Here is a 57671-nt window from a genome sequence, read left to right as displayed (position 1 = left end):
TGAATTTCCTGCGAATCAATACCGCCATCCAAGGAATCACTCGTAACTATCAGATTACCATTCTCTTCTGTAAATCCGTTGGCGGCGTATATCTTTTTCTTTTCTTCCCAGGCACGTTTATAATCTTCATTGCCTAGCATTCCTAAATGTTCCCAAATAATATACGAACCACTTGCTGCATCTTTGAAAGTAAAATCTGGAAGCTTATATGTATCTCCAAGCTCTAGCTTTGCCTCATAGAGGAAATTATCAATTCCATTGTCACACAACATGTTCGCTATGATAACTTCCGATTTTGACCTAACCATTATTCCATTTTTAGTTTTATGGATAAGGTTTTCCTCGTAGTATTTATCGTTAATCTCAACGATTTTAGGTGCCTCAAATAAATCTGTGTAACGCTGGGCTATATCTGAATACTCTCCTGACGAATATTTTTTCAGATTATACGCCTCTTCATCATACAGAATATAAAGCTTATCTTTTTGTCTGGTAATAGCCGTATATAACAATTCCTTTGACATTAAAAACGTCTTATCACTGAGCACAAGTATTACTGCTGAGAACTGACTTCCCTGTGATTTATGAACAGTAAGGGCATAAGCTAATTCAAGAGGCTCTGCCCCATCATCTTTGAAATCATCTTTTGCTGTATAACTGTATGTGTATCCAAGCTGAGTTGCATACTCAACTTTAGTGAACTTATTGCCCCAGCCGCCAGATACTACGCCAATTTCACCATTAGCAACGTAATTATCAGCATCCTCTTCCGGGTATGCTGGTCGTTTTTGGTTTACAACATTTATAACCTTATCGCCGTAAACAATTACATTAGAACCAACTTTAGGCGGTATAGGGCTCTTTTCTCTGTCAGCTAATTCTAAGGATTCTTTACGGTACTTTTCATGGATAAGATGGTTCATGTGAATTACGCCATGTGCACGGTTACGTACCGGAGCCAATATCTGCCAGTCCTCTGCATGGCAAGCACATCCTTTACTATCCCCTTTTGAATAATTAAAGAATGTGATGCCCTGGTATTTTCCATCTGCATGAGGTATTCCACCCATACTTCTACTAAATCCATCAACATCATCAATTGATTCCATGCCGGTTACATCCTTGATAGTCTCAAGCAGAAGCTTTTCCAATTCTTCTTTATCATGCCACTGCTTAAATACTATCTTTTCATCAGGTACACCTGCTTGGATCTCAGCAAAAATGTCCTCGTCTCTATCCTCGGATTCTTCAGTGAACCAATGAGCCAAGCGAACATCACTTCTAACTTTCTTAGTTGTCTTATCTGGAAGCTGTCTATTAGTAACGGTAAGCTTTGCAAAATTTGAGCCAACAACTGGGAACTCACCTATCTTATCCATGGTCTTCACATATCTGACCATATCTACAAAAGGTCTTCCTGCTCCAATAGGAGGAAGCTGGTTGTAATCTCCAACAAATATAATTCTTTCTGCCTCGTTACCTACAGCATCAAGAAGCGCCGCAAACATATCCTCCGTCAGCATCGATGACTCATCAATAATTACTGTCTTCGGAATTGCACGAGATTTTACTTTCTGCTTCTCTGCAGGAGTCAGAATTTTGTAATTACATGTATCTCCGTTATAACGGTTACTATCAACAAGGAACTGTGCAATGGTAAGAGCTTTAAACTCTACCTTACCACGTAATCCCTGGCTCATTCTTACGCGAGCTTTGCCTGTTGGTGCAAGCAAAAGAATCCCACCATTTTGAATGCTAGGCTCTTTACAAAGGATTTCCAATACAGTTGTTTTTCCTGTTCCAGCACCTCCTATAAGAATTGATAGACGTGCCTCTGCCAATGTCTTTAACGCAGCAGCTTTTTCCCTTCGGGCATTCTTTTCCATGTCCTCATTTGGATTGCGAGGGAACTTATCACATTCCTGATTAACAATCTTAAGCCAGTCAACATCAACCTTATGTCTGTTACGACTCTGCACTCTCGCCTTAATCTGCTTCGCAATCAGATAATCCATCTTCTTATAGCGATTCAGCTTGTAGTAATTCTTATCAAAGGCATCTTTTTTCAGTTCAATTTCATCATTGAAAAACTCATTCATTGATGAAATCATATCGCTGGTAATCGGGCAAACAGGATCTATCTTAATCTGATTGATAGCAAAAATCATATTCTTCACAGGCAGCAAGGTATTACCTTCCTGTGCTGTTTTTTCAAGAACATATACTGCTAAGGCTCTAACACGTCTCTTGTCTATGTTAGAATCCATCTTGCTTGGCTCAGCAATAGGATATTCTTCCGCAATATACTCTGGTGGATAAAATGCTAAATCCACTTTCTTGATGGAAACCTTTATTGCATCCTCTTTATCTCTCGTCTTTTCATAGAGCAGATAAGGATTGTTGATAATATCTGAATCAGAAAACTCCAGTCCCTTCTTTTCGCGAATCTCATCTCGAATGATAGCTACTGCCTGATCCATGGATAAATATATACGAGAAACAAGCTTGAAGAATTGCTTTCGTTCCTCACTCAAACCATTCCAGGCATCCTGAATAACGCTGTTAATCTGATTAGCATACATTTCAGACATATAGTCTTGTGGCGCATTTATCGCGGCATCCAAGACAGACCATATATCCTCGTCATACTTCTCGCGCAATTCTTTTATCATTGCAGGTCCTGATGGAATACCAAAAGCAGCCAAAACCGCACCGAGACCAGGGAACGCACCTCTGTCTTGCCAAACTTCTACAAGCTGCGCATTTAACCACTTAATTACTCTATCCCAAGGGCCAGAAATCTTACACTTCTGATAAACTTCTACTGCCTCAAGAGACTGTAAGATAACATCGATAACCGCATCATGGCTCAATTGCTCAGATGCATAAGAAAACTCTTCAAAATAGTCGTCATCTGCAAATACAGTTCCCCTTGAAATATCGAACTCCGGATGTTCATCTGCATACTCCATTAGTTCAGAATACGGGAACAAAAATCCATCAAGCATTGTGTCACGAATTGAATGCTTGACCATATTTTCCCATGCACAAGAGGTCATACCATCATCATTTGAACGTTCATATTTAACAGGCGGATTTACCTTTAAAATATGTCCTATTCCAATTATGACTCTTCTATTATCTTCAATAAAAGGGACTTGTTTTGCGTAGAACACACATATAGACTTATCTTCTTCTGCATCTTTAAAGAAGGCATTAAAGATTGCTTCTTGGTTTCTTCCATCCTGAACCCAAGTTTTATTATTCATTATTGGCTCATAGTCTTTGTGATACTCAAAGCCCTTTTCAAGTGCTAGCTCTTCTATATATTTCCAATTTTTATATCCAACATATCTTTGACGCATAACCCATCGAAAAGGACGCGCTGGATATGAGAATGCCGGGATAGTTTCTCTCAATGGCAGCAAATGCTTATGATATTCGCTCCAATCAGAATAAGGATGTCTTAATGTAATTGTGACATCCTCTTCATTCATAAATCCACCGCCTTCGCGAATGCACGGTATGTTATTAACGCAATCAAGGCTGCACATTGCGCAGCCTGAATGCTCATTTTCTAATTCATCGTTTCGAGACTGATTAATCCCTTTTAATCTCATGCAAGAATAGTTTTCAGATGGTTCTTCACATACTGAACCATTCCAACCATTATCATGCCAAGGCACTCTAAAAGAATAATGCTGTGCCATATAATCACCCCTCAGTTACATCATTTTTCTTAAAAACCCCTGGATATTTACTTTCGGCTCTTTCTAGAGGAGACATATTGCCAAAGTCAGGCAGCAGGCCCTCTCCAGCACTTACAGGATGAGATAAGTATTTACACTTGAAATAAACTGTAGGATAAGTTGATGCTATACTCATATCTCCAAACAATAGATACATTAAATACAAGTCAACAATATAAAGCGTTTCCAAAGATATTATGGCATTTTCTAATGTTGCTTGCTTATATCCATCTTTATGTCCATGTTTTAACGAATTATATGCTTTCCACCATGGCAATCCCTTAACTTGTCCATCATTGACTTGCCACTCTAGTAGAGGCGTATTAACCCAAAATGGAGTGCTAACCTCAAATATCCCAATTTGCGGAAAATCTCCTAGAATTGATTCACTAATGCCAACTATATTGCCAACCTTATGTCCTTTTAGTTCGCATAATGCTCTGCCCATAACCTCAAACTCTGATGACGCAAGAACTATTATTTGCTTAAAGTAGTCAGAATATACATCTCCATGAACAAGTGTAAGACCGTCCTCACATTCAACTAATCCATGATCAATATAGTGCTTGGTATCATCAAGGCGCTCAGCTAAGGAGCAAAAATAGTTCCAATGTTGAATTAATTCTGTTTTTTCCATTTATACTCCTCATATAATTCAATTATTACTTTACTTACACTACTTATTTAGTTCTTTTCCGTAGGTAAATAGTCTATTTAACGCTCCTTCCTCCATATCCTTGATGTTATATAACGTTTCCAAAACATCAAAAGTTTCTGAAAGATTCTTTCTAGCAGATTTCCATCCGCCACCATCAGTTACCCAAATAAACTCAACCCCATTTACTTCCTTCATTTTCTGAGCTATCAATTCATAACTTCTTGAGGTCTCATTAAGCTTAGAACCGCCTGCACCATAAAAATTAGTTTCAATAACGTAAATCTTCTCTGGTGTTTTTACTACAAAATCCCATCTTTTTGTACTCTTACCTTCTGCGGATATAGGTGACAAATCAACACCCCATTTATCCTCAATCTCTGTCAAATACATTTCCTTATAGTATTCTACTCCGGCTTTTTGCAAATAAGACTCTACTAAATCTTCCATTTGATGTCCGCCACGATTCTTTCTGCCATTACTATCAAGACCAACCTCTATTCCAAGACAATAATCCACCAAATTGTTAATTAAATGATTGGCAATCAATTCCAATAAACCTGTTTTTTTCATAAACACAATGTAATGGTCAACATCGTAATTCATTTTATTGAAATTATAATTAAATGCACCATCATCGTCCTGTGCATAAATCTCAGATTGTCTTACCGCTAATAATGTTGGAATACATTTAATAACCTCGGGGTATCGCTCTATTAATCTTCTGATATCTTCTTCTATATTTTTAGAACCAATTAAACTGTTCAAAATATTAAGCTCTACTTTGATTGCTTCAACATTATCATAGACTTTATTAAAATCTACATAATAGTCATATTGATTTATACTAGGGCGCATTGTGCTAAGCCATTCCTCAAAGTTGCGCATTCTCTAATCTCCTTTTCGATATATCTATATATTCCTCGTTATTATCTATGCCAATATAGATTCTCCCTAATCGTTTTGCAACAGCACCTGTTGTCGAACTGCCACAAAATGGATCAAGCACCACATCACCTTTATTTGATGAAGCCAACAATATTCTTTCCAATAAATACTCTGGCTTTTGTGTGGGATGCTTGCCATTATTCTTCTCACGCTTTGGTGTCAATGGACCTTCCCACACATCTTTCATTTGCTTTCCACCATTAAGCTCTTTCATAAGCTGATAATTGAATAAATGACGCGATTTTTTATCATTCTTTTGAGCCCATAAAATAGTCTCTGTACTGTGTGTAAAGCATCTGCAAGCCAAATTAGGTGGCGGATTTGTCTTCTGCCAAGTAATATTATTTATAATCTTAAACCCTTCTTGTTCTAAAGCCATTCCTATTGAATAGATATTATGGAGTGTTCCACTTATCCAAATCGAACCATTTGGCTTTAACACCCTTTTGCATAACTTAATCCATTTTCGATTAAATTTATGTTTTTCTTCAACAGAATCTATCTTATCCCAGGCCCCTTTATTAACAGATACCATTTTACCGCCCTTACATGTGATACCATCGTTAGACAAAAAATAAGGCGGATCTGCAAAAATTAAATCCACAGATTCCTTTTTGCACTTTTTTAATAGTTCAAAAGTATCTCCTAGATATAATTGACTATTGTTATCTTCATAAAAAGGACTTGTTCCAGATATCTTATATTTCATAATTTGTAATTATCACTTCTTTACCAGTTCTCTTTTTAGCATTACTATTTATGTTTCGTTTTACATCCGTTGACTCTATTTTGAAGCCATCATACAATTCATAAACTAAATCAACATCATGATTTGAAAGCATACATTTGACTCCATTATCCGCCAAGTTCTTATATAGCTTAGACAATCTTACATGGTCATCATAAGTAAAACCATCTTTTGTATAGTCTGTAAATGAAGCAGTCTCACTAACCGGAATATACGGAGAGTCAAAATACACAAAATCATTTTTCCCTATGCCCTTACAAACTTCTTCAAAATCCATGCAATGAATTTGTACATCTGCTTCTTGTAGGTAATATCCAATACTCATCAGATTTGCTTCATCGATTGATTTTCCAAGCTGCTTATTGTTATAAGGAACATTAAACAATCCTTTATTATTTACACGATATAATCCATTAAAGCAGTGCTTGTTGATCCAGATCATATAAGCAGCGCATTCGGCATCAAGTTCCTTATTCTGAATTTTCTCGTTGTACTCTTCTCTTCTTTTCAGATAATACTCTTTATCACATGGTCCTCTATCAAGACTATTTACCGCTCTAATAACAGCACGCGGATCAGCCTTTAGCTGACGATATATGTTTATTAACTGCTCATTAGTATCATTTATAACTGCCTTCGCAGGCTTTAAACGGAACAGCACAGCTCCGCCACCTATAAATGGCTCATAATATGTATCAAACTTATTAGGAGTTCTCTCCCAAATTCTATCTAATAGCTGTCGCTTACCTCCAGCCCACTTTACAAATGGTTCCATTAATTAGCTCCTTAATTATTATCTTCTATGTATTCTATAATATCTCCGAAATCGACCTTTAATTCTTTACAAATCCTTTCTAAAACAGTTAAAGCGACTTCTTCATTCTTATTCAGTTTTGTCAATGTATTTGGCGCAAGTTCGATTTTTTTTCTTAAATCTGACTTTGAAATACCTTTATCTATTAACAGTTTCCAAAGTTTATTATATGAAACTCCCATATAGCCTCCACTTTTCTACTCCTAAAATGGCCCTCAACCATTATAAACATTGATAAAACACATTTTTAATTTTATCACGGAGAATACATATTCACAATAGTATCTCGTAACATCTTGCGATATTGTTATGAGTATTTTCTGTAGCTTTTAACAGGACTTTTCTAAAACAAATATATATTCATGTGCTAGCAAATAAAAATCCCTATTCTTTCCTTTCCAATAATTTGTAGAACGGCAATTATGCTGCTCCTTTATTATTATTTCTTTAAGTCTAAAACCACAACTAATAAATACATTTAAACAATCCATTCCTAATGGTCTTACATACCCTTTTTCTCTTACATCACCTATCATAAAAGCACAAAATCCACTATTTTTTAATACACGATAAGACTCAGAAGCCACTTTATACATTGATGCTAGAAAATCTTCATATCTCAATAAAGAAATATCACCAGGAATGCCATTACTGTACTTAATAATATCTGCATACGGTGGATGCGTACAAATCATATCAATAGAAGAGTCTTTTAAAAAATCTATATTTTCCGCAGTTCCTCTTTTTAAAAAAATATTGGATTTTGTTTTTGATTCAAACTTAAGATTATCATTAGAAATGCTTAAAGATTCGGGATTTATATCAATTCCAATACCGTTACGGTTTAACAGTTTTGCTTCAATCAACGTCGTACCGCTTCCAACAAACTGATCTAAAATCCACGCTCCTTCTTCTGAATATTTGAGAATCAAATTTCTTGGAACATATGGAGACCAATTTCCTCTATATCCTCCCGAATGTGTGGCCCAATTCCCCCGGTCTGGAAATGACCAAATTGAGGTTTCTTCCATTTTAAAATTATTAGGTTCTGTCAGTATTATCCTCACTCCTTTTTTTCTTTAATTTTAAATCTATAATGTCTAATATTTCCTGTTTATCATCATCTAATAATTCTGAGAATTTCTGTTCTAAACTTAAAAATTGATAATACGCGTTAATTCTTCTATAAAAGGCAGCCTTATCACAGTTAAATTCAAGCAAAGAATTAGGGTCAACATTATATAGCTTTGAAAACTTCACTAATTCATCTGTACTCACCCTTCGTTTCCCTGATTCGATTGAACTCAATGTAACTCTAAGCATTCCCATACTTTCTGCTGCATCCTCTTGTCGCATTCCAGCAGCTTTACGTGCCATTTTTAATTTCTCTGAAAGCTCTGCCATGGCATTCTTTTGCCCCTCTCTATAAATCTTCACTTCTGTTTTATTAATATAACACCTAACTTTATTGATGTAAATATTTTCTTACATTTTAATTTTTTCACGTTGCAAATACTTACATCTATTGAACTCCATTATTTCGGAAGACTATCTTATCATTATGACTATTTAAAACTTGCAAATTGGGAGGGATTTAACATGTATTTGCACGAAGCAGAAAGCAAAATTCAACGTTTAGCTAATATTCCTTTTTCTGAACTTTTTTCTGAACGGGATATTCAAAATATTATTGTAAATAAAGGGAAAACTGGCCAATTACTTGAACTGGCTCTAGGGAAAAGATTAGATAGTGCAAATCTTGATTTCGATGATGGGGAATTAAAAACAAATAAATGTGATTCTTTCGGTAATCCAAAAGAGACCGTATTTATCACACAAATAAGCAGTATTATAGACGAATTACTAACTGAAGAACCTTTTGAAAACACACATCTTTACGAAAAAATCAGCAACCTTCTCTATGTTCCAGTCTGTAAAGATGGTGATCCTCATGACTGGAAATTCTTTACGCCAATTCATATTGACCTTGAACGAAAAGAGTTTTCTTCTCTTATGGATATTTGGGAAGATGATTACTATAGCATTTGCAAACAACTTAAACATAGTATTGAGACCAGTCGAGATGGTTTTATCCATACATCAAATGGAAGACACATTCAGGTAAGAAGTAAAGACAGCAAGCGAAGTGACGGTTCTTATAATGCCATATATTCTAACATTTATAATCGCTATGTATCCAATAAGAACCATGCCTTCTATTTTCAGAGGCAATTCGTTTTCGATATCAGACGTATGTTAGGAATATAATAAGTAAAAAAGAGATAGGCAAACACTTAATTTTTGCCTATCTCTTTTTTTATGCGTTGCCTAATATCAATCTTTCATGCATCGCACAATTCATCTAAAAGTAACTTATTATCAGCAAAAGTTTTTTCATCCAGCAAATGATATTTCTCATTTGTTAACGTAATAATTTTTATAGGTCTATCTGTTTTTATATCACCATTCTGATATCCCAATAACGACAGAACTAGCTGATTATCGTCACTTTTATCAACTACATATTGAAATAATCCATATTTTTTTTCATTATCAGTCTCAACATTGTTTATGCTATCAAATACTATCGGGAATTTAATTGCATCATTGTTATATTTTGCACGTAACTCTAATACTGATATATACCACATAATAGTAGCTACATTTTTATTACTTCCACTCGCTTTAACTGAATTAGTTAACTTTTTAAAGCTCTCTGGCTCTAATTCATTAATTCCAAATTTAGTTCTTGCAGCCATCATATACTCGTAATATGATTTTTCAATAGCCTTTTTCTTATCACTATATTCCTTTATACGCTTTGAGACTTTACTAATCTTATCATCGTCCTCACTAACTGCCTTCGAAACTTTCGTCAGATCTGATACAACATCATCACGTAAATCAGACATGCCTTTTTGCTTAAGAATATTATTTGCCTCAACTTTACTAAAAGATATTTTTCCTTCATATTCTTTCAATTGTTCTAGTAGTTCTCGATACTTCGTTTCCTCTTTCTCAATCTTTTGCTGATCTTCTAAAAGCAAAACCTGTAACTCATTTTTTATAGCTATAGCATCCTCAATTATGTTATATTCCCTGCTTTTTAGTTGAATAACATCCTTAATCGTAGACCCACACTCTGGGCATTTATGAACCCTAAGTTTTTTTATTCTGCGTTCACCATCAGCACTAACAATATCAACTTCTTTTAACATCTTTTCAGTCTCATAAAGACTATTGCGTAATTCAATCAACTTCTTTTTACTTACGCTCATTTTTTCCAATACTGCAGCATATTCGTTCTTATACATTTCAACATCTCGCTGCATAGCTTCAAAATCAGATGAAAATGAGGTTCCACCTATTTTCTTATCTAAGCTCTCAATCATCTTCATTAACATATTTATCTGTTCTTCATATTCAGACCTATGTTCTTTTAAAATATCGCGTTCCCTAATAAGTTGAAAGTATTGTTCATCATACGCACCTAAATGATAAAACAACACATTTTCCCGAAAATTTGTAAATTGTCCCAAATTCTTAAAGGAAGAATACTCATTTCCAGCGTAATGATCTTGATCCAAATAAAAGGGAAGATAATTAAATGCTGGTGGCGTTATTTCAAGTTTGTTACTACGATTTGGTAATTGTACGGCAAACTTTGTATATTCGCTTAGTTTTATTGATAACTCCTTGCTACTTACGGAAGTAAATAACAATTTTTTGTTTGAATCAAAAAATTTATAAAGGTCCGATGACCTGTATATATAGAATTCTTCTTCATCAATAGCAAATTCTAGAATATAAACTTTATCACCCGTTTTCCAATTCTTGTCAAAGCACCCTTCTGCTCCTAATGAATGATAAAGACTTCTCATTATTACAGACTTTCCTCTATCTGTCCCATCCTCCTGACTAGATGTTATAATATTAACTCCATCTATAAAATCAATCTTTTTTGCTTTTTTCTCTGAAGGAGAAAACAGAAAAAGATTTTTAAAAATCAACTTCATTATCATACCCTCCTTCTTCATACTTTTTTATAACCAAAATGTATAAAACAGTTTTCTCTGCGTTATCATATTCTATAGAAAACTTCGAATGAAATTCACCAGTCATAGCATCCAATATTTCTTCCATCTCAGTCAATTCTGGATTATCATCTAAAAAAAGAGCAATTTGACTTTCCAACTCCTGTAATTGTTTAGATTTAGCAAGCTTTGGCATTAGAGAAGTCAATGCTTTTTTATATATCCGTTTATCACGAATATTTGAAAGAGAATTAATATAATTCATAGTAGCTGTAATTCCGGTCTTCTCATTTAAGCAATGAGCATCAAGCATTCTATCAAACTGTCTTCTTGAAATCCCCTTTTTATTTAACAGCTCATCATAATCATCGAGTGTATATTCAAATGAAGCCTTATCCACAACTTCACTATAAACCAGACGATACAGCGCATTAGGATTCTGTGGTTCACTACCTTTTATAAGCTCAAAAGAAGATATTAATGCTCCTTTTATTTCTTTCTCGGGGTCTGCTAAATTCATATGCGTGTACAAATAATATGATTTTGAAAAATCTATATTCTCTATACCAAGTTCAGCTTTTATAGCTTTTTTGATTATTTCTTTATCATCATTTTCAAGCTTATTCAATGAAATTAACCCAGGTTCATCAGTAATAGCAGAAAATGGCCTATTACAAACAAGAATAACCTCAACACAGTCATCCGCTTCAACTAAGGCAAATAATTTTCCTAAAACTGATCCTTCTTTTCCTTTTGGTATATTAACAAGATTTTTAACAGTATACTTTGGTTGAGATTCTTTGTGGGTCTTTATCTGATAAAACTCAAAAGAATCCTGTTTATGAACCTCAATATCACAAACATAATCAAAAACAACAGTAAAATCATCTGGCGCTTCCATTAACTCCAGCATTTTATCTATTCCCCATAGAAGTTCAAGTCGAAATCTATTTTTTGATCTGCTTCCTGATAAATCAGGTTTCATTTTCTTATAAACTTCTGCTTGATACACAAATATAACCTCCCATTTTAATCACACAAATTTAGTATACCATTGTAATGGGATTTTTAAAGAAAAAGAATCTTAAATTCATAGCAGTGAAAGGCTTTAACAAGCGTCATGGCCGGCCCCACCACAACAGTGAGACCGGCTCCATTACTACCTACACACATCCTTATCTCGATGCTTATACGCTTTGCCATCCCAGATTTCCACTCTGTGATCTGTCTTAGCAACAATCTCAGCGACACGCTTTAGCACATCGTCATAATCATCAGTGCGTATCTTTTCTTTACCAACTCTTTTCTTACCATCGAAAAGCTCGATAATATATGTTTCCATGGCACCTCCTAAACCTTGCATCCTTCCACCAGCTTAGTGAAATACTCATACGCTTCTTTGAAGTGCCAGTCCCCATGAAGCATATCCATAAAGCTGTGATAATCCACCAGGCTGCAGTTCGCTACATCCATGATCTGCATAGCGAATCCATCCTTGAGCTTTTCAAGGAATGCCTCCTGCTGTGCTCTATCCTCTTTATATTCGTAAATACGTTCCAGATAGTCTGCATGGCAGGACTCGCGCATCTTGATGTCGATATCACCACTCTTGTAGAGACAGATATCAAAATACTCCCTGAACCCAGAGAACTTGATATAGCGATTGTAGCTCTTGATTGTGATAGTCACTTTCTGACCTGAGGAACATCTACCCAGGCTACCAATATAGGCCTCCATCAAAATCTCAAACGCCGTTGCAACCAGCTCACTCTTCATGAGTGGCACCTGGCTTGAATCCACATTCTTCTTTCTCATAGTCTACCTCCCTATCTGCACTCATTCCTATCCGGCTTCACTTTCACATGATCATGCTTGCCTTCCACCAGCCCAAACTTATCTTTCAGCTGTCCTAAGATAGATGGTTTCTTTTCAGCGATAACTTCCATCCCATAAGCTGCTGTGTAGGCGGCGTCTTCCTGAAGCTTGTCATAGTCCACTTCCTTTACTGGCTTAACACCGCCTAGGCCTTCTGCTGCAATAACCTCTGCTGCCACAATAGCGATAGGTGCATCCTTATTCTCGATGGCGCCTCCATCCAGGCCATGGTAGTTGGCATCATAGAAGGTGTAGTCGTAGCCTTCATCGCACTTTTGGATAGCCAGGTACTTATCCCCTCCCTGAAGAGCCAGTTCTTCCTTGTCCAAAGTCTCCTCCAAAGGGTGCTGGCTCATAGCAATTTCAGTATTCATATCAGAGATGATTTCACTGGCAGTCTTTCGGATGGTCATCATGGATGATTTCAGTTCATCCAGTTCCTTACCGGAGCTCCAGTCTACAATATATCCAAAGGAATAGTCCGAGGTATCCACCCCGAAGTGCTGACATACGGTGTAAGCTACTGACTCTGCCTCTACCTCTTTAGTGCGCTTATCCTTCCTTTCCATTCCATTCTCATCCGATTTATCCAGCGGATAATCGTGCATCTTGGAGTGAGCGATTTCATGGATCAGCGTCTTTAAGGTCTGCACCTGGGTCATGTCCTTTTGCACTACAATCTTTCTATCCTTCAAAGAGAAGTATCCCTTGCTGCCACCATCGATATCCTGGTACTCGATAGGAACCTTGGATATTTTTGTGAGGGCATCAATCATCTGATGGTATTTCTCCACCTGACCAGATAGCATCTCCACTCCGATGGTTGGCAGTTCCTTACCTTCCGTATCTGACACATCAAATACTGTAGATACCTTGAACTTCGTTACCTCGATCTGCTTTGTAGCACCTTCCTCTGGGGCATCCTTATCTTCCACATCCACCTTCAGCTTCACAGGGGAGATAATCTTGATTCCCTTAGCTCCCTTCTTTACATGGCGTTCGAAGTTCTTTTGCCAGGCGCCATACCCGGCTACCAAAGTGGCATCCGGGCGCTGCATGGCAATTAAGAGGGTGTTATTGAAGCTGTAGTAGTGGAACTTGGACATGGTGGTCAGATACGTCTTGTACTTCTCGGAATTAAAAAGATCACGTAGCCCCTGCTCTAGTTGCTCCGTGATCTCCTCTACCTTTGACTTATTATCTGTATCAGCCATAGTCATACCTCCTATTTAATTTTCAGCGTTCACTACTCCCATTCGAACTCTACCGGCTCCTTGGACTCAAAGCTCTCCATGATCTTGCTGTAGAGCTCCTCTCTAAATTCCTTGGTGATAGGAAATGCGATGTCCTTGAAAATCGGATTGCCCTCATCATCCACGGTCTTCGTCTTGAAGCTTGGCATGGATACGAAGTTACCTCCCTTCTTACTTTCCACGATGGAGATATTTCGAACAGCGAAGCTATCCCCGAAGGTAACTGTGCAAAGTCCCTTCACATTGTTAGTAGTTGCTTCCAATTGATTTGCTTTAACGTGTACTTTCATATTTCTGTTCCTCCTTAGGGTAATGTTTCTAGTGTTCCGCTAACGCGAAATTGTCGTTGTGGCAAGCAGTGCATTTGTCCGACAAATGCGTAGGCGGCTTTTACAACACATCCTTCTGATGTGAGTTTCGGGTTCGCTTATCGCAACCCTCTCTTTCCTTTTTCTCCTCTTCCTGCTGGTAGAGGAGTTCCAAATTTTTCTTGGCTATCAGGTACTCATTCATGTCTTTTTTGATCTGGGCATACTCTAGGAACTCTGCTTTTTTCTCAGCTAAAATCCGACCATACTCCTCTCGTAATTCTTGCATAGGTGGAATTTTTCGACCTGGGGCATTCTTGTACACTTCCTCTGCAGCCTTATAAATCAAAAGCTCTGCCTCATGTTCTGCATAGAACTTTTTACTGTAGCCACTCTTCTTATAGGCCACAAATGTTTTTCTAGTCCTACCATAATCAATGATCGCTTTCTGATACTTCTTGTTTTCTGCGAGAAGTGCCTCCTTCGCCTTCATGGAATCCATGAGCTGCCTTACCTTGCCAGAACGTTCATCCGTGATTGCCTTTAGTTCTTCGTAGGAAGATATCTTGTGCTCCTGTAAAAACAGGATGGTCTTTGCCATCTGCTTGGCATTAAACTTCTTCGCCCAATTCACATACCCCCTACCTTTGCCTGTTAGGACTTTTGACTCGATATCCTTGATAAACTCTAGTTTCTTATCTGTATAGTTCTTGGTTCTTGAATATCTGCCCTTCTTTTTCCTCTCAGCATATGGTGCAGGCTTGATGATGGACAAGCCATTTTCAAAGCATAAGATATCGGAAATGCGACGTAGCGCTATCCCCGAATAGTAGAAGTTTCTGAACTTCTTTTTCCCATCCATAGAGATTGCATTAAACACGATGTGGTTATGGATATGCTTCTTATCCGTATGAGTACATACAGTAAATGCGTAGTCACCTTTTGTGAATCGCATAGCGAGTTCATAACCTATCTTATTGGCCTTCTCTGGAGTTATTTCTCCAGGCTTAAATGACTGCCGGATTTGATAGGCAATAATCTCTTTCTTACGTATGTCTCTAACATTGGCATGATACTCTCGATGGGAAAGCAAAAACTCTTCATCAGCTGTTTCAATATCACAGCCATAGGTTGATATATATCTTTTTTGCTCCGTCTTAAGCTCATCCTCTGTATAATCCATACGTTCCTTCAGGCTCTCTGCCAATGTCCTATCCCGAACAATATGCAGTGCCATCAATCTCGTAGCAGCCATCGCCTTCCTCCCTTCCAAACTTTTGCAATCAAAAAGGACAGCCCCTCCAAAGAAAGACTGCCCTTCACTAACAGTATTCAATTTTAAATTCGCTTCAATGCTCCACGCACAGACTCAAAGAAGTACTCAATGACACATGCTGCAAACAGACCTATAAAGATGAGTAGCAGCATCACACCGAAAGCTATGGCACATGGATAAAGACCGTCGAACAAACAGAACAGTCCTACGATGATGCAAATCCATATTCCAAGGCCTACGACAACTTCGCTAAGCCAAAGAGATGCTTTTGTGATTAAGAGTGCTATGTCCACTACCAATAAAAGTGGTAAGGTTAAAAGCTTTAATAAGAATCTTAAAATCACCATGTCCATACCTCCCGTTTCCTTCATTTGTCTTTAGTCTATGCTGTGGATTTTGAAAAGGCAAGGATGCCAAATAAAGTTGATGGTTCTTTGATGGTCACTTGATGGCTGCAAATTTTCGCATGAGTTCTCTGGTGCCACTCCAGATGTCATCCAGCCTCTTCTGCAAATCTCTGATATCTGATTCATAGATTTCACCCAAGCCATTTGCTTTCTTGGCATACTGGTTCAGATTGTTAGAGCACATGCGAATCAGATACGCCATCTCACGGATACTAGAGGTATCCACCTTCACGCAGTACCCATCCAATAGCATCTTTCGCATGTAGTTACTCATGTTTGTGACACCCAGCTCTTCCATCTTGTTACGCATCCGGCGATACTCGCTATCGGACAATCTCACCGAAATCTTGTTTGTGCGGTTTTGCAACTTTCACCACCTCATATTTTTTCTCAATCAACTTCTCATACTCCTTGGCCTTCTTCAGGGTAGATTCGCTCGGTGCATCCTCTGGCATGTTGTTGATGATACCGTCGAAGTTATTATCATTTCCTTCGATGGCATCTTCAACAGCCTTCAGATAATTCTTCTTGGAGTGAATCGTATGCTGTTCCAAAATGGATTCCTCCACCGGTGTCAGCTCCTCTTCCTTGGCAAGTCTCTTGCTTGCAATATCAAGTCCATCCATAGCGCACCTCCTTACATCTGCTTATAGGCGTTGAGTCTCTTGATGACAGATTCCTTTTTCTCGCCCTTAGCAGCCATCACAGAATGAAGCCCCTTCTGAAATCCCATGAGGCGGCGAGTTGTCGCCTCTACATTCTTAAGCTCAAATTCCATAGTTACTCATCTCCTTTCTCATCTTCTGCACCTGGCATCTCAATATAATCATCAGCATAATCGCTGTCCGGATCAGCCCCATTCTTCTTACGCTTGAAGCTATCGCGGTTCGAATACCAGTAGAATCCACCTACTCCGGCAAGACCTAACACAATGCAAAGACCAAGGATTGGATTTGGACCTGATGTCTTTTTCTTAGATGTCTTATCCGCCTGCTGATTATCTTCACTTGTAGCATCTGTAGGCTCAATTTCTGTAGCCTTTGGCTCCACCTTGGTTCCGGTAGCAGCTTCAATCTCTTCCTTATCCTCATCACTGATGAGATCCATCAAATCACGCTCATCAACCTGATTCAGAAAATGAACCGTGTTGGTTCCCTTATCATCGCCGTCTACGATGATATAGAAGATGTGACCACTCTTGGTTGTCACCGTCATAAACTGCTTGGCATGACCATCAGATGTGGTGATATCATCCACCAAAGTCATATTTCCATCTGGTGTAAGTGGAGTGTGATCATCCTCTTTGGTTTCAGTATCCTCATCAATAACAGATGTGTCCACGTTGTCAGGCACCTGAGCAAATGCAGTAAGTGGCATAGAGCCTATCAAAAGTGCGGCTGCCACAGTAATTAATCTGATTTTATTCTTCATCGATTTCCTCCTTTGAATCTTCTGTTGTTGCAGTAATTGGCGCTCCACCTGGCAAATGATTCTTCGCATATGCGATTACCCTTGCCAGCTCTTCCGGCGTCAAATCTGCTGCTTTTACAATGTCATGGACGATGGTCTTTTCCTCGTCCGAAAGCTTCTTTTCCAAATACCTGATGCGGTTATCCCACCAGGCTCGTTTTTCTTTTGCGGCTTCCAAATCCGCCTTAATCTTTTCTAAGCTCTGGGCCATAGTTCCTCCTTAAGGCAATCTGCCATAACAATAGAAATGTTGCTTCCAGTACTTGGTATTGATGGACGTGTACTGAATCGGATTACCACAATGAAGCATCATTCCATTTCCACAATAAATGCCCACATGACTGGCTCCGCTGGTGTCATAGGTGCCTTTGAAAAAGATTAAATCTCCTGGCTTTGCTTCCTCAGGCGAAATCACTGTACAAGTGTGTTTCAACTGATCAGCCGTTTGTCTGCCGAGATTCCATCCACTATGATTAATCACCCAGCTTACAAAACCACTACAGTCAAATCCTGTAGATGGACTAGAGCCACCCCACACGTAGGTACGTCCCAAGTACTTTTCCCCTTCTGCAATCATGGCTGCAAAAGTCTGATCTGACAGAGCATCCGGTGGAATCTGATATTCCTCTGGATCTTCATAATCCACGTATGCATCATCAAATAGATAAGCTTTATTACCCTGCGTCTCTAAGAGAAGTGCATATCTGGCCTGCTCATCCTCATTCATGCCTTTTCCGGAAATAACACTACCTAAGCTCTTATTCTTCAGAGTTACCGTGAGAATCTTCACCGTGTAGTATTCAATTTCGGTATAGGTGTAAGGAACCTTTGTTATGCCGCCATTCTCCGATTCCACTTCGTAATATCCGGTCTTCGTGACAGTACGGGATCTGGTCTCTGTCCTTTCCTTATAGCTCAGGTCATACTGCTCATTGAAAAGGTCCTTCACTACCTGCTTCATATTCCGGCGCTTATAATCCTCATACTTTACCGTCAGATAGCTAGCCAGCTCATAAGGGTTATGACCGATTTCCTCCAGATTATACTCGTACTCGTCATAGCCGGGATAATCCGTCTGGGTATTTTCGATGGTTTTTTGAAGTTCCTGCTCCAGCTTTACATAATCCGCATCTACACCCGTGATATCTTCATCGTAGGCAGTATAAGTGGAAACCAGAACGGTATCTCCCATACTGGAAATCACGGTCTGAAATAAGCTAATCAAGTTGCTGGATAGCCAGATAAAAAGAATGACCAGAATCGTCACCACAAGCACCACTGGATGCTCTTTTAAAAACTCGGCAATCTTTCTGATCGAATCCTTCACTCCATCTTTAATTCCTTCGGCCCTATCCTTCATCTTATCCGCGAAGCTTTTCACATAAGGGCTATCTCTGTCTTTTCGGTAGTAGTTCTTCTTGATTTGATGACGCTGATAGGCTCGGTGCATTTCCCTAGTGGCCTCTTCCCCAGCCGCAACACCTTCATCAAGTGCCTCTCCACCGATGTTTTCATCCTGATTGTAATTACTCACTTACACTCCTTTCTGCCAGACGGCTACTTCCTTTGGCTTTGTGGTCATGATGCGGTAGAGTTCTAAGTCATGAGGGAACTGATCCTTAAATGGCAAAATCAGATTTCCAAAGACTAGAAGTCCTTCGCCTTGCTCTGCCTTCTCCACATAAGAAAGCTGATACTTACTGATACCAAGCTTTCTTGCCAGAATCTCTCTGTCTCCCGGCGCTTGATTCAATAGATAAATAAACTCGCAGTTATCAAAGATGTTCTGCACCTCCGGTGACTCCAACAAGTCCTTTACGTTCTGGGTGATGGCTGTCGGGATGCCTCCCCACTTACGGAATCGCTTATAGATCTCTGCGCTATAGTTAGCAGTCTGCTTATCCTTTAAAAGCAAATGGAACTCATCCATATAGTATCTGGTAGCCTTTCCCATACTTCTGTTTGCAGTCACACGGCCCCACACCTGATCCTGAACGATGAGCATGCCGATTTTCTTCAGCTGCTTTCCTAAATCCTTGATGTCGTAGCAGACGATTCGACTATTGATATCTACATTGGTCTGATTGTTGAATACATTCAGGGAACCAAAGACGTAGATTTCAAGAGCTGTTGCTACTTCATGGGCTTCCTTCTCATTCTGAGCCATCAGCTCATTGAAAAGGTCTGCAAGGATTGGCATGTTCTCCGGAATTGGATTCTCGAAGTACTTCTCATAGACCTTGTGGATACAGCGGTCGATAACCGTCTTCTCCACTGGGCCAAGTCCACCTTTTCCATCCATGACAAGCTCAAACAGTGACAGGATAAACTCTGCCTTCAGTGACACTGGATCATCGCCATCGGAGTAGTTCTCATTGATATCCATAGGATTGATAAACTGCTTCGACTTCTGACTGATATGGATGACCTGTCCATGGAACTTATTTACCAGTGCGGTATATTCCTGCTCCGGATCACAAATCATAATGTCATCATCCGTTGATAGCATGACGTTACTCATCTCGCGCTTTGCAGAAAAAGACTTACCAAAACCAGGCTTTCCAAGAATCATTCCATTTGGATTAGAAAGGCTCTTTCTGTCTGCCATAATCAGATTCTGCGACAAGGCATTCAAGCCATAGTAAAGAGCTTCCTCCTCTGTCTGCATCAGCTCCTGTGTGGTAAATGGAATAAAGATTCCTACCGAACTTGTGGTAAGACTTCTATCTGTATGAATCAGGTCTCTTGCCAGTGGCAGGCAGCTATTCAGCCCCTGCTCCTGTCTGTAATCCAGCTTGTAGATATCGCAGTTAAACTGCTGAGCTGTGCTGGATGTCTGCAGGTAGTTATTCTTAAGCTCAATCTTGGATGCACCGGTATTTAGAATGAGAAATGTCATCTTAAACATACGCTCATTCTGATCCTGTAAGTCCTGAAGAAACGCATTGGCGTCCTTGCCATAAGTCACCAAATCACCCGGAATCAGATCCATGTCATAACCGGAACGGACTGCCTTCTTCTGTTCATCAATCTTCGTTGAATCAATATTGGTGATGGTCTTCTTCACCTTCTTAATCGCTTCATTCTGATTGATAGACTGCAGATGGATACTGATGACCTGACTAGAATCTGCATTGAGAAGCTCCATCAAAAATCTGTCTTCCATGGTTGGCGCATCGTAGGATAATGCAGATACGGTAGCAAATCTCTGCTTAGTACGAATCATGTTTTTCACTGGATATTTAAGTGTGCTATCATCTCCGCCTAAGCTCTTGATCAGCTGAATCATTTCCAGTCGCTGCATACCATCCAATACTTCTGTCTGTACATCCATGCGCTTAAAGTTATTTAAGATGTCGTTTTCAATAGAACGAAGTCTAGGCTTGGCATCCTTAATGGACTTGGCATAGATACCAAAGGTGAGATACTTGGTCTTTTCCAGACCATTATTGCCCTTCTCTAGCTGACGATTCAGCATCTCGGAATACTCCGCTCTTACATCATCAAAGCCATCCTGTTTTTCCTTGATCCGTATTGTTTCATAGAACTTTGCTTCGTCCTTAGTGACATTTACAAAGGTCAGCTCGAAGTGGACGGAACTATCGAAGAAGTTTAAGAACTTCCTCCAATTGTCAAAAATCGCTTGCTGGTCCTCATCGGTAGCAAGCTTGTAATTGATATCTGAAAAGCGAATGGTCTTGGAATAGTAATTCTCATCTACTCTGCAGATACCGTCTTTAAACATTTGCTCGAAAGATTCTTCCGGGGCTGGCTTTCGCCTCTTCCAATCAATGGCGTGCTGGATAATGCGCTCGATGGTCTCCCCATTTTTCTCATACATCGCCATGAAAAACAGCGGCATCATCACCGCCATCATGAGAAATGTAGACGCACTCGCGTTATCCGAAACACTCTTTACAAGAAAAAAGGTGGGCACTCCAATCATCCCGGCAAGCGTGAAGCATATCAGCTGCCGTTTGGTGAGATTGAACGCCACCTTCTCTTTTACCCTGGATAAATCTCTTGGCACATTTACTCTTATCGCCATAATTATCCTTCCTTACTGTGCTGAAAAAATTCTCTTGGACAAGGTGCTGGTCTTGAACAAGGCAAATACCAACAGTACGTTGTAGCCAAGCACTGACCACAGGGATCCTGCAATATCACTGGAAATGGAAACGTTCTGGATGAGCACCGCATAGATTGCAACGCAGATTAAAATAAGGAATCCCTGGAAGCCAAGCGCTACGAGACTCTTCACGTAGTTCTGTCCGATTTGGCTCTGCTCCCTATTTCCAAAGGTTGAAAATGGAAGTGGCGCCAGGCTTATCATCAGGTAGATTTCAATCATTCGTCCGTAAATGACTAGGAAGATCATCATGGACATGATTTTGATTCCTATGTTTAGTAGTCCGATTTCCATAAACAATGGCAACAGCTCTCCGATGGACATGGCCTCTAGTGTGGAACGCATCTGCGCAAGTTGGGATGCATTCACTGCCGTAGAGTTTTGGATGATATTTCCACTCTGGGAAATCACATGCCCCGCCACATCGAAAATTGCCATGGTGATATCAAAGCAATGCGTGATCAGCATTACTGCTACATAAGTCTTGAATATCCATTTGAAGAATATCCATGTTTCAAAGTTCGCCAGATTGTTGTGGGCGATGACCAGCTGAATCAGCTCATAACATGCAATGAATGTCAGAATCATGCCGGCAATCGGCATAATCGCATTGTTAGACACCGTCTTCATCAGGTTGAATACACCCGGCGTGAAATCCGCCGGGCTTGTTGCTACATCTGCAGCTACGCTTCCAACCTGGGCATTTATACTGTCGAATGTTCCTGTCAGCAGGCTCATCAGTCCATCTACAATCCAGTCCTTGAGCCAAGAGGTCATTTGCTCAAATATTCTATCCATGCAATGATCTCCTTCATTTTGATTTGGGTAGCAAAAAAGCTGGCGAATGCCAGCCTGCTACCTGTTCCATATTCAGTTGTGTCTTCCCCTAGATTAGAACAATCCGGAAAGAAGTGGGATGAGCTGTGTGCCGATGAGTGCAACACCACCGCCAGCCATGAGCTGCTTCATGCCCTGTGACTTAGCGCCAGGGTTATCGTTGCCGTAACCCTCAAGAAGGTTTACAACGCCCCAAACTCCAAGGCCTGCGCCAAGCGCGATAACAAGTGTCTGTAATACTGTGATTGCTGAATTGAAAAATGCCATGTCTTTCTCTTCTGGTCCGGGTTTCGCTTTCTTCCTAAACGGCTTCATCATCCATCTCTTAATTTTCCTAAACACTTTTCTACACCAGGATCTGATCACCCTAAATACCTTCATCATCGTACCTTCATTCGGAAGTAGCTTCTCCCGAATTTTCCTTTCTTGAAAATGAATTGATAGTTTCGGCTCATGTCCATTCCTTGCGCTAAAAAATGGGCATAATAATAGACCAGTACAAATCAATCTGGGCGTCCCCAGAGGTACTGGCCTATGTAAGGTTCTTTATTCAGCTAGCCACTTCTTAACTTGGCTTCGATATTCAATAAATTGCTTGTTGCTCTTCTCAACGGATAACACGTAATTAATCTTACCTAGGAGTACATTCAAATAATCTGACTTATAGCCAATAATCTTATTTGCCATCATGTGATCTATAACACCATATTTGTTGCAATAGTACATAATTTGCCTTATATCCTTCTTATATTCCGCTGGAACTGAAAGCTTTTCATTTACAACTATTCCGGTGACAGCCTTTCGTTGCCCATCATGTAAAACAACGGTCTTCTTTGCATTTATAAAGAAGCCTTCTTTTTGGATTTCATTTTCAACAAATTGCTTTAATTCCTTAGCATCAAATGAACCCGAAAAGGTCATGTCGTCGCAGTATCTGGTGTAATTAATATTCCGAGCTTTGCACCACTCTCCGACTCTATCATCAAACTCTCGCAGTATGATATTTGAAATTGCTGGTGACGTAGGTGCACCTTGTGGAACGGTTTGTAAATAAACGCATAGAATCGATAACAATATCCTATTTTGTTCTGAATACTTCTCAGCTGGAAAGACTTTTTCCTTTACCATAGGATATGTAATATGATCGAAGAATTTTCGTATATCAAGCTTCAGTATAGTTGGCTCTCCTACATGAGTACAAGCATTCAATGCTGTGCTTCCATTGATACGGTACGCGCAAGCATATGGAGATATCGGTTCATAAGCCAGTATATTCTTTGCTATGCTTCTCTGAATTGATTTTAAGAAATCATCTGGAACATAAAGTTCTCTATAATCTCCATCTGCTTTAGGTATTCTCACCTTATGATATCTTTTATTTATCGTGTTGCTCGCCGCATATAATGCTCTCGCCGAAAATCCTAAATCTTTACAAAGAGAAGGAAGTTCCCTGTATACTATCATATTCAGTTCCCCTCCTTCCCAATACTCGTAGAACCATACAGTAAGAATATCGATGCTGCGTAGGCGTAGAGCAGCACGTTGAAGTGGTACACTTCGGCGTGCCTCCACTACGTTGGAGCAGTATCTATTAAAACAAACTATGATATACATCCGAACAACGACTCGCTGCTCGTGCCAACGTAAGTTGACTGCACTATAGTTCTACATACTTTGATTATAATCATTCATATATAAAAGAACATCTAAAAGTTAATCTTGGACTTCATCTTCCCAATCCCTTTCAAAAACTGGTTCAGGATCAATTGTGAATTCCATTGATGAATCATTTGTAAGAGTAATATGTGTTATATTGCCGCTTTCATCCACTTCGATTTGTACAATAGCGGTGTAATTATCTTCATCATCTTCTGCCAACACTATACACCGTTCACCTTCATATTCTTTATGTAGTGTTGCAAGATATGAATAATAATTTATTGATGTATTGTCATTAACATAGTTTATCTTTTCTATAATCTTATTCTTTCCATTAATTGGTGATTCCATATTTACAGATTCAAATACTGCATCATCATCTAGAATAGGATTTAATCGCTCAGCATTTCCTTCCATAAGCGCATATCTCAAAGCTGATAAATCATTTTTGTGATTTTTAATGATTCCATCTTCATATTCATTTATTGCGGGGTCACCAGACAAAACTGCTACCGCCTGAATAACCGCACCTTCTTTTATAAATGGAATATCTTTATCAGAAATCATTGAACGCGAATGAACAATTTCCAAGTCTCCAAATTGTGTTCCTATAGTTGTCACCAAAAACTTTGAAAACTCCTCTTCTTCAATAATCACTTTCTTAATATATATGTTCTTTACGATACCAGTTATAAGCACTAGTTCATCATCAGAATTATATTCAGGCTCTTTTTGTACATCTTGTTCCTCGGTAACCATGTGGTCACGTAGAAAGCCATTAGGGAATACCGACCCCATTGCTGGTATAAACTTCTGGCCAATAAACTCCTCATGTTTACTCTCTTTGATTGGATCGATTGTATCTGCTAGAGCATCCTCATTCTCGTAGTAATTCACTGATATAGCGTTTGCCACTACCTGCACTTCAAGTTCATCGTTTTCCATAAAACTTGGTAGCACTTCTGGATTAATAATATTCATTATTGTAAATCCGCCAGTTTTATATCCTTTTACTGCTGCAACAACATTAGAAGTATCCTTTTTTAGGTGTAAAGAGTCTAAATATACCTTCCATACAGAAGCACCGCTTACTTGCAGGTTACAACCATCTAGCTCATTTTGTTCTCCATTTCTAGCAATATGTGAATACAATTCCACTGAACCATACTGTGTATGTGTATAATCTCCAGAATAACCTTTTATCACTCGTCCATTCTCAATGGAGTGACCAACCCAACCCATGTAAAATTTTTCATCTTCAAATACTTCATCTAAATCTATTGAATCAAACATCATTGGCATATATAATCACCTCCAATCTATACTGTATATCTAAGATTCCTCATGCCATTTTTTTCTATTGTCATATATGATGGTTTTAGATTTTTATATGTATTTACATCCGGCTCATCATCAGGATCTACATAATCAATATAAAGACCATTTGCTTTCACTACTGAAGCATTATTTGCTACATCATATTCTATTTTTGTCCTATCAACTTTTACCTCGGCAATTCTTAATCCTTTTTCACCATACATTGTGATCCATAAATCGTCACCCTCATTCATGAAAAGATTCATTGAACAACTATATCTATGAAGCATTCTTCCATTTTCATAATATAAAGTTACATCGAAGCTTTTCTTAGATGTATTCAAGATATTCAAATCATTTATTGTCTCTGCAAAAGAATTTCCCAGGTTTAATTCAAAAGCAATAGATCTAAGACAATCGTAATTCAAATTAACCTTGCTTGAAAAAGCAACTACGTCCTTAATCTGTGAATAATACTCAGGCTGAAGTTTATCACGAAGATATTCTTCAATTTCAGATACCTCAGGATAATCAAATCTAAAATGATAATGAAATCTCCCCGGTCTATTAATCAAGTAATCATTTAGATTGTATATTTCATTACACGTTACAATATAAAGTCTCTTACCAGTTGCAACGCCATCAAAAAGACTTAGTAACTGTGCTTGCTCGTCGCGTTCATCTTGTCCACGACATGTGTCGAAAGTTTTATCAAATTCATCAAACAAAACAACACATTCCTGATTAATAGACTCAATGAAATTTGCTATGCCAGGAACACATTCGCTCACTATAATTACTGGAATTCCTTTTCCAATAGCCTTTTTGCATAATAGTCTTGCAAAAACAGATTTTCCCATTCCCTTATCACCGCTAAGTATAATGCCTAGTCCTCTATCAAGTATTCCAAATGTTGTCAAAGCCTTTTCTGCTTTCTGCTCATGAACCCCATATATTTTTTCATTAACTTCTAAATCACTATGAAGAGATAAATAACATCCCTTCATATCTGAATACTCTACAGAATATGTCCTTGCAGGTAATTCTTCATATATCTCTATACTATCATCAAAAATATTAAATGTATTTCCCGCTTGAATTGCTCTCATTTTTCTTACCTCCTAAAACTCAAATCTAAATATTCCTCTATAATCCTCTTCTTCATCCGTTTCTACGGTGTTAGTAGAAATGCTTACGATTTTTCCTGTATTCATTACCATTTTTAAAACCGGTCTTGTTCTTTCCTTTAATGTATTAATTGCCTCATAATAAACTTCTTCTACCCGATTTCCTAAAATCCAAGAAAAATAGGATGACACATCTTCTAATAGGCACGACGGTAATTTTTTTATCATCCACGAACTAGCATACTTATCCACTACTAAAAAACCGTCATTTGATTCAAAGTACAATTGGTATTCAAACGCATACTCATTTCCATTGTGTAAGTAAATAGCATTACTTTCCTTTTTTGCGAGCGCATATACATGGTTAATAGTTTTTTCCTTAAATGAACTGTAAACATCAATATCAAATGATATTTCGCCGTTCCAAAGACTATCTAGTAATTGGTAATATGCTTCAAATGTATTACTTAAGGAATAATCAACATCAATCACTTCATGATAACTTGCCTTAGTAGCAGCTAATCCTCTGGCCGTCTCACCATCGTCTGAAGCAATATCTATTGCTCCTGCTGCAATTAATAATTTCCCGGCTTTTACAATATATTCATCATAAGTTGAGTAGCATAATGCTTGTAAGCACATTGCCCCATATTTCCCTTTATCCTTACTAACGTCAAAACCATTTGCAAGAAAGAACTGAATTCCATCCACTAGTACCTGCCCCTCATTAGCATCCATAATAAATGCTGAGAGTAAATTCTCATCATCTTCATATAAAGAATTAATATCTAAGCCAGTTTCAAGATATCTTTTACATTTTTCATAACACGGCTTAGCCTTATTCAACTCGCTTATTAAACTTGAAGCCGCGGTGTATTTAGAATTAAACTGCATTGTCTTTCCTCCTTTCATCATTACAATACAGCCATTCTCAAATACAATGGTCTTTTCAAAAACGACAAATAAAAAAAGTCAGGATTTTTTCCTGACTTTCATTCATAAAGTAATTAAAATCTTATGATTTCACTAGCATCATACTTTTTAAACTTAAATAATTCCGGCATGCATATATCAATGCGTTTTATAAGATTATCATCGTTAAGTGTAAAATCTAAAATCATGCCATTGGTTACATCATTTAATTCCTGAGCCATAAATAAAGCTATCTTTCCTGTCTCATACACCAGCCCCAGTTTACCATGCTGAATTCCCTCTTTAGTTTTCATAGCAGCTTCATCCATCAAATTAATATTATCTACGAATTCTACAATTAATGTTTGCGGAAAACTCTTCGATTCCTGGAGAATTCTTCCTTTATTTGTAAAATAACGTACTACAGCATCCTTCCCCTCTTCTGGAGTCAAACGCCACTGTGACTCCCAGACACAATCATCTGATAGAAAAGGATAAATCTCTGTAAAATTGCCTGTAGAATAGCATTTTGCCATTATTTCGCAATACTTATATAAAATCTCTCTATTAGAAACTGATTTCATAATTTCCCCTTACACTCTAATGCATTTTTCTCCTTTTTCATAAAGAAGCTCATTAACCACATCAATATCGTAGATACAATTCTTTAGACAGTAATAAATTATTCTGTCCCATGAAATTGACAACGATAATCTATATCCTGCCAGCTCCAACAATTTCTCCGCATCAGATATATTTAAATTTAGTCCAAAACAACAAGCTACTGCCGTTTCTTTTTTAGGCTGATAATCCTTATTGTTCTTGATGGCTGAAAAGAGTTTTCGATCTATATATGCCGCTTTATAAAACTCTTGGTTTGATAATCCCATTCGTTCAATGCACAAAAACAGCATCTGTTGGAAAGTGGGACTTACCAATGTATCTTCCCACTTTTCAAAATCTGACATAGCACGTTCAAAAGAAACATGCGAATCAACTACTTTGATACTCTTACGAGTATTTGATTCTTCTATTTCAGTAGACGGTGTGAGCTTGTCTATTTCCGCAAGAGCTCTCTGTATCCACTCTGTTGATTTTTTAGGTTCAATTCTTTCTAGTCCTAAGTACTTGAAATAGTATCCGTCATTTTTTAATGCGAGTGAAGCACCAAATCTAGCTGCATCATGTGAACCCAATCCTATAGGAGCAAAATACGCAGTCGCACAATGCTTCTTAGCATGATTATAAAAGCGCATTTTTTCTTCATAGTTCATAGTTGGAAAATCTGGTGCAATTGCGCATTTAACAACTATAAACCATGTCTTTCCATCCTTTTCACAAGCAAAATTTGGAATAACTCCTAACTCATCTGTAGCAGCAACTATCTTGAAGCCATTTGCATCTAGCTCGTTTATTTTCAAAAAATTCATTGCAAAATTAAGCATATCTGCTTCCGTTAGCAAATCATCTTCTGTATATGAAGGAATCCCCTCACCCCAAGGATCCTTATTCATCTCATTATCCAACACAAGCACCTCCTCATATAAATAGATTATATATTATTTAGATCGCAATGAGATGCCATTTCTCAATATTCTCGCAAACTACTACAGAAATCATTTATTCTGCTAAGGCGGATGGATGTTATAGTTTAGCATTTCGTGTACCGAGGCGTTACGAACTGCGTCGGTGCACACATCAGTTAGCTTTTCTCCTCTTAAAAACCAGTCTCTTGTTCCAACAGCAATAACTAGTGCCCGTAATAGTTCAAGCGCTGAATCAAAAAATGCCATGTGCTATCCTCCTTTCCAAATAGCCGAATTAATAGTTACGTCTCATGCCAATTACATGCGCTAAAAATGGGCATAATAATAGACCAGCACGAATCATCTGGGCGTCCCCAGAGGTACTGGTCTATGTAATACTACTCCGAATCTACATAATTATCGGCTTTAGCATCAAGCGAAAGTTTATAGCCGTTAGGTCCATTGTACTTGACCGAGACTTTTCTCTCTTCTCCGCTTATCTCAATTGTTGAATGCTGAATAAAAAAACGAACCACTTCAATAACAATATCTGTCCACTCTCGTTTAACTACTACCGAATTCTGCTTGTTCTGTGCCATACTTAACACCTCCATTGTAATTCTATATATTTGAAAGCACGCGTTCTTTCCGTTACAAATGAAGGTTAACATATACAGAATTTTATACATTATCAAAAAATGGGATGCTACTTAATGTGTGGCTTTTCAAAATCTTTCATTAATAATTGATATATCTTTCTATAATACTTAATTCTGTCTGATGTCCACTCATAATCTACTCTCTTATCCCATATCCAGTAATTATTAATAATAAATCGAGCTTTCTCTTCTATTGAGCAAGCCGAAATTAATCTTATCCAGTCATCTAAATGACGCTGCAACATAATATTCTTCAATTGTTTGCAATCATAAATTATCTTTATTTTTTCGCGCCATTCTTCATTGCTGTCTTCAAAAATGTGTTTGCTCATGCTATCCCATTTTAAAAGCATGCAATAGTCTGCTATATAGACGTTTGGACACCAGTCAGTCGCATCTATATATTGAGTAATTGAACAAACACTCTGCATACGTTCTATAGGAATATAATCAGGAAATCCTTTCTTTTCAGCCGCCAAACACAGTGAATATATATAATCAATTAAAAAATATGTTTCCAAACCATAAAATACTAATGTTTTACATATAACACCATTGTAATCATTTACGGCTGGTTCTAAATCATCAAGCAACTGCCTATATTCCTCAAATAAACGCTTGAATTCTGGTTCGGAAACATTTTTAGATTTCACTATTTGTTTCTGGTGTAGTTTAGATAAGAGCTTGCATTCAGCCTGCATCTTTAATTCCCAATACTCTTTTTCTGTATAATGATGGCCTTCAAAAACTTTCTTTCCACTAACATCTTCTGCCAGTAACTCATCAAGCTCTACTCCAAAATCATCCTTTATTTCATCATAATCAGAATCTCTATAATGTTGAGCATGTTGAATAGCTCTTGTATATTTCCGATTACTAGCTTCTATGTCATATTTGTTTAAATAAAATTGAACTGAATTCCTTTTTGCATTTTTCTTATAGTCTTCTTTAATTAGTTCAAAAACAATTTGATTAGCAATATCATCCATATTTGAATATTCATCAATTAACCGATTAGAATATGGATACAATTCTTCGATTACTATTTCAATTGCATGTTTAATATCTTTTAGACTATAAGTCATTTTATCCACCTCATTAGATTACAACTCTTCTCACTGTATTTCATTATACATGAAGCACAGCGAGAAGAAATGCAATTCCTATATTTTTATCACATCAAAAACCTCTCCAGATCTGACTTTCAGCGTCTGATGCACAAACTGTTGTATATCCAACTTATTCCTCTCATCATACTCACCAGTCTCCTTATAAAGTGGATGCTGAGTGACATCGTATTTGTCCGACAAAAATGGACGTACACCTCGAAGCTGCAGGATGCACTTGTCGCCATCCATGACTGCGATTTCATCCACGGTCATGAGGTCCTTGCCACTCTTCTGATAGTTCATGGAGTAGGAAGGATTATTACCCCTGCTTTCACCGGTGTTATACATGTCGATGGTTTCTTTTCCAAGGAACTGTGATAAATCCTTCAGCGTGGTTGGCTCAGTGCCACCAAGGAACAACTGGGAATCCATATTTCCAATGATAGTATCCGTATTGTCCTTATAGATGGCTTTCAGCTGTGACTTCGCCTGCAGGAACAGGCATGCACTAATCTCACGACTTCGGATGGTTGCTACCAGCTTTTCCAGGTTCGGGATTTGTCCAATATTGGCTGTCTCATCGATGAGGCATCTGACGTGGACTGGAAGCCTGCCGCCATACACATCATCGGCCTTCTCACAAAGCAGATTGAAAAGCTGACTGTAGACCATGGAAATCAAGAAATTAAAGGTAGCATCTGTATCACTCATAATGAGAAATAATGCTGTCTTTCTATCTCCCAAAGTGTCCAGTTCCAATTCATCGTAGCTTGTGATTTCTCGAAGTTCTGCAATATCAAATGGTGCTAATCTGGCACCGCAGCTCACAAGAATTGATTTTGCTGTCTTGCCCGCCGCCAGCTTGTACTTCTTATATTGCCTTACTGCGAAGTGATTTGGACTCTTCTTTTCCAGATCATGAAACATCATATCTACTGGATTTTCATAATCCTCATCATCCTCACGAACCTCTGAAGCATTCAGAAATTCAAGTAGCGTATTAAAGTTCTGCTCTTCCTCCGGCGCCTCATAATGGATATATCCAAACAGCGCACAATAAAGAAGAGTCTCGGCCTTTGTCCAAAACTCATCCCCGGCTTTGCCATCACCCTTCGTATTTGCGATAAGGGTATTCACCAGTTTCAGGATATCCTTTTCTGAATGAATATAGGCGAATGGGTTGTAGTGCATGCTCTTATTGAAGTTGATGGTATTAAAGATTTTCAACTTGTAGCCATGCTTCAAAAGAGTCTTACCAGCCTTGATCACCACGTCACCCTTCGGGTCTGTGACAACATAACTTGAATGCATCTGTAACAGATTCGGAAGCAGGAAAAACCTGGTCTTACCTGATCCAGAACCACCGGTTACAAGTACATTCTTATTTCTTGCATATTTTGGTTTTTTCGGGCGGCTGCTCATCATCAGTCGCTCGGTTTGGGTAAGGATGATATTATCCTTAAAGTTTGGAGCCATATATGGCTCAATGTCCTGCGCTGTACCCCATCGTGCTGTTCCATATTCTGCACCATGACGGTATTTCTTAGCATTTTTACCTCTTACATAAACAACAACCTTCATTCCAATACCAAAAGCAATACCGACCATCAAATCAAAAGGATGCAGGCTTGGAAGGAAATTCGCCATAGCTATTGGAAATGCCTGCGCTAGAGCTCCCACTTCATTTACCGCATCAATCGTCTGCGATATTCTCCAAGCCTCTCCCAGATTTGTTGCAAATAATCCCATGAGCACATACGGGATATTTAACAGGATTAGTCGTTTCTGCTTTTTGGTCATCGCGTCATCTCCTGTGTTCTGTTCTTTGCCTTGTTTGATTGTTTCTTTGCAATTTCAATAAACTTATGAAGCTTCGCAAGCACACTTGGTCGCTCCTGCTTCTTTACCATCTTCTTGCTGTATTCGTTCACCACAGCTTCCATTGCATCGGTATCTCTGGCTTTAAAAAAAGCCGTAAACACCGGTGGCTTCTCAGAAGTATCCTTCATAACAGCGAAGTCTACACCGTACTTCTTTGCAATACGCTCAAAAGTACGAAGCCCTTCATCGCCGACTACCATGCTGGTTACTCCTTGATTCTGCTTAATCAGTTCATCGATGGATTGCTTGCCCTGGATATGCTCATCAATAGCTGCCAACTGCTTTTTCTGCCGATGTCTCAAGTAAGCTTTCACTCCCGCAATGAATGATCTAACAGAAAGCTTTGTGGTAGTAATTGCAAGTCGGACAGTTTTCTCTTCAATCTCTTCCTGCATAGAATCACCTCCTAACGTTCCATATCTCTATTACGTTTCTTCTGCCACTGATCAAGTAGCTTGATAATAGTATCTTCCATCTGCTTTGGCGTATAAGACTTTGGGAAGTACTTCTTTAAAGTGTCATGCTTCAAAGTGACTCGATCCAAGTCCTGTTTCTTCTCTTCAGAAAGAATAATGTTCATTCCTTCCTGGGTAATCTCACCATTCAACGCCAGCTTCTTGATTCGCTGAGCCTGAGATAAAGAAGGAATCGCCTGAGCGTAATCAATAGCTGAAAGAAGATCTTTCTGCTGTTCGGAATTTAAAAAAGATAGTTCGTATGCAGGATTAAAGCCCATCAGCTTATCATCGACTAACTGGAGAAGTTCTGGATCTAAGTTGGTGAGGCGGATATAGCGCTGAACATTTCTGGCACTATCTCCTACTTCTTCAGCCAAAATATCTCTAGACTTCTTTCCATCCAACTTGTGGCCAATTTGGCCACAAGTTAAATCGCGCCTCTCACCTTGCCTTTTCATCGCATCCAACTTCATCTTAAAAGCAAAAGCTCTCTCACTTGGCAGTATTTCTTCCCTTTGCAGATTCGAATCCACCATCAAAATCGTAGCTGCATCATCATCCAAATCTCTTACAATACAAGGAAGTGCCTCAATCCCTGCTATTTGGCAGGCATGATGTCTTCGATGTCCTGACAGGATTTCATAGCCTCCATCGCGGTCTGGTCGAACAATAGCTGGTTGCAATACACCAAACTCTTGAATGGACTCCACTGTTTTTTCCATATCAGCATCATCACGAACCTTAAAGGGATGGTTTCGAAAGGGATGCAATTCATCCAGTGGAATATCTACCACCGTATCACCATTCACTGCTCCAGAATTACCAGCCGATGCATCATTTCCAAAAATATCATCGTAACTGCTCAGCTGAATGTTTGAGCGCTCTTTCTTCATTCTTCAGCACCTCCTTTGTTAAATTCTTATAGGCTTCTGCCACCTTCCCTTTTGGATCATGAGCAAAGATACTTTTTCCTTCTGCACTGATTTCTGCAGCCCTGACGGAATGTGGAATCTCTGTCTTATAGACCTTTAGCTTGCTACCATAGGTATCGCGAATCAGGTTGCTGATATCCTTCGCATAATTTGTTCTGCCATCCACCATGGTTAGAAGGATGCCATCAATCTTTAGCTTTGGATTTATCTGGCGCCTCACCTTGTTCACTGTCTGAAGCAACTGCTCCAAACCTTTGGCTGAAAGGTACTGAGCCTGAACCGGAATCACTAATCTGTCCGCTGCAGCTAACGCATTTACGGTAAGCATCCCAAGAGATGGCATGCAGTCGATTAGCACATAATCGTAATTGCCTTTTACGGAATCAATGTATTCCTTCAGCACTTGTTCACGGCTCATAACATTTACCAGGGAAACCTCCATTCCTGATAAAGAAATGTTGGCTGGCATCAAATCCACACCTTCCGGATGATGAAGAATCCCTTCTCCAGGAGCGATTGGCTCTTCCCGAAGAACCTTCGCCATAATGTCCGCCACGGTAACAGGAAGCTCATCTGCTTTTGGATGTCCAAGGCTGATGGTAAGTGAACCCTGCGGATCCATATCCACAAGCAAAACCTTCTTTCCTTCAGAAGCTAGCCCAACACCTAGGTTTTCTGTGCTTTGCGTCTTCCCGGTACCTCCTTTTTGATTAACAAGTGCAATCACCTGTGACTTACTCATTTTCTCCTCCTAAATCAATCCATTTGCTCTGTCATGGTTAAAAAGCGTATCGTAATGGGCATCTATCGTCAGCGGCGCATTATAAAGCGTCGTGATCAGATACTGCCTGGTGTTACGAACGAGAGTCGTGTTCTTCTGAAGCCCTTCTAACACGTACTCAATATGCATGGAATTAATCTTCATAAACTGTGCCTTCACAATCGGTGCCGGTTTGTCCTCTTTTCCAACACAGATGTGATCCTTGGTCGAACAAAGGACATCCACCATCAGCTCTGCTAATTGATCTAGCAATTCTCGTTGATATGGATATCGCTCTTTTAAAATCTCAAGGCTGATGTTCTCAGCCACATAATCCTGATATTGCTTTCTGATCTGTAATGCATCATTTCCATTCCCTTCCATTCCATTTTTCTGCGGTGACTCACGATAAAGCCGTATCTGGTCAGAATGGAATGGAATAGAATCAGTATCACTAAAGTCAGTATTGTTATTATCAGTATTATTTGTTCGTCCTTTTGACACTTCTTGACCTGTCAATTCCACATTTCCTGAAGTGTCATTTTGACATTTCTGGAAATGTTCCTTTAACACTTCAGATAAAAAGTTCTTTACATAGATGAGATTTGGCTTGGTTAAGCCCTGACGTTTCTTTTCGATAAGCCCGATATCTTCAAGCTCTGCGAGGATATTTACAGCCTTCTTGTTGGCACATCCTAGGTCATCCTGCACTTCATCGATGGTGTAGATGATATACACTCTGCCATCATCATCCTGCCAACCGTTTTTTGCGGATAAGCTCATACGGTCCAGGAGAAGACCATAGAGAATCTTGGAGTCCGACGACAGACGCTTTAGACGTTCTTCCTTGAACAGAAGCTTTGGAATTCGTACAAATGAAAAAAGGTCACTTTCGCGACCATAGAAATAATCAAACGTCATTTTTTCTTCTCCTTTAACAATCTCATCTCTTCCAGGATTTTACGGGTGCACCAGCCGATGCATGGCTGATGCTTCCCGTAAGGACATCCTTTACAGGCAGAGGGCTTCTTGCCTGTCTTTCTATTCATTACAACGCCTCGCCACCACGGTCATGAGGACGAGTGACTGTTTCATGAATTGGAGCTTCGCGCTTCTTATCAGCGAGCTTATCGAGAGCTGATTCACGCTGCTTTGCGGCAGTACGCTCCTCGAACTTCTCAGCTAATTCAAAGATCTTATCCTTGGAATCATAGTGATAAACACTATCTGTAAGGATATCTTCCGGCTGAACCTCGGTAGCATTTACTGTGCGAACCATATCTTCCAAGTCAGCACGATTCATGCTTCCATCGTCTCTTACTAACAAAATTTCATGAATCGATGAAGGCAATACATAGAAATCACCGCCAACTCTCTCAGCCGCCTGTTCCATGAAATCCTGGTAAGCAAGTACGCTTGCGCCCTGCACCTTATCTGGAACTGTGGCTACAAAAAGTGGCTCATTCTCTGGTGGTGCAATCGGCATGCCCATCATCATAAAGGCCTCATCGCCCATCATTTCCTGCAATGTCTCAGACATAGTCTTAATCACAGCTGGACGAAGTTCCGGAGCAATTGTCATGGCATCTTCATGAAGCTGATCTGCTGTGATACCATAGGAATCAAGAAGCTGATTTGTCACCAGAATGCTGGCTCTACCCTCATCTGAAGCATCCAAAACAAAGCGATATACCACCGCCATGTCTTCGATGTTCTTGTGAGGAACCTTTTCAAGCATGTCAGCATTTCTCTCTGCTGATACCACTTCCATGGAAAGCGTCTGCTTCATCTGGTCATAGTCATTGACCTTATCGATATCAAAGCTCTTTGACTCTGTGATTCCCTTCGCAGCCTGATCAGAAGCCCTTTCCACGATATCGATATAATCCCTTCCATCCTCATACGCTGCAAAAGCACTACTAAGATTGATATTTACACCAATCACACTTCCCGGTGCCTTCACTGTCAAAGCATCATACCCATCGTTCAACTTATCAATGTGCCGAACATCGGTCTCTGCTTCGATTCCCCTGTTTGCAAGATTCTTTAGCACATCCTGCTCCATGTCCTGTTTGAATTTCTCGTAGTCCATTGTCTACCTCCTTTGAATAGTGAATAGTTACTGCTCAAAATGAGCACAAAAATAGCAGCTATCTCGATTGAGATAACTGCTATGTAACGTTCAATATTCAATTAGGGCAACAACTTTGAATTTATCTTTTTATCTTGCACTTGTCTCTATGAAACCTTCTAATTGCAACTATAGGTTCAATCATAAATACTATCAATAAAACAATAATTACAAGCCAAACAATAATAAGATTAAAAGCTAAACTGTATGCTCCAAATGTTTCTAAGTTAACAAATATCCTAAATCCAAAAACTCCAGCCATTGAAGCAATTCCTATAAGTGTCGTATTCACTATAGCATCCATATGATATCCATACGTGCCGTTTTTAATTTTTCTTTCAAGAGACCAAATTTTAATTCCTCTTAGAATAATGCATGTCACTAAAATAGTTACACAAACAGCAACACTATTAAGCACATAATATGCGCTTATAACCGTAGGAATGACAAAAGAAAATAACGTTTCTTCCTTAAAAACAAATAACATTTTAATGTGTCGATATTCAGCATCATTCTCTAGAGAAGCAATAAACATAAAAATCAGACTCATTATAGAAACTATTGCAAAAGCCCCTAACAAAAACTTCCAATAAATGGTGTTATTTTGATTACCCATAAGCATTGTTGGAACTAAACCACATACAAATACTACAGGTGAACAAAGTGCATATTTAATCTTTACTTCAGGCATTTTTCTGAGCACTTCAAAAATATCTGTAACTTTCTTCCCCTTATGTAGAATCCATTTATTTGACTTCTTATCTTTCATTAAAAACTTCAAACTCCGATTCTTAATTTAAATTACCTTATAAGCTTATCACATCTCATATTTTAAAAAAGAAAATATTTTAAAAAATTAAGGTTATAAGCTTATAGGTTATATTAATCCAGCAATTCTTTGCTTAATTACCCAGAAAACATCTTCTTTATCCTTAGTAGAAAGCTGGTCATATAACCTACATAAGGAAATGTATCGATTACAAAGAATCTGCTCTTCACTTTCCTCGGCGTAGGATTCTAATAATAATTCTCGAACATCAACCTTATAAAGTTTTGCAAACTCTATAATCTCATCTGCGGTAACCTGTCGCTCATTTGATTCAATTTTTCTTAGGGTTCTATCATTAATATGCATCATCTTCGCCACATCAGTTTGAGATAAACCCATCTTTTCTCTTGTTGCTCTAAGCTTATTCGCTGTAAAAATGCTCATTTTCAAACCCTCCTTGACCGGAACAATTCGGCCGGTTTTTAATTTTTCATAAAAAATGCGTCCTTAGAATTACCTTATAATAATTCCCAGAACGCATCAATTATATTCCATATAAATTTTTTTTGCCTATAAGCTTATACCCAAAACTTTTTTCATTTTTAGGTAAAAATATAGGGAGTCAAAATGACTCCCTATACTAGAAACAGCTTAAATTCAAGCTTTTCTGGGAACCGAAATCTGCGGTGCTCTCCATAGTAGAGCTTTGCAGCTTTCTGTATGTAAGATTTTGGAATCTCAAATGTTCCCAGAAATAGCGCATTTTCAATTAGTGTTTCTCGGCGATAGCTGCCTGTGCTGCTGCAAGTCTAGCGATTGGTACTCTGAATGGAGAGCATGATACATAGTCAAGACCAATCTTGTGGCAGAACTCTACTGAAGATGGATCTCCACCGTGCTCACCGCAGATACCTACGTGAAGCTTAGGATTTACTGGCTTACCAAGCTTGATAGCTGTCTCCATAAGCTTACCAACACCTGTCTGGTCAAGCTTAGCAAATGGATCGTTCTCGAAGATCTTTGTGTCATAGTAAGCATTTAAGAACTTACCAGCATCATCACGAGAGAAACCAAATGTCATCTGTGTAAGGTCGTTTGTACCGAAGCAGAAGAAGTCAGCTTCCTTAGCGATTTCGTCAGCTGTAAGAGCTGCACGTGGAATCTCGATCATTGTACCAACTTCGTACTCAAGCTTAGCGCCTGCTGCTGCGATTTCAGCATCAGCTGTCTCTACAACAACGTCCTTAACATACTTAAGCTCCTTAACCTCACATACAAGTGGGATCATGATTTCAGGCTTAACATTCCAATCTGGATGAGCCTTCTGTACTTCAAGTGCTGCACGGATAACAGCCTTTGTCTGCATCTTAGCAATTGAAGGATATGTAACTGCAAGACGGCATCCTCTGTGACCCATCATTGGGTTGAACTCGTGGAGTGACTCGCAGATGTTTCTGATTTCCTCTACTGACTTATTCTTAGCCTTTGCAAGCTTTTCGATATCAGCATCCTCTGTAGGAACGAATTCGTGAAGAGGTGGATCAAGGAATCTGATTGTAACTGGGCATCCCTCAAGTGCTTCGTAAAGAGCCTTGAAGTCTCCCTGCTGGTAAGGAAGAATCTTATCAAGAGCAACCTCTCTCTCTTCCTCTGTATCTGAGCAGATCATCTCGCGGAATGCTGCGATTCTGTCAGCTTCGAAGAACATGTGCTCTGTACGGCAAAGACCGATACCTTCTGCACCAAGCTCTCTAGCCTTCTTAGCATCAGCTGGAGTATCTGCATTTGTTCTAACCTTAAGTGTTCTGAACTCGTCAGCCCAAGCCATTACACGACCGAACTCACCAGCGATTGTAGCATCAACTGTTGGGATGATACCAGCGTAGATGTTACCTGTTGTACCATCGATAGAAATTTCAGAACCCTCTGTAAATGTTGTGCCTGCAAGAGTGAACTTCTTGTTCTCCTCATCCATAGCGATGTCGCCGCAACCAGATACACAGCATGTACCCATACCACGAGCAACAACGGCAGCGTGTGATGTCATACCACCACGAACTGTAAGGATACCCTGAGCAGCCTTCATACCTGTGATATCTTCTGGAGATGTCTCAAGACGTACAAGAACTACCTTCTCTCCTCTAGCAGCCCAAGCTTCTGCATCGTCAGCTGTGAATACAACCTTACCACATGCAGCACCTGGAGATGCACCAAGACCCTTTCCAAGAGGTGTTGCAGCCTTAAGAGCAGCAGCCTCGAACTGTGGGTGAAGAAGTGTATCAAGGTTACGTGGGTCGATCATTGCTACAGCCTCTTCTGGAGTCTTGTGTCCTTCATCAACAAGATCACAAGCGATCTTAAGAGCAGCTGGAGCTGTTCTCTTACCGTTACGGCACTGGAGCATGTAAAGCTTCTTGTTCTCTACTGTGAACTCCATATCCTGCATATCATGGTAGTGATTCTCAAGAGTCTCACATACCTTGATGAACTCTGCGTATGCCTCTGGGAACTCCTTCTCCATCTGAGCGATTGGCATTGGTGTACGAACACCAGCAACTACGTCCTCGCCCTGTGCGTTGATAAGGAACTCACCCATAAGCTTATTCTCACCAGTAGCTGGGTCACGAGTGAATGCAACACCAGTACCTGATTCATTATTTAAGTTACCGAATACCATAGGCATTACGTTAACTGCTGTACCCCATGAGTAAGGGATGTCGTTGTCTCTTCTGTAAACGTTTGCACGTGGGTTATCCCATGAACGGAATACTGCTTCGATAGCAAGCTTTAACTGCTCTACTGGATCTGATGGGAAATCAGAACCGAGCTGATTCTTGTACTCAGCCTTGAACTGCTCAGCAAGCTCCTTAAGGTCTGCTGCTGAAAGCTCAACGTCAAACTTAACACCCTTCTTCTCCTTCATCTCATCGATGAGCTGCTCGAAGTACTTCTTACCTACTTCCATAACTACATCTGAGAACATCTGAATAAAACGTCTGTATGAATCATATACGAAACGCTCGAAAGCTGGATCTGGGTTTCCAGCGATCATAGCTGCAACTACTTCATCATTAAGACCAAGGTTAAGGATTGTATCCATCATACCTGGCATAGATGCACGAGCACCTGAACGAACTGAAACTAAAAGTGGATTCTTAAGATCTCCGAACTTCTTGCCGTTGATCTCCTCCATTTTCTTAACACCTTCCATAGCCTGAGCCATGATTTCATCATTAATCTTGCGACCATCCTCATAGTACTGTGTACAAGCTTCTGTTGTGATTGTGAAGCCCTGTGGTACTGGAAGTCCAATGCTTGTCATTTCAGCAAGGTTTGCACCTTTTCCTCCTAAAAGATTGCGCATTGTCATGTCGCCTTCGCTAAACATGTAGACCCATTTGTTAGCCATTTCAAAATCCTCCTAACATATATATAACTTTTGATTTGTCTGTCTGTAAAAAACGGGGTTTTCAAACAGTCCGTTATTATTAAAACACAATTTAGACACCAATACAAACAAATTCGTTGTACAGTTAGTAGAAAATCAGGAGTGATTTTTGTGCATTTTTATCAAACGAGTAAGTTGTTTGAAACTTTGACTCAATTAGCTAAAATGTATAATCATCTACAGATGCATTCAAAGCGTATCTTTGCTGGCTATAAACCGCGGTTTTAAGCTGATTTTCGTCTTTTAATAGACTTTTTATCCTTTCTGTCATTTTGAGATACTGTTTCGCCTCAAAACGATTTTCACGGGCTGTATACGTCAATCCGTGAGCAGTTCCGTTAAATGTCAGAATAAGCTGATTATGAAGAAATGCTTTTCTAGTTGCATCAACAATTTCTCCTTCACGATTGATATCGAGGAAGAAATCGCACTCCCAGAAAAGTCTATCCAATGTAGACATTTTCACATTTGGATACATCACCACATTGTCATATTTCTCATGTGCCAAAAGCTTTGCTGACATTTCTGTAATCGCTGTAACATGGAACTTCATCTCCGGCAAAGCCTCCACCAGTTCCTTCAGCTTTTCAACATTTTCTGTATTTGTACAAATAAGGGCAGATGGTCTACCCATGTTTTTCTTTTTAAATGAATAGATATAGCCAAGCTCATCCATCTTGTCCTCAGGGGCATTAAGCATTCTAAGGCGCTCATAGGATGGGTGATTTTGCACTATTACCCTCTTACATCTATTAGCCTTACCATCGAAAATCAATAGCATATTGCCTGGAATTGCATCACGTGTTGCCTCCTGCCAAAACAATATATCTTCCCTTCCATCTGATAAAGGTGGTAAAGCATTTGATACAAAAAATGGAACCGACAAAGAGTTAAAGAATATTCTGTGATTCTCAAGCCCCAGGGATTTCAGATAGTAAACCACAAACTCCGTGCGATTTTTGAAAAACAGTGACTGATTATCAATATTTAAAATGATGTCTCCTGTAACAAAGTTTTCAACAATGATTTCCTGGCCATTACCATTAAAATATGACTTGCTTACCTTCTGTGACTTTTTATTAAAAATAGTTCTGGCGTAAAGCATGCCATATTTATTATAGTGGTCGCTGGCTCTGACTTTGCCATCCTCATCAAGCCAATCCACCACCTTAACAAACCTTTTATTCTTAGGCTCAGCGTAAAATATTCTGCCTCTCTCCTTCGCTTTGTCGTGAATGCTTCCACTGGTATTGTTGCCACTGATTTGCCAATACTTTGGCACCTGAATCTGGTTGAAGTAAAGAGGCTTTTTAGGACAGCCTTCCGCCTTCTTAAAATCTCCCAGAAAATGCTCAAACACATTTTCAACGCCATCAGGCAGAAAGCCATCGTCATTGATTGTGACCGCCTTCACCTCATAATCTGCATTCTGAAATGAGAAAAGCAAATCCTGGCTACCCATATTAAAATAGTCGAACAACAAAACTATGTCGTTTCTATTAGTTTTTTCCATTTTGCCTCCACTTCACTTGCAAGATATTTCTTAGCCTTTGAATAAGAATGCTTATGCATCTTTTCCAAATCCTCTTCTGTAAACAATTTACAAATTGCATCAACCATGGCCTTCTGTCTTCTTCCCTTTTCCATTCCTATGGCGTAAGGCAGCTTGTAGCCATTCTTTCCCTGGTCGATGAAATTCTGATTACCGTAACGAACATCAAAACCGATAATTGGAAGTCCCGAACCAATAGCCTCCATCAATGTAAGTCCAAAGCCTTCACTGGTAGATGCTGATAGATATGCTTCGTACTTTTTATAAACATCAGTCAAATCATGCTGTCCCATCAATCGTATATACGAATCAGCACCCAGAGACTTTATCTTTTCCTTCAAATCCTTTTCAGCAGCACCTTTGCCGTAGATATCTAACGAAATATCAGGCACCCTATCATGTGCAGCTGCCACTGCATCTATCATCCAATCAACGTGCTTTTCAGTGGCAAGGCGTGATGCTGTAATTAAAGAATGTGGCTTTCTCTCACCTGCTGGGTATTTAAGCTCAGTAAGAGCGCCCACCGGAATGGTTACAATATTAGGCTTGGCCCCGCAGTACTTATCAAACTGCTGCAACAACAGCTTTCGCTGGTCTTCCGTAGCAGTGATGTAGAAATCTATTTCATCATGCATCGAGAAGGAATACTCGTAGTAATTGTTCCACAAGATATAATCATCATCCGTAGCCCCTTCGCTAAAATGGTCTGCGTGAATGACAATTCCAACCTTTGCATCTCCAACATTTTCAAGAATAGCCTGGCCCTGGCCGGTGGTTCTATCGATTATTACAATATCATCGCTGGTAAGCCCAAGCTTGCTTGTCATATAACCCACAAGCTCTTCCTTTGAACATATTAATTTATCTGGGAATTTGTACATGACATTGTCATCATCATTGATTTCCTCGTAAGCAAGGCTACCATCCTGATTGAAGAATCGTCTGTGATACAGATGTGCCTTGCCATCAAGTGGAGCATAGTATTCCGAGAACACACGCTTAGACATGAAATAATCCTTGCGCACCAGACATCCCCTGGAAACCATTTCCACACGATGAACGAAATCCTCCTCCGTATTTACGAAGTAGACTCTGTAGAAATTATTATCCCCCTCAAAAATCAGCTTTCCTATTTTGCCATCCCGCTCGTAGGAAAAAGATTTATCTCCAAGTGTCCCTTTCAAATCATCCAAGGTATAGGTAACAGGGCCCGGCTTAAAATCCGTAAAGAATGTGTATAACCAAATAATCTCATCATCCTCAAAACCAATATTTCTGGTCATGTCGATAAGATTGTCCTTGGAAAACATATCTGAAAATATAAACTTTGCCTCAGCCCCTATGTTGCGAAGTACCTTTGCTCTATAGCTTTGAGCATACTCCACCCCTGAGCTGGCCCATCCTATTCCTAGATTAAAGTTGTAAATCATATATGCCCCTTTTCTGCCAAACTTTTATGGAAGTATGATGTGTAATCGGTTCTTTTTATCCATGCTTACTTCCGAAAGCAATACATTTCTGATGATATTTCGCTTGATGGAGTTTTCCATTTTTCTAAATGATTCCAAAGCCTCCGCATGATACTCAAACATAAGATTTCGCTGAGCACTGCTTCGTCCTGAAACCGCAGCCTGCAACTGCTGCAAATAGTCAACCTGCTCAATCCAAGCCTCATCAATTGCAGATAAAGCTGAAACTCTAACGAAGTCATTCATGGCACTTTCTGAGTCAATAGATGCCTTCTTTTCCTCAAGTGACTGCTCCACTCTTGCCATGATATATGCCTTCACTCTGTTTCTGTTTTTAAGATTGAGATAGCCCGAATCCTTCTCCATTCTGTAGGAGATGTTATCCAGCAGATAACGATTCAGAGTGGTTACATCCAACTCCTTATTCTCCTTCAAAAACAGATCAACATTGTCCTCTGCAATACGAAGTAGACGTTCCTTCTCAACAGTACCGCCGTCAAGCAACATATCTCTGGTGTCGTACATCAGCTTACGTTCCAATTGAAGTACTACATCGTAGTCCTTTGAAGTCTTTCTGTTTGTACTGCCAAGCTCTTCATTTATCTTTTGAGCGTTATTAACAATTCGCTTTATTTTTCTATCGCTTATACGTTTTGTTCCGTCGATGTATTTCTGAATCTTCTCCAGGTCAGTACCCTTTTCAACAATATCGTCCTCCAAAGATACAATGAATCTACTGTATCCTGGGTCTCCCTGACGTCCAGAACGACCTCTTGCCTGGCGCTCATCGCGGATGTTAAGCATTCGACCTACACCAATAACAGCAAGTCCTCCCAGTTCCTTTACACCAGGTCCAAGCTTGATATCCGTACCACGTCCTGCCATGGATGTGGCAACTGTCATAGCTCCCATCTGGCCAGCTTCTTTGATAATATCAGCCTCCCAGAATGCATTGTTGGCATTAAGCACTGAATGTGGCAAGCCCTTTTCTACCAGCAGATGGGAAATGATTTCAGTATCTGCAATCATGGTTGTAACGATAAGCACTGGCTGGCCTGTATCATGTTTTTTGACGGCAAGACGAATAGCAGCCTCAAACTGCTTTTTCGAATCGCTGAAATACCAATCCGGACAATCCACTCGCTGAATTGGGTTGTTGGTAGGAATAACTACTACATGCTTGCCATAAACATCATATAGCTCGTCCTTTGCATCGTAGATAGTTCCACTCATGCCCGACATCTTTGGGAACATAGAGAAGAAATTCTGATATGTGATGGATGCCATGGAACGGTTTTCCTGTGAAAGCTCCAAGCGCTCCTTACACTCAATAGCCTGATGCTGACCACCACGAAGCTTTACGCCCTTTAAGGTACGTCCTGAGCTGGCGTCGATAAGTGCAACTTCACCGTTTTCAGATATCATATACTCTGTGCCCTTTTCGATAATCTTGTGGGCGCGAAGTGCCAATACCAAATGACGATATATTTCGAAATACTCTGGAGCGAAAATATTATCGATTCCAAAGTACTCTTCTGCATATTCAAGTCCCTTTTCTGTGAACCATACGTTTTTCTCTTCTACTTCGTAGTCCTCATTTTCCTTCAATGTACGCACGAAGAAATCTGCCGATTCGTATAGGTTGGACTGAACACGTGGAGCACCTGAAATAACAAGTGGTGTGCTGGCACTGTCTAGAAGTACTGAATCAGCTTCATCAATGATTATGAAATTGAATGGACGTAAGAATCTATCGCTGGCAGACTTTACCAGATTGTTGATAAGGTAATCAAAACCAAGAGCAGAGTGTGTCGTATATACGATATCTGCTTTGTAGATCTCTTTTTTTTCGTCGTTTTCGAATCTATCATCCTCATCACGCTTTACACCTGCCATAACAGAAAGGCCCATGAATCGATATGCTGGTCCCATTTCCTCCGCATCTCGCAAAGCCAGGTATTCATTGTTTGTAACAAGGATTGCCCCTTCTCCTGTAAGACCATTTAGATACATAGGTAAGGTAGCTGTAAGTGTCTTGCCCTCTCCTGTATTCATCTCTGCCAGATAGCCCTGATGTAAGGCCACGCCTGCCATAATCTGCACATCGAAAGGATACATTCCCAGCACACGCTTGTCGGCTTCGCACATGGCAGCAAAAGCCTCTGGCAAAATCTTGTCCAGTGACTCTCCCTTCTCATATCGCTCCTTGAAGGATGCAGTGAGCCCAGACAATTGCTGATCTGTAAGCTGCTCCATCTGCTCCTTGTATGCCTTTACCTTTTTCAGTTCTTTTCGTAGCTTATTTACAAGCTTTCTAGTTTTCACTATCGCTCTACCTCAATCTCTTCAATGGTAATGGAATGATATGTAAATTCCGTCATACCTGCATTTATCAGCTGCATTCTGTAGCTGTAGGTCTTAAGTGGGCATGAAAACTCTGCCTCTGTGCCTCTCACAGTGAAATCTCCTGCCTCTCTTTCGTATCTATCCAGGAAAACCAAACGCACCAAATATCCACCTCCTGTAGGTGTATGTACGTTGATTTTTATGCGGTAATGACTCTCACCATCTATGATAGGAAGTGATGGTTCGATACGCTGTGCCTGATAGTTGGTCAGAGAATACCACTCCTTTATTACTGTTCCTGGTGGCATCAGCTCATTTTCAAAATGTACGTAATTCTTCGCTTTGTAATCTATTTGCGAACCATACAGATAAGTATCTGAACTGTATTCGTTCCAATAGATTGTCCAACTTGCCTTTTCCATTTATTTCTCCAAACCTGCAATTACACTCTTCCATTTCTCAAGAAGATGCTTTGTAGTAAACTTCTGTCCTATATCGTACGAATAAACCTTTGCCTGATTCCAGTTGAAAAGACTTCCAAGGAAATAATCCAATGCAACAGGTATTCTATCAATCTCCGTCATGACAAATCCATTGTAGCCGTTTTGCATATACTGTGTTTCGCGTCTGACTATCTGAGGGATGGCTGAACTGATACAGTTAATCTGTAGGAACAAATCAGGATTGTGACGCATATCAAGCATGATACGCTGCTCACGAATACACTTGCTGACTGATAGCTCATCTACACACTGCTCCACAAAGAATCTGATAGGAATTTCTTCCTGCTCCTCAGCTTCCATATCTTCGTTTTCCGCAGTATCATCCTCTTCCTCATGGATTACCATGCGTCTGTCAAAGCCGGCCTCTTCCAAAATCTCTGCAATCTTATTAAGCAGCTTTTCAGGCAAATCATAGGTGGCATTTCTTGTGAAGATGCTGATTACCGCATTTTCATTCATCTGCAAATACTTGGCCAAAGCAATCATCATTTCCCTAAAACGTTCCTCTGGCAAGCCATCTACAGGTACAAGAACCTTTTGAACCATCAGCTTTTCACTGATACCAAAATCCATACGTGAATCGTAAGGAGAAATATCTGTGATATTAGTGATTTCTTCTTCCATCTCTCGCTTCAAATAACGAGTGGTTGCCTCAGAATCCGTGATGATGTATCCTGCCCTTTTTACAAGTGGTCTGGAATCCAAATGATCCTTTATGCGATATCTATCTCCGTAGAAAGATAGAATACATTTCTTTTTTCCTATGATGTTCTGTGCTGCCAGATAATTTAACTCGTGCATGGCAATACAGAAAACATCATCTCCATTATCATCCTCAATATGTGCTTCAAGCACTTCCAGAATTACATCAGTAAGGCTCATGTAGATAGTCTCTTTGAAGGTTCTGGTCTCCGTTGTGTTATCAGATTTGAAAACCTGATAGGTGTTGCAGCTGGCATTGATTTCCACAGCACCTGTTTCAGCATACACACGAAGCTTTGTAACACCAGCCTCTGTCAGATAATCGGTGTAGAGCATGCGTCCATTATCATAAACCTCCGTAGATGAAACGAAACCTCTGTCATCGTAGATGTTACGACGGCTAAGCACCTCTTTCTTGTACATACTAACCTGAATAGGGTTGCCTGCTTCGCCAAAATCTATCTGGGCGTACTTGGTATTATGCAGATATGCAATTACAACAAATGGGGTATATACGAATTCGATTCCCTCTGGCCAATCCAGATTATGAAATGAAAAAACCGCTGCCTTCTTTTTCTTAACCTCCTGAATGGCATCAAAACAAGACCAGTATGGAGCATGAAAAACTCCCTGGCGATGTAAGAAATGTCTGAAGTTTGGAGCATGACTCAAAAGAAGAATCTTAAAATCACGCATACCACTACGATAAAACATCTGAACCTGTTTTACCGTATCATCAAACTCTGTGTGCATTCTTCGCGTGTGCCAACTCTGCTCAGACTCTCTCCACTCATTCTGTTGATACCAAGCTGGAATAAAATAAAGCATCGTAATTACCTCTTATAGGAAAGGCACGTAAGCATCGTAATCTCTTACAGCCCTAAGTTCTCGATATAAGTTACAGTTGATACTTGCCATCGCAATAAGAATAGATGGCAAACTGATAACTGTTGATTCTACATAACCTCTTAAATGAAGGACCAATGGTACAATAATGAAAAATCCCATAAACATTGCTGAGAAAAATGCGATCCAAAATACTCTTATAGAAATGAATCTTCGTGTATTTTTACCAGATTTGAGACCTGTGATACTGTCTCCTGCTTTTTGCAAAGATTCTGTAAGATTCTTTGGACTGATAAATACGAATGAGAAAATTATCGTAATTACGTATAGCACTACCGTATATACAGCAATTCCAAGGGTATGTGCTGTATCCATGTTTTCGTATACCCACTGTAAGTTTTTGTCTTTAGGAAACAGCATACTAAGTCCCATAGACACATACACTGGTAGCATGAAAAACGCAGTAGAAAACATAACCGGCATCATTCCGATTGGATTTAGCTTGATTGGGATATAGTTTTTATCAGAATAAATATTGTGAATAGATATTCTTTGCATAGGAATACGGTATTCACTGTTTTCAAATATGATTGTGCATATCACTGCCAAAAATCCAATTCCACCAATAACATGCATTTCCCATAAGCCAGAATTCTTGACTGTGTGAACCACACTATCCAGAATGTTTACATAGATAAGAACTGTCTGACCACCTATACCGTATTTACCATTTCGAGTGGCAAGCCATAAAATCACAAAAGCTCCTGTTACCATCTGAAATCCAGATATGATTTTTGCAATGATAAGCTGAAGCCCGCCATCAAAAACATAAATTGTGGAATTAACAGTAAGATATGCCTGGACGCTAGCCCATACAAACATCAAAATGAGAGTTGCCATGGTGATTTTTTTAGGCGAAGTGTGAGCCTTTGAATCAGCACGTTTAACAGCAACTATTACCTGAACAAAGAGCATAGAGAACATAAAAGGAGAAATACCAAGTGCCAGCAAGCTGGTTTTATATCTATCTCCTCCGATTGTTTCCATGATAAGATCTCCAGAGGTGCTCTGGAATGCTTTGTAAGCTTCTAAATCAACTCCATATAAAGGAAGCTCTCTACCAACAAGGTAAACTCCCATTATTATGAAGGTAAATATTAATTTTTGAATAAGTGTTTTGGGAAAAAATTTTTGTCTCAACTGATTATCCTCCCCCCATTATGCACTTTTATTTTACTACACTAAAAGTAGAAAAAATAGAGGCAACCTTTCGGTTGCCTCCAACTATTAGAAAAGTGTCTTAGTTATTTTCTTTCTCTTTTTCCTTTTCTTTTTTAACCTTATCGTATGTCACCTTTCCAGTAATCAATGCGATAATCCACCACCAGAAACCTTTTCTTGCAAGACTTTCATCTTCTGTGACTGTAATGCCCTTAGCAACATCATCATCTGCGATTTCTGTTACTTCAGTTTCCGCCTCATTTACAGCCTCGATTGTACGGCCTTCTACGATTAACTCGCGGCCACCTGTCACTTCTTCGCCACCAACTGTGTCGTCATTTACAACACCAAGTGGAACTCTTGCATCATCGATAGGTGTGATTGCCTGGTTTGCAATAGCACCTGCTGCCGGCATAACTGTCTGTGCAGAAGCTGCTGGTGCTGCTGTAGATGCAGATGCTACAGGAGCAGATACTGTTGCTGCAACTGCTGCTGACTCACTTGCTGATGCGCTTGTGCTAGCTGCAGTAGAAGCTTCCTCGCTTGCTGCTGTTGAAGCCTGCTCACTTGCCTGATTAGATGCTAACTCACTAGCTTCTGTAGATGCCTGCTGGCTTGCTGCTGTGCTTGCTGCGCTCTCAGATGTGCTTGTGCTGTTAGAAAGACTTTCTGCAGTCTTTGTACTGTTAGCAGCATACTCTGACCATGCACTATCAAGCTCATTAGAACGAGCTACATACTCGTCTACCATTGACTGGTATCCCTCAACCTGTGAACCAGTAGATGCAATTGCTGCTGATAAAGATAACATCTCTGATGCTAATTCAGAACGCTCATCCATCTGGCTATTCATGAATGCGTAGCCATAGTAATCTTTGCCTTTATAATGTCCGTTTTCATCTGCCTCCATAGAATAGTTCTGTCTTGTGATTTTGAATGTCTTTTCATTACCATCATCATCAGTAAATGTATATGAAAACAGATTGCCGCCCGCTCTTATGCCATTGTCTTGTAAAAACTTCTCAACAATATTGATTCCTGAAACATAAGGAGAATAATTCTCTATAGAAATACCTCTTGGAATTGTAATACCTGCAGCAACATCTTCTTCAGAAAGCTCAGACCATCTAAAGAGACTTTCTCCTCTAGCATTAGCTGTTACATAATCATAATATTCCTCATGAACCTGTCCATCAGTTCCTAAATAAATTGTACAGAAATGCTTTTTATCATATCCATCCGGTGTGTAATATTTAATCTGTGCGCTATCAATATAATTAGGATCAGCTTTTCCGTCAATTACAAGATTATATTTAATCATTGTAATTGCAAGAGGTCTGCCAGCGTGTTCAAAATAATCAGTATCTAAACTCTTGTTCTTAGCAGCTAATGCTTCTCTCTTTGCTGTTTCAATCGCCTGAGCAGCTTTAACATCTTGCTCTAATTTATCAAGCTTTGCAATGTTGTAGTTCTTAGATTCATAATCCTCTGATGTTGTAGTCATTGTCTCTGAATAGCTTTCATACTCAGATTCTGCCTCTGATGCTGAAGTAGAAAGTTGCTCAGATGTAGATGATAATTCACTTTCAACTGTAGAAAGTGATGCTCCTGACTCAGAAATCTGTTCCTCCGTATATACGGTAGCTGCCTCTGCTGTATCAGAAAGGCTAGCATCAGTTTCTGCATCAGTTTCTGTATCATTTGTTAATTCAGTTGCAAGAGGAGCTGCCTTTCTCATAGCTTTAAGCGCAACCTTGTTTTCAGCTAACTCATTTTCATCGATTGTTTCGTCTCTATAAGCCCCTCTAAGAATGGTAAATACATCGTCATTTGTATCCTCAGCTGGAGCCGCAGGAGTTTCTTCTGCTGGAGTAGCTGGTGTCTCAACTGGAGCCTCCACTGCTGGAGTAGCTGGTGTCTCAACTGGAGCTTCCTCTACTGGTGTAGTAGGTGTCTCTTCCACTGCTGCTGGTGCCTCTGCTGCTGGTGTCTCTGCTACTGGCGCTGTCGCAACCTCTACTGCAGCTGGTGCTGGAGCTTCTACAACCTGCTCTGTTGCTGCTGGGACCTGTGCCTCTACTGTCTGTTGTGTCTGTGGTGTAGTATCAACAACGATTTCAGCTGCCTCTTCTTCCATAGCATATACTAAATCGGCATCGCCAAGTAAAGCTGCTCCACCTACGGAAGCACCTGTAATGGCTACTCCTTTTAATAAACTTCTTACTTTCTTTTCACCCATTTTTCATTCCTCTCTTTCACAAATTCCTATTCATCTATTTGTATATATTTTATCGGTAAATTGTGAACTTTTTTTGCTCCCCTAAGGCCTATTATTGCCATATTTTCACACTTCTTGCCAGTTCACAGAATGTTCAAACTGTAAGAATTATCTGTCAAAATCTTCCTTCAAAACACGCTCATATTGCCCCTTAAACCAGGCACCAATTCCAGCGGTATTATCATTGTGGCGACCATGTAATCCTTTACCATAAACCTGCACACCTGCCGAATTCAATTCTGTGATTAGCCTGTTGTAGGCAGTTGAATCATAGTCATCTTCTATCATATAAGAAACAATAAACTTGGTATGCCCAAAGTCGGTGTTCCTTATCTTATTCCATAATCTCTCGTTAAGTCTTTCAATTGCTTCCTTATCTGTTCCTCCACCATATCGCTTTAGGATATCTAGTGAAGTAGGAAATCCCTTTGGACGCTTCAGTGTCTCATTAGCAGCAATATCTCCAAGGCTAGCCAATGGCTTTCCCAGAATAAGTGCATGAGGCCTCATGTTGCAACCATAATATAATGAGCCAATTGTTCCCATGGAAATTCCAGAAAGGATTAGCTGATCCGGATAGAATCCCAGCTTATTTAGATGCTCGTCAATTATCTTAACCATCAACGCTTCAAACTCTGGGCTTCCCATGTAAAATCCGCCACCTTCAAAGCGCTGCTCTGCAATCAGCAAAAATGGACATCCCATTTTTCGCATCATGTAGTAGCCTTCAAAACCTTCCTGAGTTTTATATCCTGAGAAATAAACTGCAAGTGGTGGTTTGAAATCACCTGGATCAAAGTAAGAGAAAATCTCCTCTCGCTCAGATGTGACATATCGCTTACCACCTACTAAAAATGCTCCTAAATCCCATCTAGATACTCGGTCGTGTAAAGCAATAATATTCAGCTTTCCCTGACCTGCTGCACGAAGTGATACAAACAGCTGACCATCACCATTTCTACCTTCAATAAGGACAGGTTCTTTCAAATCTTCTTCGCTAAATGTCCAGGAATCTCGAACGTCAGATAGAGAGCCTGGCACAAACTGAGTAATTGATAATGATATTTCTACAGTGTCATCCTTCTCGTACTCTAGCCAAAATTCCAATCCTTGGTCTTTTACTATTGGAATATTATTCTTCCAGAAAGCAACCTGGGTAAACTGGTTGCCGTAATCACCTTCCAATTCAACAGCGTACTGACCATTCCATCTGATGCTGCCCTTGAAACCTTGAGCTACACCAACATTCTCTGGCTTAAACTTCTCTCCATATGGATGTGGGAAATATTTTTTCGTCTCATTAGTAAGGAAATCCTGTATATCCTCCGCTGCCAAGTTACTAGCCATTCTTCGGTTGAACAATCTCGTAGTAGGTCTATTAAGCTTGAAATCACCAACTATGAAAACGCAGTATGACATTGACATCTGGTGAACTATCTCTGCCTCTTCATCATCCAGATTTCTTTCAACTACAACAATTTCATAAATATCCTTTTTCTTTTCAATTGTTCCACCTGCAAAGATAATCTTTACATTGTCAGGACATTTATATTTAGTTGCCCAGCTTTCTGTACCTATCTGTAAAATCCTAATCTTATCCATGTAAATTTAAGCCCTTCGTGCAAAATAAAAGCCCAGCAAGCATTACTACGAGCTGGGCTATAAATCTTAATTATCTCTTTCCTCTATTTTCAATCCAAGTGGCTTATCCAAAAGTGAAAGGATACTAGCAACTGGAACAATATAGAGTGCTTTAACTGCTACCTTGAATGAATCAAGATTCTCCCCCTGTAGTGCTACTACTATTATTGCACAAATTACTACTCCAAGCCAAATACATAAATCAGCAACATTTTCATTCATAACAACCTTGATGATAATTGCAATTACAAGTACCGCAATTGCGATAGTCCAAGGTGTTGCAAGAACTAGCTTTAGTCCTTCGCCAAATGAACCAATATTGCTCATGTTGTATGAAACTACATTCTGTAAAAATGCTGCTCCGTTTTTGAAATACCATAAATATAATCCCATTGGAACTGCTACGGTTATCCAACCTTCGATTGTTGAAAACCAGAATGTTCTATATCCCTTTCCATCTATGCCATCAACCTTAAATTTGATTGCAAAGAATAGAATTAGTATTGCCCAGAAGAATACATATCCTGGTTGAAGGAAAAGAACTAATCCTAAATCAATAGCGAGTAAGTATGTGTGATGTGAAAGCATGCCGCTCTTTAGCTGGCGTGCCACATGGTAGCATGTCAAAGACATTACGAAGAATAATATCTCTTCTGCACCAGCATGGGTAAGTGCACCCCATTCGAAAATTGCTATTGCCGCTGCTGCAACCCAAGCAAAAATATTCGATGTGTAAAGCTTTGCTGTCTTATATAAGAATAATATAGACACAAAATTGAGAGCTGTCTCCATGATGAACTGAAACAAATGAGTGTCTGTTGGTAAATAACCAAGGCCAAAGAACTCATATACAACTGGTCCGTAGTGACCATCCAATTCAACATATGCTAGATATCCTTCTCTTACTGAGTACGCAATACTAAGAATCTCTTCCTGCACCTCAGTAAAGGCGTTTGCAATCCATGGATTAAATGGACTTGATATCGCAACGATTCCAGTGATTACTACAATCGCAAGGAATTCTAAGCATCTTTTTAGATTTTTGTTCATATATTACCTCCTGCGCATAATATAAAGAGTGGAAAATGTCTGACATCTTCCACTCTCATATTATAATTCACTTTCTAGTTACATTCCACATACTTTTGTGAATTATTTCTCAACTTCTGTTTCTTTAACTAATCTACTTGTCTGTATCTTCAACTTCCTTTTCAACAATGTTCCTCTTATCCTTAGCAACCTTTCCTGATATTGCTGTGATGATGATAAGGATCCAATACCACCAAACTCTTCCACCTAAACCGCTCTTTGTGATAGAAAGTGGTGTCTCCTCATCCTGGATTGTTGTGTATTCATCCTCAAACTCTGATGCCAAATCATCTGTTGAGTCTAATCTTACAGCAAGTGGTACCTGCTGTTCCTCAATTGTTGTCTCAGCTCCGCCAATCTCATTGAATGATGAAACTGTGCTTGTAGATGAAGCATTTGTTGAAACTTCATTATATGAAGAAGTTGCTGTTTCTGTTGTTGTAGTTGCAGTGCCGTTTGTCTCGCTTGCTGAAGCAGGAGTGCTTGTTCCACCATTTCCAGTGTTGTCATTTGCTGTGCTTGCAGCTACAGATGCGCTTGCTGACTCTGATGCACTTATGCTTGCTGATGTGCTTGCACTTGTTGAAGCACTCTCGCTTGCTGAGATGCTTGCACTTGTTGATGCGCTCTCGCTTGCCGATGTACTTGCTGATGCACTGTTGCTCAAGCTTGCTCTCTCTGAAGCACTAAGGCTCATGCTCTCTGACAAGCTAAGGCTAACTGAAAGTGACATGCTTGCACTCTCTGAGAGTGAAATACTCTCTGATGTTGAAGCACTTGTTGAAAGGCTTTCTGATGTAGATGCACTCTCACTAAGAGAAGCACTTGTTGAAAGACTTTCTGATGTTGAGGCACTCTCACTAAGCGAAGTGCTTATGCTTGCTGACTCAGACAAGCTTGCGCTTGTTGAAGCAGACTCGCTCTGGCTAAGTGATGTACTTGTCGACTCACTCAAGCTTGTCGATGTGCTATCACTGAGTGATGTACTTGTACTCTCTGATACTGAGTCGCTTAAGCTTGTTGAAGTGCTTTCACTTGCTGATTCACTTGTGCTTGTTGAAGCACTCTCTGATGCACTTGTACTTGCTGATGTGCTTGCGCTTATTGATGCACTTTCACTTGCTGAAATACTTGCGCTTGTTGATGCACTTTCACTTGCTGAAATACTTGCGCTTGTTGATGCACTTTCACTTGCTGATAAGCTCTCACTTACAGAAGCACTTATAGATTCTGATGTGCTTGTGCTAGCTGATAGGCTTTCGCTCACTGATTCAGAAATACTCAAGCTTGCTGATACACTCTCACTAATTGATATGCTTGTACTTGTGCTTGCTGATTCACTCTGGCTAAGTGATGCACTCGTTGACTCGCTCAGGCTTGCTGATGTGCTATCGCTAAGTGATGTACTTGTTGACTCACTCAGGCTTACTGATGTGCTATCGCTAAGTGATGCACTTGTTGAGGCACTTTCACTTGCTGATGCACTTGCGCTTGTTGACTCACTTAAGCTTACTGATGTGCTATCACTAAGCGATGTACTTGTTGACTCGCTCAAACTTGCTGATGTAGATGCACTGTCTGAAGCGCTTGTACTAGCTGATGTGCTGGCACTTGTCGATGCACTCTCACTTGCTGATGCACTATTGCTAAGTGATGTACTTGTCGACTCGCTCAGGCTTGCTGATGTGCTATCACTAAGTGATATGCTTGTACTCTCTGATACTGAGTTACTTAAGCTTGTTGATGTACTTACACTTGCTGATTCGCTATCACTAAGTGATGTGCTTGTTGACTCACTTGCACTAGCTGATGTACTTGCACTTGTTGATGTACTTGCACTTGCTGATGTACTTGCACTTGCTGATTCGCTATTACTTATTGAAGTACTCTCACTAGCTGATGTACTTGCACTTGTTGATGCACTCTCACTTGCTGAAGTAGATGCACTGTCTGATGCACTTGTACTTGCTGATTCACTATTGCTAAATGATGTGCTTGCTGACTCACTCTGGCTTACTGATGTGCTATCACTGAGTGATGCGCTTGTGCTTGCTGATTCACTATTGCTAAGCGATGTACTTGTTGACTCGCTCAAACTTGCTGATGTGCTATCACTGAGTGATGTACTTGTTGACTCACTTAAGCTTGTTGATGCACTCTCGCTAGCTGATGTACTTGCGCTTGTTGATGCGCTTGTGCTTGCTGACTCACTATTGCTAAGCGATGTACTTGTTGACTCGCTCAAACTTGCTGATGTGCTATCACTGAGTGATGTACTTGTTGACTCACTTAAGCTTGTTGATGCACTCTCGCTAGCTGATGTACTTGCGCTTGTTGATGCGCTTGTGCTTGCTGACTCACTATTGCTAAGCGATGTACTTGTTGACTCGCTCAAGCTTACTGATGTAGATGCACTGTCTGAAGAGCTTGTACTAGCTGATGTGCTGGCACTTGTCGATGCACTCTCACTTGCTGATGCACTATTGCTAAGTGATGCACTTGTTGACTCACTCAAGCTTACTGATGTGCTATCGCTAAGTGATGTACTTGTACTCTCTGATACTGAGTCACTTAAGCTTACTGATGTACTATCACTAAGTGATGCACTTATTGACTCACTTAAGCTTGATGATGTGCTATCGCTAAGTGATGTGCTTGTTGACTCACTCAAGCTTACTGATGTGCTATCACTAAGTGATGTACTTGTTGACTCACTCAAGCTTACTGATGTGCTATCACTAAGTGATGTACTTGTTGACTCACTTAAACTTGATGATGTGCTATCACTGAGTGATGCACTTGTTGACTCACTCAAACTTGCTGATGTAGATGC

At 39.6% G+C, this 57671-nt stretch carries 55 protein-coding genes (1 of these 55 cut by a window edge); 2 read left to right on the top strand and 53 right to left on the bottom strand.

Annotation, left to right across the window (positions count from 1 at the left end; genetic code table 11):
- The 8 genes from BM102_RS05575 to BM102_RS05540 all read right to left on the bottom strand — a co-directional run.
- Positions 1-3710, bottom strand: the 5' portion of a protein-coding gene (locus BM102_RS05575; protein ID WP_090479821.1) for an AAA family ATPase. It extends 28 nt beyond the left edge of the window; the window shows 3710 of its 3738 coding nt (coding positions 1-3710); the start codon lies at positions 3708-3710; the stop codon falls past the left edge of the window.
- A 4-nt stretch (positions 3711-3714) separates the two neighbouring features.
- Positions 3715-4386: a hypothetical protein gene (locus tag BM102_RS05570; RefSeq protein ID WP_090479818.1), complete on the bottom strand. Its 672-nt coding sequence runs from the start codon at positions 4384-4386 to the stop codon at positions 3715-3717.
- Between the two features lie 39 nt (positions 4387-4425).
- On the bottom strand, positions 4426-5292 hold the full coding sequence (locus tag BM102_RS05565; protein ID WP_090479816.1) for a type II restriction endonuclease: 867 nt from the start codon (positions 5290-5292) through the stop codon (positions 4426-4428).
- Positions 5279-6061: a DNA-methyltransferase gene (locus tag BM102_RS05560; RefSeq protein WP_090479813.1), complete on the bottom strand. Its 783-nt coding sequence runs from the start codon at positions 6059-6061 to the stop codon at positions 5279-5281. Before BM102_RS05560 ends, BM102_RS05565 begins: the two co-directional genes overlap by 14 nt.
- On the bottom strand, positions 6051-6875 hold the full coding sequence (locus BM102_RS05555) for a DNA adenine methylase (protein WP_090479810.1): 825 nt from the start codon (positions 6873-6875) through the stop codon (positions 6051-6053). Before BM102_RS05555 ends, BM102_RS05560 begins: the two co-directional genes overlap by 11 nt.
- Positions 6876-6886: 11 nt before the next feature.
- Positions 6887-7096: a helix-turn-helix domain-containing protein gene (locus tag BM102_RS05550; protein ID WP_090479807.1), complete on the bottom strand. Its 210-nt coding sequence runs from the start codon at positions 7094-7096 to the stop codon at positions 6887-6889.
- A gap of 147 nt (positions 7097-7243) precedes the next feature.
- On the bottom strand, positions 7244-7945 hold the full coding sequence (locus tag BM102_RS05545) for a TRM11 family SAM-dependent methyltransferase (RefSeq protein WP_090479804.1): 702 nt from the start codon (positions 7943-7945) through the stop codon (positions 7244-7246).
- Between the two features lie 10 nt (positions 7946-7955).
- A complete protein-coding gene (locus tag BM102_RS05540) occupies positions 7956-8318 on the bottom strand; it encodes a helix-turn-helix domain-containing protein (protein WP_090479801.1) in 363 nt (120 codons plus the stop codon).
- 195 nt (positions 8319-8513) lie between these two features.
- Between BM102_RS05540 and BM102_RS05535 the strand changes: the two genes are divergently transcribed.
- Positions 8514-9182, top strand: a complete 669-nt coding sequence (locus BM102_RS05535) for a MutH/Sau3AI family endonuclease (protein ID WP_090479798.1) — start codon at positions 8514-8516, stop codon at positions 9180-9182.
- 74 nt (positions 9183-9256) lie between these two features.
- Here BM102_RS05535 and BM102_RS05530 read toward each other — a convergent pair whose 3' ends face one another.
- From BM102_RS05530 to BM102_RS14425, 45 genes are all read right to left on the bottom strand, one after another.
- Positions 9257-10930 (bottom strand): hypothetical protein, encoded by a 1674-nt coding sequence (locus BM102_RS05530; protein WP_090479795.1) that lies wholly within the window; start codon positions 10928-10930, stop codon positions 9257-9259.
- Positions 10914-11960 (bottom strand): dsDNA nuclease domain-containing protein, encoded by a 1047-nt coding sequence (locus BM102_RS05525; RefSeq protein WP_090479791.1) that lies wholly within the window; start codon positions 11958-11960, stop codon positions 10914-10916. Before BM102_RS05525 ends, BM102_RS05530 begins: the two co-directional genes overlap by 17 nt.
- A 147-nt stretch (positions 11961-12107) precedes the next feature.
- Entirely contained in the window at positions 12108-12290 is a 183-nt protein-coding gene (locus BM102_RS05520) for a hypothetical protein (RefSeq protein ID WP_090479788.1), read from the bottom strand.
- 8 nt (positions 12291-12298) lie between these two features.
- Positions 12299-12763: a hypothetical protein gene (locus BM102_RS05515; protein WP_090479785.1), complete on the bottom strand. Its 465-nt coding sequence runs from the start codon at positions 12761-12763 to the stop codon at positions 12299-12301.
- Positions 12764-12774: 11 nt separating this feature from the next.
- On the bottom strand, positions 12775-14037 hold the full coding sequence (locus tag BM102_RS05510; RefSeq protein WP_090479780.1) for an LPD16 domain-containing protein: 1263 nt from the start codon (positions 14035-14037) through the stop codon (positions 12775-12777).
- 32 nt (positions 14038-14069) lie between these two features.
- Positions 14070-14366, bottom strand: a complete 297-nt coding sequence (locus BM102_RS05505; RefSeq protein ID WP_090479776.1) for a SpoVG family protein — start codon at positions 14364-14366, stop codon at positions 14070-14072.
- A gap of 100 nt (positions 14367-14466) precedes the next feature.
- Positions 14467-15639 (bottom strand): relaxase/mobilization nuclease domain-containing protein, encoded by a 1173-nt coding sequence (locus BM102_RS05500; RefSeq protein ID WP_090479773.1) that lies wholly within the window; start codon positions 15637-15639, stop codon positions 14467-14469.
- A gap of 83 nt (positions 15640-15722) precedes the next feature.
- Positions 15723-16007 carry a hypothetical protein gene (locus tag BM102_RS05495; RefSeq protein ID WP_031558149.1) on the bottom strand — a complete coding sequence of 95 codons (285 nt, stop codon included), beginning with the start codon at positions 16005-16007 and terminating at the stop codon, positions 15723-15725.
- Between the two features lie 94 nt (positions 16008-16101).
- Positions 16102-16377: a plasmid mobilization protein gene (locus BM102_RS05490; protein WP_051654533.1), complete on the bottom strand. Its 276-nt coding sequence runs from the start codon at positions 16375-16377 to the stop codon at positions 16102-16104.
- Positions 16378-16390: 13 nt separating this feature from the next.
- Positions 16391-16693, bottom strand: a complete 303-nt coding sequence (locus BM102_RS05485; protein WP_090479770.1) for a DUF4316 domain-containing protein — start codon at positions 16691-16693, stop codon at positions 16391-16393.
- 11 nt (positions 16694-16704) lie between these two features.
- The gene (locus BM102_RS14280; protein WP_177194916.1) at positions 16705-16845 is read right to left on the bottom strand and encodes a hypothetical protein; all 141 of its coding nucleotides are present in this window, start codon (positions 16843-16845) and stop codon (positions 16705-16707) included.
- 2 nt (positions 16846-16847) lie between these two features.
- Complete coding sequence (locus tag BM102_RS05480; RefSeq protein ID WP_090479767.1) at positions 16848-17498, bottom strand: DUF4366 domain-containing protein; 651 nt, start codon at positions 17496-17498, stop codon at positions 16848-16850.
- The gene (locus BM102_RS05475) at positions 17488-17748 is read right to left on the bottom strand and encodes a DUF4315 family protein (RefSeq protein ID WP_090479764.1); all 261 of its coding nucleotides are present in this window, start codon (positions 17746-17748) and stop codon (positions 17488-17490) included. The genes BM102_RS05480 and BM102_RS05475 overlap by 11 nt, the downstream gene beginning before the upstream one ends.
- Positions 17749-17757: 9 nt before the next feature.
- Positions 17758-19071 (bottom strand): C40 family peptidase, encoded by a 1314-nt coding sequence (locus tag BM102_RS14580; RefSeq protein ID WP_090479761.1) that lies wholly within the window; start codon positions 19069-19071, stop codon positions 17758-17760.
- Positions 19072-21585, bottom strand: a complete 2514-nt coding sequence (locus tag BM102_RS05465; protein ID WP_090479758.1) for a VirB4-like conjugal transfer ATPase, CD1110 family — start codon at positions 21583-21585, stop codon at positions 19072-19074.
- A 12-nt stretch (positions 21586-21597) separates the two neighbouring features.
- The gene (locus BM102_RS05460) at positions 21598-22464 is read right to left on the bottom strand and encodes a VirB6/TrbL-like conjugal transfer protein, CD1112 family (protein ID WP_090479755.1); all 867 of its coding nucleotides are present in this window, start codon (positions 22462-22464) and stop codon (positions 21598-21600) included.
- A 93-nt stretch (positions 22465-22557) separates the two neighbouring features.
- Positions 22558-22770, bottom strand: a complete 213-nt coding sequence (locus BM102_RS05455; protein ID WP_031558130.1) for a Maff2 family mobile element protein — start codon at positions 22768-22770, stop codon at positions 22558-22560.
- A gap of 279 nt (positions 22771-23049) precedes the next feature.
- A complete protein-coding gene (locus tag BM102_RS05450) occupies positions 23050-23967 on the bottom strand; it encodes a reverse transcriptase domain-containing protein (protein WP_177194915.1) in 918 nt (305 codons plus the stop codon).
- Positions 23968-24216: 249 nt separating this feature from the next.
- Positions 24217-25464: a hypothetical protein gene (locus BM102_RS05445; protein ID WP_090479749.1), complete on the bottom strand. Its 1248-nt coding sequence runs from the start codon at positions 25462-25464 to the stop codon at positions 24217-24219.
- A gap of 17 nt (positions 25465-25481) precedes the next feature.
- Positions 25482-26588, bottom strand: a complete 1107-nt coding sequence (locus BM102_RS05440; RefSeq protein WP_090479746.1) for an AAA family ATPase — start codon at positions 26586-26588, stop codon at positions 25482-25484.
- A 12-nt stretch (positions 26589-26600) separates the two neighbouring features.
- Positions 26601-27500, bottom strand: a complete 900-nt coding sequence (locus tag BM102_RS05435; protein ID WP_090479744.1) for a hypothetical protein — start codon at positions 27498-27500, stop codon at positions 26601-26603.
- Between the two features lie 113 nt (positions 27501-27613).
- A complete protein-coding gene (locus tag BM102_RS05430) occupies positions 27614-28102 on the bottom strand; it encodes a hypothetical protein (protein WP_090479741.1) in 489 nt (162 codons plus the stop codon).
- Between the two features lie 9 nt (positions 28103-28111).
- A complete protein-coding gene (locus BM102_RS05425) occupies positions 28112-29047 on the bottom strand; it encodes a hypothetical protein (RefSeq protein WP_207646566.1) in 936 nt (311 codons plus the stop codon).
- A 99-nt stretch (positions 29048-29146) separates the two neighbouring features.
- Complete coding sequence (locus BM102_RS14275; protein WP_177194914.1) at positions 29147-29311, bottom strand: hypothetical protein; 165 nt, start codon at positions 29309-29311, stop codon at positions 29147-29149.
- Positions 29312-29442: 131 nt separating this feature from the next.
- Entirely contained in the window at positions 29443-29643 is a 201-nt protein-coding gene (locus tag BM102_RS05420; RefSeq protein ID WP_090479735.1) for a hypothetical protein, read from the bottom strand.
- Positions 29644-29750: 107 nt separating this feature from the next.
- Positions 29751-30788, bottom strand: a complete 1038-nt coding sequence (locus BM102_RS05415; protein WP_090479732.1) for a hypothetical protein — start codon at positions 30786-30788, stop codon at positions 29751-29753.
- 78 nt (positions 30789-30866) lie between these two features.
- Positions 30867-32612 (bottom strand): VirD4-like conjugal transfer protein, CD1115 family, encoded by a 1746-nt coding sequence (locus BM102_RS05410; protein WP_090479730.1) that lies wholly within the window; start codon positions 32610-32612, stop codon positions 30867-30869.
- Positions 32609-33088, bottom strand: a complete 480-nt coding sequence (locus BM102_RS05405; RefSeq protein ID WP_090479727.1) for a PcfB family protein — start codon at positions 33086-33088, stop codon at positions 32609-32611. The genes BM102_RS05410 and BM102_RS05405 overlap by 4 nt, the downstream gene beginning before the upstream one ends.
- Before the next feature lie 11 nt (positions 33089-33099).
- A complete protein-coding gene (locus BM102_RS05400; protein ID WP_090479724.1) occupies positions 33100-34044 on the bottom strand; it encodes a ParB/RepB/Spo0J family partition protein in 945 nt (314 codons plus the stop codon).
- Positions 34001-34825, bottom strand: a complete 825-nt coding sequence (locus BM102_RS05395) for a ParA family protein (protein WP_090479720.1) — start codon at positions 34823-34825, stop codon at positions 34001-34003. The genes BM102_RS05400 and BM102_RS05395 overlap by 44 nt, the downstream gene beginning before the upstream one ends.
- A 9-nt stretch (positions 34826-34834) precedes the next feature.
- Complete coding sequence (locus BM102_RS05390; RefSeq protein WP_090479718.1) at positions 34835-35764, bottom strand: DUF6017 domain-containing protein; 930 nt, start codon at positions 35762-35764, stop codon at positions 34835-34837.
- Positions 35765-35891: 127 nt separating this feature from the next.
- Complete coding sequence (locus BM102_RS05385; RefSeq protein WP_177194913.1) at positions 35892-36935, bottom strand: DUF5688 family protein; 1044 nt, start codon at positions 36933-36935, stop codon at positions 35892-35894.
- 121 nt (positions 36936-37056) lie between these two features.
- Positions 37057-37743: a hypothetical protein gene (locus BM102_RS05380; protein ID WP_090479715.1), complete on the bottom strand. Its 687-nt coding sequence runs from the start codon at positions 37741-37743 to the stop codon at positions 37057-37059.
- A gap of 108 nt (positions 37744-37851) precedes the next feature.
- Positions 37852-38187: a helix-turn-helix transcriptional regulator gene (locus BM102_RS05375; protein ID WP_090479712.1), complete on the bottom strand. Its 336-nt coding sequence runs from the start codon at positions 38185-38187 to the stop codon at positions 37852-37854.
- Between the two features lie 325 nt (positions 38188-38512).
- Entirely contained in the window at positions 38513-41152 is a 2640-nt protein-coding gene (gene ppdK, locus BM102_RS05370; RefSeq protein ID WP_090479709.1) for a pyruvate, phosphate dikinase, read from the bottom strand.
- A 199-nt stretch (positions 41153-41351) separates the two neighbouring features.
- Positions 41352-42704, bottom strand: coding sequence for an accessory Sec system glycosylation chaperone GtfB (gtfB, locus tag BM102_RS05365; protein WP_090480168.1), 1353 nt, complete (start codon positions 42702-42704; stop codon positions 41352-41354).
- Entirely contained in the window at positions 42677-44173 is a 1497-nt protein-coding gene (gene gtfA / locus BM102_RS05360; RefSeq protein ID WP_090479706.1) for an accessory Sec system glycosyltransferase GtfA, read from the bottom strand. The genes gtfB and gtfA overlap by 28 nt, the downstream gene beginning before the upstream one ends.
- Before the next feature lie 24 nt (positions 44174-44197).
- Entirely contained in the window at positions 44198-46537 is a 2340-nt protein-coding gene (gene secA2, locus BM102_RS05355; RefSeq protein WP_242839245.1) for an accessory Sec system translocase SecA2, read from the bottom strand.
- The gene (gene asp3 / locus BM102_RS05350) at positions 46537-46980 is read right to left on the bottom strand and encodes an accessory Sec system protein Asp3 (protein ID WP_044933747.1); all 444 of its coding nucleotides are present in this window, start codon (positions 46978-46980) and stop codon (positions 46537-46539) included. The genes secA2 and asp3 overlap by 1 nt, the downstream gene beginning before the upstream one ends.
- Entirely contained in the window at positions 46981-48591 is a 1611-nt protein-coding gene (gene asp1, locus BM102_RS05345; protein WP_090479703.1) for an accessory Sec system protein Asp1, read from the bottom strand.
- Between the two features lie 12 nt (positions 48592-48603).
- Entirely contained in the window at positions 48604-49809 is a 1206-nt protein-coding gene (locus BM102_RS05340; protein WP_090479701.1) for a hypothetical protein, read from the bottom strand.
- Positions 49810-49909: 100 nt separating this feature from the next.
- Complete coding sequence (locus tag BM102_RS05335; protein ID WP_090479698.1) at positions 49910-52069, bottom strand: hypothetical protein; 2160 nt, start codon at positions 52067-52069, stop codon at positions 49910-49912.
- A gap of 147 nt (positions 52070-52216) precedes the next feature.
- Positions 52217-53710: an accessory Sec system protein Asp2 gene (gene asp2 / locus BM102_RS05330; RefSeq protein ID WP_090479695.1), complete on the bottom strand. Its 1494-nt coding sequence runs from the start codon at positions 53708-53710 to the stop codon at positions 52217-52219.
- Between the two features lie 66 nt (positions 53711-53776).
- Positions 53777-54799, bottom strand: a complete 1023-nt coding sequence (locus BM102_RS05325) for a hypothetical protein (protein ID WP_090479692.1) — start codon at positions 54797-54799, stop codon at positions 53777-53779.
- A gap of 133 nt (positions 54800-54932) precedes the next feature.
- Complete coding sequence (locus BM102_RS14425; RefSeq protein ID WP_207646565.1) at positions 54933-55571, bottom strand: hypothetical protein; 639 nt, start codon at positions 55569-55571, stop codon at positions 54933-54935.
- On the opposite strand from BM102_RS14425, the gene BM102_RS14420 reads away from it, so the two are divergent.
- The coding region (locus BM102_RS14420) for a hypothetical protein (RefSeq protein ID WP_207646564.1) at positions 55570-57671 on the top strand (2102 nt) is incomplete at its 3' end. The two genes, BM102_RS14425 and BM102_RS14420, sit on opposite strands and share 2 nt — an antisense overlap.

The organism is Pseudobutyrivibrio sp. JW11 (assembly GCF_900115355.1).
GTDB classification, from domain to species: domain Bacteria; phylum Bacillota; class Clostridia; order Lachnospirales; family Lachnospiraceae; genus Pseudobutyrivibrio; species Pseudobutyrivibrio ruminis.
This window is presented reverse-complemented; position numbering and strand designations above follow the sequence as displayed.

Bases quoted from the DNA above. Each gene is read 5' to 3' on its own strand.
- BM102_RS05490 (WP_051654533.1), bottom strand. From the start codon at position 16,377: ATGCGTAACAAGATGGAAGAGCTGGGTGTCACAAACATGAGTAACTAC.
- BM102_RS05395 (WP_090479720.1), bottom strand. From the start codon at position 34,825: ATGAGTAAGTCACAGGTGATTGCACTTGTTAATCAAAAAGGAGGTACC.
- BM102_RS05545 (WP_090479804.1), bottom strand. From the start codon at position 7,945: ATGGAAGAAACCTCAATTTGGTCATTTCCAGACCGGGGGAATTGGGCC.
- BM102_RS05570 (WP_090479818.1), bottom strand. From the start codon at position 4,386: ATGGAAAAAACAGAATTAATTCAACATTGGAACTATTTTTGCTCCTTA.
- BM102_RS05435 (WP_090479744.1), bottom strand. From the start codon at position 27,500: ATGCAGTTTAATTCTAAATACACCGCGGCTTCAAGTTTAATAAGCGAG.
- BM102_RS05460 (WP_090479755.1), bottom strand. From the start codon at position 22,464: ATGGATAGAATATTTGAGCAAATGACCTCTTGGCTCAAGGACTGGATT.
- BM102_RS05465 (WP_090479758.1), bottom strand. From the start codon at position 21,585: ATGGCGATAAGAGTAAATGTGCCAAGAGATTTATCCAGGGTAAAAGAG.
- ppdK (WP_090479709.1), bottom strand. From the start codon at position 41,152: ATGGCTAACAAATGGGTCTACATGTTTAGCGAAGGCGACATGACAATG.
- BM102_RS05385 (WP_177194913.1), bottom strand. From the start codon at position 36,935: ATGGACTACGAGAAATTCAAACAGGACATGGAGCAGGATGTGCTAAAG.
- BM102_RS05530 (WP_090479795.1), bottom strand. From the start codon at position 10,930: ATGAAGTTGATTTTTAAAAATCTTTTTCTGTTTTCTCCTTCAGAGAAA.
- BM102_RS05485 (WP_090479770.1), bottom strand. From the start codon at position 16,693: ATGGATGGACTTGATATTGCAAGCAAGAGACTTGCCAAGGAAGAGGAG.
- gtfA (WP_090479706.1), bottom strand. From the start codon at position 44,173: ATGATTTACAACTTTAATCTAGGAATAGGATGGGCCAGCTCAGGGGTG.
- BM102_RS05445 (WP_090479749.1), bottom strand. From the start codon at position 25,464: ATGCCAATGATGTTTGATTCAATAGATTTAGATGAAGTATTTGAAGAT.
- BM102_RS05550 (WP_090479807.1), bottom strand. From the start codon at position 7,096: ATGGGAGTTTCATATAATAAACTTTGGAAACTGTTAATAGATAAAGGT.
- BM102_RS05390 (WP_090479718.1), bottom strand. From the start codon at position 35,764: ATGACGTTTGATTATTTCTATGGTCGCGAAAGTGACCTTTTTTCATTT.
- BM102_RS05540 (WP_090479801.1), bottom strand. From the start codon at position 8,318: ATGGCAGAGCTTTCAGAGAAATTAAAAATGGCACGTAAAGCTGCTGGA.
- BM102_RS05455 (WP_031558130.1), bottom strand. From the start codon at position 22,770: ATGGCATTTTTCAATTCAGCAATCACAGTATTACAGACACTTGTTATC.
- BM102_RS14275 (WP_177194914.1), bottom strand. From the start codon at position 29,311: ATGGCATTTTTTGATTCAGCGCTTGAACTATTACGGGCACTAGTTATT.
- BM102_RS05400 (WP_090479724.1), bottom strand. From the start codon at position 34,044: ATGAAGAAAGAGCGCTCAAACATTCAGCTGAGCAGTTACGATGATATT.
- BM102_RS05520 (WP_090479788.1), bottom strand. From the start codon at position 12,290: ATGGAAACATATATTATCGAGCTTTTCGATGGTAAGAAAAGAGTTGGT.
- BM102_RS05505 (WP_090479776.1), bottom strand. From the start codon at position 14,366: ATGAAAGTACACGTTAAAGCAAATCAATTGGAAGCAACTACTAACAAT.
- BM102_RS05560 (WP_090479813.1), bottom strand. From the start codon at position 6,061: ATGAAATATAAGATATCTGGAACAAGTCCTTTTTATGAAGATAACAAT.
- BM102_RS14425 (WP_207646565.1), bottom strand. From the start codon at position 55,571: ATGTCACTTTCAGTTAGCCTTAGCTTGTCAGAGAGCATGAGCCTTAGT.
- asp2 (WP_090479695.1), bottom strand. From the start codon at position 53,710: ATGGATAAGATTAGGATTTTACAGATAGGTACAGAAAGCTGGGCAACT.
- BM102_RS05510 (WP_090479780.1), bottom strand. From the start codon at position 14,037: ATGGCTGATACAGATAATAAGTCAAAGGTAGAGGAGATCACGGAGCAA.
- gtfB (WP_090480168.1), bottom strand. From the start codon at position 42,704: ATGGAAAAAACTAATAGAAACGACATAGTTTTGTTGTTCGACTATTTT.
- asp3 (WP_044933747.1), bottom strand. From the start codon at position 46,980: ATGGAAAAGGCAAGTTGGACAATCTATTGGAACGAATACAGTTCAGAT.
- BM102_RS05500 (WP_090479773.1), bottom strand. From the start codon at position 15,639: ATGGCTGCTACGAGATTGATGGCACTGCATATTGTTCGGGATAGGACA.
- BM102_RS05335 (WP_090479698.1), bottom strand. From the start codon at position 52,069: ATGGGTGAAAAGAAAGTAAGAAGTTTATTAAAAGGAGTAGCCATTACA.
- BM102_RS05375 (WP_090479712.1), bottom strand. From the start codon at position 38,187: ATGAGCATTTTTACAGCGAATAAGCTTAGAGCAACAAGAGAAAAGATG.
- BM102_RS05440 (WP_090479746.1), bottom strand. From the start codon at position 26,588: ATGAGAGCAATTCAAGCGGGAAATACATTTAATATTTTTGATGATAGT.
- BM102_RS05325 (WP_090479692.1), bottom strand. From the start codon at position 54,799: ATGAACAAAAATCTAAAAAGATGCTTAGAATTCCTTGCGATTGTAGTA.
- BM102_RS05480 (WP_090479767.1), bottom strand. From the start codon at position 17,498: ATGAAGAATAAAATCAGATTAATTACTGTGGCAGCCGCACTTTTGATA.
- BM102_RS05515 (WP_090479785.1), bottom strand. From the start codon at position 12,763: ATGAGAAAGAAGAATGTGGATTCAAGCCAGGTGCCACTCATGAAGAGT.
- BM102_RS05535 (WP_090479798.1), top strand. From the start codon at position 8,514: ATGTATTTGCACGAAGCAGAAAGCAAAATTCAACGTTTAGCTAATATT.
- BM102_RS05475 (WP_090479764.1), bottom strand. From the start codon at position 17,748: ATGGCCCAGAGCTTAGAAAAGATTAAGGCGGATTTGGAAGCCGCAAAA.
- BM102_RS05420 (WP_090479735.1), bottom strand. From the start codon at position 29,643: ATGGCACAGAACAAGCAGAATTCGGTAGTAGTTAAACGAGAGTGGACA.
- BM102_RS05430 (WP_090479741.1), bottom strand. From the start codon at position 28,102: ATGAAATCAGTTTCTAATAGAGAGATTTTATATAAGTATTGCGAAATA.
- BM102_RS05555 (WP_090479810.1), bottom strand. From the start codon at position 6,875: ATGGAACCATTTGTAAAGTGGGCTGGAGGTAAGCGACAGCTATTAGAT.
- BM102_RS05405 (WP_090479727.1), bottom strand. From the start codon at position 33,088: ATGCAGGAAGAGATTGAAGAGAAAACTGTCCGACTTGCAATTACTACC.
- BM102_RS05415 (WP_090479732.1), bottom strand. From the start codon at position 30,788: ATGACTTATAGTCTAAAAGATATTAAACATGCAATTGAAATAGTAATC.
- BM102_RS14280 (WP_177194916.1), bottom strand. From the start codon at position 16,845: ATGGAATTTGAGCTTAAGAATGTAGAGGCGACAACTCGCCGCCTCATG.
- BM102_RS05565 (WP_090479816.1), bottom strand. From the start codon at position 5,292: ATGCGCAACTTTGAGGAATGGCTTAGCACAATGCGCCCTAGTATAAAT.
- BM102_RS05410 (WP_090479730.1), bottom strand. From the start codon at position 32,612: ATGACCAAAAAGCAGAAACGACTAATCCTGTTAAATATCCCGTATGTG.
- BM102_RS05495 (WP_031558149.1), bottom strand. From the start codon at position 16,007: ATGGTGATTTTAAGATTCTTATTAAAGCTTTTAACCTTACCACTTTTA.
- BM102_RS05380 (WP_090479715.1), bottom strand. From the start codon at position 37,743: ATGAAAGATAAGAAGTCAAATAAATGGATTCTACATAAGGGGAAGAAA.
- asp1 (WP_090479703.1), bottom strand. From the start codon at position 48,591: ATGCTTTATTTTATTCCAGCTTGGTATCAACAGAATGAGTGGAGAGAG.
- BM102_RS05450 (WP_177194915.1), bottom strand. From the start codon at position 23,967: ATGATAGTATACAGGGAACTTCCTTCTCTTTGTAAAGATTTAGGATTT.